This is a genomic window from Limnobacter olei (assembly GCF_029087225.1).
GTDB classification, from domain to species: Bacteria; Pseudomonadota; Gammaproteobacteria; order Burkholderiales; family Burkholderiaceae_B; genus Limnobacter; species Limnobacter olei.
The window spans coordinates 1-55,909 of sequence record NZ_JARFJD010000013.1 but is presented as its reverse complement, the minus strand read 5'-3'; the positions used below and the strand labels follow the sequence as shown (position 1 = coordinate 55,909).

Genomic DNA, 55,909 nt, shown 5'->3' with positions numbered 1-55,909 from the left:
CCGCAGAATCGCGTCGTGCACCAAATTGTTGAGCAAAGTTTGGTGTTGTTTCAGAAATTCTGCAGAGTCGCTGCCTGTTGGGGCTGACAAATTGAAGTGCAGGTTGCCATCGCCCAAATGGCCAAACAGCACTGGCTGAACATCGACACCATGCTCCGCAATGTCATTCAGGGCCATGTCGTGGAATGTCGGCAGCTGCGACACCGCACACGCCACATCATGTTTCACATTCAAACCCGCTTTGGCTTGTGCCTCGGATATGTTTTCTCGCAAGGCCCAAAAGGTTTCAATGTCTCGCCCGCTTTGGGCGATTGCGATATTGCGTACTCCGGGTAGCTCTTCCAACATCGTCTCGAGTGTTCTGGTAACTTGTTCACGCAAGGCTGTTTCGGAACCCAGTGAGGTAAATTCGGCCAGCACATGGTCTACTGCGCCTGGGCAGGTTGGCGCACGGGCAGGAAAATGGCTTTGAACCACATCAATTGCATTGGCGTTCATCCATTCGTAGCTGCTGAGTTCACCAAACAAGCGGCTTTGTATGAAGCCCAATGCGTCCACAGCAGTTTGAATGTTGTCCACATTCAGCCACGCTACGCAGCGGCTTTTGGGGGCAGGGTACACCTTCATGCAGGCAGTGATTACAATTCCCAGAGTACCTTCCGAGCCAATCAACAAATGGCGCAGATCATAGCCAGTGTTGTTTTTGCGAAGTCCCCGCAAGTCGCCGCACAACTCGCCCTGTGCATTCACATACTCCAGCCCAAGGCACAATTCACGTGTATTGCCATAACGCAGCACCGCCACGCCCCCTGCATTGCTGGCCAGGTTGCCGCCCAGGGTGCATGTGCCTTCAGAGGCCAGGCTCAAGGGAAACAGAAAGCCGTGTGCCTCTGCGTACTCCTGTATTTCGTGCAGTGTGTAACCTGCACTTGCGGTCAGGGTCAGGTTGCTTTCATCCAGCTTGAGTACCTCGCGAATGCGTCCTGTTTTAAGAATCACATGAGGTCGTTTTTCCGCGTTGTTATGTGCCACGGGCACCGCACCACCCACTAGGCCAGTGTTGCCGCCTTGGGTTGAGATGGCCACATTGAATGCATCGCATGTTTTTACAATCGCCTGTACCTGTCGTGTATTCATGGGTTCCAGAACAGCCAGCGCAGTGGTGCAGTAGCGTTTGCGCCAGTCGGTACAGGTTTGGGCAATGTAGGCTGCCTCAGTATTAATCAGCAGCCCTGGAACCTGTTTGCGCAATTGTTCAAGAAATTCATTCATGCGTTCAAGCAACCTTGGTTTTAGGTACTTTGTAGGTACGGGCAAACACGCTGACGCTGGCAAAAAGCACGATGGTCAAAAGCACTTCCAGCCCTGCCATTAACTGCGAGGCCAGCGCCGGGTCAGAAGTTGCGCGTGTGGCACCTTCTGCAAAGTATAGCCACAGCAGCAGTGATGTGGCTTGGTAGGTTCGCACGCGTTGTTTGAATATGCCGGGCACCACCAGCAGCAAAGGCAAAACCTTCAGCACAAGCCAGCTGCCGCCGGGGCGAATGGGTGCAACGAAAAGCTCCCAAGCCACGCACAGGGCAATTAATGCCAACAGGCTGCTGACAGTTGCCCAGTAGGCTTTCTTGCGGGTCGAATCAACTTCAGAGGTGCTGCTCATCAAGATTTATCCATGTGTTGTAGTGCCAGTGCTGCTTTGGCAAGGCGCGCGCCTTGCACGCGTGCCAGCGTTTTTTCATGTTCAGAAATTGGGTGCTGGCCTTGTCCACCCGCCCAATGGGTCACGCCATAGGGCGTGCCGCCAGTGCGGGTGTCATTCAAAGCTTGCTCGGAATAGGGAATGCCCAGCCAAAGCATGCCATGGTGTATCAAGGGCAAAGCCATGCTGGTCAGCGTGGTTTCCTGCCCACCATGCAAACTGCCAGTGCTGGTAAACACGCAAAAGGGTTTGTTGATCAAATCGCCAGCCAGCCAGGTTCCAACCGTACCATCCAGAAAATACTTCATGGGGGCGGCCATGTTGCCAAACCGTGTCGGTGAGCCCATGGCAAGGCCAGCGCATTCTTTCAAGTCAGCCGGCTCTGCATAGGGTGGGCCCTGTTCGGGAATGTCGGATTCAGTGGCTTCTGTGTTCGCAGATACCGCGGGTACTGTTCGAATTCTTGCCGAAACACCTTTCACGGAGTCTACGCCCTGTGCAATTTCGCGGGCCAACTGCGCAGTTGCGCCATGGCGGCTGTAATACAAGACCAATACTTCAATCATGCTTAGGGGTTATCATGGGGACTGTTGGAAACCCTATTGTATCGAAGCGCATGAGTTCAGCCGCACCTTCCGAAACAACTGAGACCAAGAGTTTCAAAGCCATCGGCAAATCGACCGAAGAGAGTCAAACACGCCGCGCACGCTTTATGCGCGGTGCTCGCCGTGCATTCAGTGTGGCTGATGTTGAGCTGTCGCCGCTGAATTTGCGCTGGTGGATCGCATTTACACGCTTGGTGAGCCAGCGCATCAGCGAGCAGCGCTTGCCGCAGGTTGCTGCCAGCCTTACCTTTACCACGGTGCTTTCCTTGGTGCCATTGGCCACGGTGGTATTGGCAATATTCACGGCATTTCCGATGTTTGATCGGTTGCAGTTATCGCTTCAAGGCTATTTGATCGACAGTTTTTTTCCCGAAACCTTGTCTGAAACCATTTTGACTTACGTCACCCAGTTTTCTGACAAAGCCAAGGGGCTGACCGCAATTGGTATTGTGTTTCTGGTGATTACTGCATTAACCACCATGTTCACAGTGGATAGGGTTTTCAATCAAATCTGGAACGTGAAGCGTCAACGTTCGATCATGAACAAGGTGGTGTTGTATTGGGCGGTCTTGTCGCTGGCACCAGTGCTGATCGGGCTGAGCATCAGCGTATCCACTGCACTGATCGGTGAAACCATGGCGGGTGTGAACCCTGTGTTGGGCGGCATGTTTCCCGCCCTTAATCTGATACCGCTGACTTTGACGGTGCTGGCTTTTGCCTTTATTTATCGCATTGTTCCGAATAGGGCTGTGCATTGGAAAGACGCCTTGGTGGGCGGGGTGCTGGCTGCGGTTTTGTTTGAAATCTCCAAGCGGGCGTTTGCGGCTTACATCACGCATTTTCCAAGTTACACGGCTTTGTATGGCGCTTTGGCGGCATTTCCAATCTTTTTGCTCTGGATTTACGTGAGTTGGATTATTGTGTTGCTGGGGGCCAGCACCGTTGCGGCTTTGCCTGTGGCCCGCACTGGTTATTGGAACCCTAGTAACCGCCCCGGTGAAAGGTGGTTGCAAGGTTTGAGTGTTTTGGTTGAACTGGAAAAGTCGCGGCAGCAGGAAAAGCCGGGCATGACCATGGAAGAGTTGCGGGTGTTTGCCAAGGTGCCGCCCGACCAACTGGACGAGATCCTGAGCTTGTTGATTGACCATGGAGTGATCGGTCTTCTGGCGATTGTGCGGGGTGATGATCGCTTTGCCCTGATTTGCGACCCCGCCAATATCAGCGCCGAAGTGGTGGCAAAAGCGCTTTGGTACGATCCCTCACTGACCTCGGAATGGGCTACTCGCTTGCCTCAGTCCACCGCGAGGCTGACCGAGTTTCAGGAGGAGTTCATTCGGCGCCCCCGCTTGTCTCAATGGCTTGAGTTAACCCCTTGTTAAGCGAGTGATGTCAACGGGAATCACTCTCTGGCGTTGGATTTGAACTTTTTGTGAAAAAAGAGTGTCCATATCAACAAAAGAAGGGCTTACGTTTGGCACCCATAAGCGCTTTCTGTAAACTAAGCGTGACGAGCCAAAAGCTCTGACATTTAATAATATCAACACAGTCTGGAGCTGTTATGAGTAACAAAGGGCAACTACTACAAGACCCCTTCCTCAATTTGCTGCGCAAAGAGCATGTACCCGTGTCCATTTATCTGGTCAACGGCATCAAGCTTCAAGGCCAAATCGAGTCTTTTGATCAATACGTGGTTCTGCTGCGTAATACCGTAACCCAAATGGTCTACAAGCACGCAATTTCAACAGTGGTGCCCGGCCGTTCAGTGACATTCACCCCCGAGGTGAAGGAGTAACCTTATCTTCACTTGCCAATTTTTCCGCGGTTTGAAATGACGCGTAGTTCCCTGGTTGCACTTGACCTAGGTCAACACGAGTTCCGCGAAAGTGTCGATGAGCTTGCCCTACTGGCCACCTCTGCGGGTGCAGAGGTGATCGGCGTTTTCGTGTCCAAACGGCGTTCCCCTGACTCAGCCACATTCATTGGCTCGGGCAAGGTGCAGGAAATACTTGCGCATTGCGAGACCGAAGAAGTCGAACTTGTTATTTTCAATCACAGCCTGAGTCCTGCTCAACAGCGAAATCTTGAAAATGCGCTTGGGCGTCGTGTAATCGACCGAACAGGCTTGATTCTCGATATTTTTGCCATTCGGGCACGCAGTTTTGAGGGCAAATTGCAGGTTGAATTGGCCCAGCTTCAGTACATTGCCTCGCGCTTAGTGCGCGGCAACGCAAATTTATACGGCCAGCAGGGTGGTATCGGCATGCGTGGTCCAGGTGAAACCCAGCTGGAAACAGACCGCCGCCTGATCGGCGTGAAGGTCAAGCAACTGAAAACCAGGCTCGAGAAGCTTCAGAAGCAGCGCCAAACTCAGCGCCGTCAACGCGAGCGGCGAGGGCAGTTTACGGTTGCGATCGTGGGCTACACCAATGCCGGTAAAAGCACTTTGTTCAATGCCATTGCTAGCGACAAGGCGTATGCCGCCGACCAACTGTTTGCCACATTGGACACGACCACACGCCGTGTGTGGCTTGCACCCAAGGTGGACATGGCCTTGTCGGATACCGTTGGGTTTATTCGCGATTTGTCACATTCCCTGGTAGATGCCTTCAAGGCCACTTTGGAAAGTGCGGTGCATGCCGATGTGTTGTTGCATGTTGTCGATGTGAGCTCGCCGGTTCGGCACAGTCAAATCGATGAAGTCAACAAAGTGTTGCAGGAGATTGAAGCGGGGGATGTTCCACAGGTGATCATCTGGAACAAAATAGACGCCTGCGAGCGTTCCGTGGAAGTCGAGCGCGACGGCGATGGTAAGATTTTGTCCGTGGCGGTGAGTGCGCGCTACGGGCTTGGCATTGCAGAATTGCGTGAATGTCTGACTGAACTTGCTGGCAACTTTTATGCTCAAAGTCGGGGTGCAGACACGCAGTCAGATGAATTGCAGTGGGCCTGAACGTCAACAATTAATTTTTCAGCAGTAGGAACAAGCATGTCAATGAATGATCCGGATTGGGGCAGAAATTCATCGGGTAATCAAAACAACGATGAACCCGTGAAGCCTCAAGATCAAGACAATCGCCGTCCCGGTGGCCGTCAAGATGGTCCTCCCGATCTTGATGAACTATGGCGCGACTTCAACAGCAGGTTGAATCGCCTGTTCGGCAAGAAGGGCGGCAATGGCGGTGGCCCGCGTGGTCCACTCGGCGGTGGCGGCAGTGGTGGTTCAAGCATAGAAAATGCCGGCAAGGGTTTCACTGCCGTGATCGTGGTTGCGGTGCTGGTGTGGCTGGCGAGCGGCTTTTACATTGTTCAGGAAGGTCGTGAAGGCGTGGTATTGCAGTTTGGTAAATACCACCACACTTCTATGCCAGGCTTCCAATGGCGCCTGCCTTATCCGATCCAGTCGCACGAGGTGGTGAACTCCTCCCAAGTGCGCATTGTTGAAGTGGGTTATCGCAACGACGTGAAAAGCAAGGTACTGCGCGAAGCGCTGATGCTGACTGAAGATGAAAATATCATCGACATTCAGTTTGCGGTTCAATACCGCCTGAAAGATGCGGGTGATTACCTGTTCAACACCATTGATCCCGACGAAACCGTGAAAATGGCTGCTGAAACGGCCATTCGCGAGGTGGTGGGCCGCAGCAAAATGGACTTTGTGCTGTACGAAGGCCGAGAGCAAATCGCCTTGAACACGGCCGAAGTGATGCAGGAAATCCTGGACAAATACGGCACAGGTATTTTGGTATCGAGCGTGACGGTTCAAGGTGTTCAACCCCCGGAACAGGTTCAAGCAGCATTTGACGATGCCGTGAAGGCGGGCCAGGACCGCGAGCGTTTGAAAAACGACGGTGAGGCTTATGCAAACGACGTGATTCCGCGTGCCCGAGGCAATGCAGCCCGCTTGCTGGAAGAGGCGAATGGTTATCGCGAACGCGTAGTTGCCCAGTCCGAGGGCGATTCAGCTCGCTTTAAGGCAATTTTGACCGAATACGAGAAAGCGCCCAAAGTAACGCGTGATCGCTTGTACATCGACGCGATGCAGGAAATTTATACCAACGTGACCAAGGTTATTGTGGACTCCAAGGGCAACAGTCAGCTTCTGTACCTGCCACTGGATAAGTTGATTGAAAAAACGGGAGCGTCATCGGGTTCGGAAAGCAGCAGTGCGACATCTGCCGCCGCTGCTGCCAAAGCCGCCGAAACCAGCCCATCTGCGCCACGTGCTGCCAATGATGGATTTGACACTAGCATTCGCGATGCCATGCGCAATCGCGACCGGGGAGCTCGTTAATCATGCCTAAGATTTTTGTAGTAGTAGCGGCTGCGTTGATTGGCTTTTTTGTGGCCAACACCTGCCTTTATGTTGTGGATCAGCGCCAATACGCCATCGTGTTTGCCTTGGGGCAGGTTGAGGAAGTGCGTCAGGAGCCCGGTTTGTACTTTAAACTGCCAGCACCTTTCCAGAATGTTATTTTTCTGGACAAGCGGATTCAAACCATTGACACACCCGAACCTGAGCGTTTCATTACTTCCGAGAAGAAAAACCTCTTGATTGATTCTTACATCAAGTGGCGAATTATTGATCCTCGTTTGTATTTTGTTCGCTTGAGCGGAGATTCTCGCCTGGCACAAAGCCGCATGTCTCAGGTGGTCAAGTCGGCTTTGAACGAGGAAATTACCAAGCGTACCGTGCCGCAAATGGTTTCCGGCGAGCGCACTACGGTCATGAACACAGTGGTGGAAAAGGTCAAGGATGAAGCGGCGGAAATTGGCGTGGAGATTCTGGATGTTCGCTTGAAACGCGTGGATTTGCTGCCTGAAGTCAGTGAGTCCGTGTTCCGCCGTATGGAAGCAGAACGTAAGCGGGTGGCCAACGACTTGCGCGCCACAGGTGCAGCGGAAGCTGAGCAAATTCGTGCGGATGCAGACCGCCAGGTTGTTGTAATTTTGGCCGAAGCCTACAGAGAAGCACAAACTATCAAGGGGGAGGGTGATGCAAAGGCCGGTTCGATTTATAATGCCGCTTTTGGTCGCAATCCCGAGTTCTATTCCTTTTATCGCAGTCTGGATGCCTATAAGAAGTCTTTGACATCCAAGTCTGATGTGATGGTGGTTGATCCGCAGTCTGATTTCTTCAAGTTTTTGCAGAAAACGCAATAACTTGGGCTTTCGTGCGCTTGCGTTGGTTAATCACCCTCGCTTGAAAGGTCTGGCTCTGGGAAAGTTGATATGAGCGAGACCTTTTGGTTGGCTTTGGCCCTCGTGTTCATTCTCGAGGGCTTTATGCCTTTTCTGTTTCCAAAACAATGGAAAGAGACCTTTCTCAAGATTGCCTCGCTCACAGAAGGTCAAATACGATTTGTGGGGCTGGTGGCGATTCTCATCGGTATCACGCTTTTTTTGTTGTAGAACACTCGTTTAAGAGTTGGAATAGTCATGTCTGCTTGGCTTTTGCCAGAGTCTGTCGCCGATGTATTGCCTTCCGAGGCCCGGCGAATTGAAGAATTGCGACGGTCCTTGCTGGACCGCTTTCGCGTATACGGCTACGAGTTGGTGATGCCTCCCATGCTGGAGTACACAGAATCACTGCTTGGCAATGCCGATGCGTCCCTGAATTTGCAAACTTTCAAGTTGCTGGACCAGGCCAGCGGGCGTATGTTGGGCTTGCGGGCTGACACAACACCCCAAGTGGCCCGAATTGATGCCCACATTTTGAACCGGAAGGGCGTAACCCGCCTTTGTTATTGCGGCCCGGTTCTGCATACGCAGGCCTTGGGTTTGCACAACACCCGTGAACCGCTGCAATGTGGTGCTGAGCTTTATGGTTGTGGCGGTATTGAAGCCGACCTTGAAATATTGAATTTGGCCGTGGACACATTGAATTTGTCAGGCTTGAAGGGCTACCGCCTGGCTTTGTCCCATGCAGGCTTGCTGGCTGCTGTGGTGGATGGCGAAGGCCTGACCGACAATTTGATTCGCAGTTTGCACGATTGCCTTGCCCAAAAAGACCGACCCGCTCTGGAGGCCTTGTTGGCTGGCGTTCCTGCTGCTTGCAAGACCAATGTGCTGGCTTTGCTGAATTTGTACGGTTCGGTTGGTGGCAGCAATTGTGTATTGAACCGCGCGGCCGAGACTTTGCCGCGCAATCCCAAGGTGGGTGCAGTTCTGAATGAATTGCGCACCCTGATTGCCCGTTTGCAGGAAACCGTATCAGCAATGCCGGCGCTTATTCTCGATTTGGCAGACTTGGCCAGCTTTGATTATCACAGTGGCCTGATTTTCTCGGCCTATGTGGAAGGCTGCCCCAACGCAGTGTTGCGTGGTGGCCGCTACGACGATGTGGGCGCAGTGTATGGCCGAGCCCGCCCTGCCACTGGTTTTTCGGTGGATTTGCGCGAGTTGGTGTCTTTGCAGGCTGTGCACTCCAGGCCTAAAACAGCCATTCGCGCCCCATGGGTATATGACACTGAATTGATGGCCGTGATTCGAGAATTGCGCAGTCAGGGAGAGGTGGTGCTTCAGTCGCTGCCCAATACCGCCCAAGAGGAAGAAGAGTTTGTATGTGATCGGCAGCTTGTACAGGCCAACGCCGTGTGGAAAGTGGTGCCGATTGGCATGAATCAGGAGAAATTGAAATGAGTTTTCGAAATGTGGTTGTGATTGGTACCCAGTGGGGTGACGAAGGCAAGGGCAAGGTGGTGGACTGGTTGACTGACCATGCCCAGGGCGTTGTTCGTTTTCAGGGTGGCCACAATGCGGGCCACACACTGGTGATCGGTGGCAAGAAAACCATTTTGCGCCTGATTCCTTCTGGCATTTTGCGCCCTGAAGTTCAGGTCTACATCGGAAACGGTGTAGTGCTGTCGCCCGAGGCTTTGCTCAGCGAAATTGATGAACTGCAAGCGGGTGGCATTTCAGTTGAAAGTCGCCTAAAAATCAGCGAAACCTGTCCGTTGATCCTGGACCACCACATTGCGCTGGACAAAGCCCGCGAAGCCAAGCGTGGCGACGCGAAAATTGGTACCACTGGCCGTGGCATTGGCCCCGCGTATGAAGACAAGGCCGCACGCCGTGCACTGCGAGTTCAGGATCTGTTTCATCCCGAGAAATTCCGCGCCAAGCTGGAAGAGGTTCTGGATTACCACAACTTTGTATTGACCCAGTATTTGGGGGCTGAGCCTGTCGACGCTCAAGTGGTGTTCGACAAAGCCATGGCGCTGGCACCCCGAATCAAGAACATGGTGGCTGATGTACCAACCCTGCTGCAACAGGCCAATGAGGAAGGCAAAAACCTGTTGTTCGAAGGGGCGCAAGGCGCATTGCTTGACATCGATCATGGTACTTTCCCCTTCGTGACCAGCTCCAACTGCATCGCCGGTGCGGCTTCGCCTGGCGCAGGTGTTGGCCCGCAGCGTTTGCAGTATGTGTTGGGTATTACCAAGGCCTACGCCACACGCGTTGGGTCAGGTCCTTTCCCCACCGAGCTGTTTTGCGAGAAGGGCATGTACCTGGCCAAGAAGGGCAATGAGTTTGGCTCTGTAACTGGCCGCCCACGTCGTTGTGGCTGGTTTGATGCTGCGGCTTTGCGCCGTACCATTCAGTTGAACGGTGTTTCTGGCCTATGTATTACAAAGCTTGACGTGCTGGATGGCATGGAAACCATTCAAATGTGCGTGGGCTATGAATTGGCCGACGGCACCACCACCAACATTCTTCCTTTCGGCAGCGACAAAGTGGAAGGCTGCAAGCCAATTTTCGAGACTTTCCCCGGCTGGAAGGGCACAACTTTCGGCGTGAAGCAGTTTGATGATTTGCCAGCCGAGGCAAAAACATACCTGAAGCGCATGGAAGCGGTATGCGGTGTGCCTGTGGACATGATTTCAACTGGCCCGGACCGTGACGAAACCATTGTGCTTCGTCACCCCTACAAAGCCTGAATCAGAAGCTCTGGCGCATGAGCGACAAGCTACACATCGATTATGCCCAGTACCACCACCTGATTGATCGGGTGGTGCAAGCCGTTCAAAGCTCGGGCTTTCAGCCTGATTGCGTACTCGGGGTTTCTCGGGGTGGTCTTTTTCTGGCGGACGGTTTGTCCCGTTCCTTGCGCAAGCCCATGGCTGTTATCGCAGCATCGTCTTATCGTGGCGGCGAAGGTACTAGCCAGGGTGAATTGCAGATTTCTGCCAGTATCGCAGCAGTTGGGCCGGTAAGTGGCAAGGTTCTTTTGGTGGATGATCTTGCAGACACTGGGCACACCTTAAAGGCCTTGTGTGAGCACCTGCGAACAATTTGTCCCGATATAGTCGAACTGAAAACAGCGGTGGTGTGGGTCAAGCCAGGCTCTGTTTTCAAACCTGATTTTGCTGCTGAATATCTTGAGTCCGATGTCTGGATTGTGCAGCCTTTTGAAACCCGCGACTTTCTCTGAATTCCCTCTGAATATCTTGTGTTAACTCCTGTCATAAGCACCTCATTTGTGGCCTAAAAAGGCTTAAAAATCGATGTGTTATCCTATGGGTCCATTTACCTGCCAAGGAGACCTCGGGACAATGCCTGTCTTAAAAGAAGTAAACGTGAAAAAATCCCCCTCTTTATTCAAATCTGCACCCGCCTGTGCAGTTGTACTTTCCCTGTTCAGTAGCCCGGTTATCGCAGCCAATGTGGTGTTGAAAAACGGCGATCGATTGACCGGCGAGATTGTGAAGCTAAGCGACAACATTCTTACCTTCAAGTCCCCCTTGTTCGGAGAAGTTGAACTGCCTTGGAAGGAAGTTCTTGAATTGCAGTCGGATGATGGCGTCACAGTGAAGCTGAAGGATGGAAGCACTGCAAAAGGCAAGGTAACGCTGAGCCAGCAGGGCGAAGTGGTGATTGATCAGGGCCAAATAGGTACCTCTAGGCCACTTCAGCGTGCAGACATTGCAATGTTCAACCCGCCAGTCGTGGATCGCTCTGTGAAGTACAGTGGCAGGGCCAACCTGGGCGGTGTGTTCAATCGCGGCAATTCTGAAGACGATGCCTTGAACTTCGATACCGAGTTCATTGCCAGAACACCAGAGAACAGGTATACCCTAGCAGCTGAAGTGAACGAGGCCGAGTCGGCAGGAGTGACGACTACGTCAAACCGATATTTGCTGACCCAGTACGATGCATTTTTAAGTGAAAAAGATTACTTGTTTGTGAACGCCAAGGGCGAGCAGGACAAGTTGGCTGACCTGAATTTGAGAACCTCGCTGGGTGCTGGTTATGGTTATCAGTTTTTTGAAACCGAGCGCGCCAAGTTATCGACTGAATATGGTTTGGCTTATATCAATGAAGATTATATTGTTGCGCCAGATGAGTCGTTTCCCTCATTAAGTCTGGGTTTGAACTATGAACGAAAATTCTGGAACAAACGCTTGGTGTTTTTCAACAACAACGACCTGTCCGTGAGCCTTGAGGACACAGCCGACGCCCTGTTCAAAACCAAAGTAGGATTGCGCGTTCCCATTGTTGAAAATGTGAATGTGGCCACGCAAGTGAATTTGGACTATGACAACATGCCGCCACCAGGCGTTAAGAAAACAGACAGCAGTCTGATTTTCAGTGTGGGTTATGGTTTTTGAGTGAAATTTTTGGCGAATTTGTGTTGCAAACACCAGTGGCCATGCAAATTCGCAAAGCACTTTGGAAATTCAGAATTAAAGCGGGGAAAGTGCTGTACACTGCGTTGAAACGCATAGGAACAAAGAAAACTGCTGGTGCCCAGGAGAGGACTCGAACCTCCACAGTGTTACCACCACTAGGACCTGAACCTAGCGCGTCTACCAATTCCGCCACCTGGGCACAGGTGCGAGCCGTGAATTCTAATCAAATAAATAAATTTGTCAATGCTTAAAACAGAAATAAAAATTCCCAGTCGTGAAGACATCCTTGCAGTTCTGCGCCAAGCGCAAGCCCCCTTAACCCGCGAACAGGTTTTTGAGCACCTTAAACTCACCGAAGATCAAATCCCCATTATTGAAAAACGCCTGAACGCCATGGAGCGTGATGGTCAATTAATGCCCAACAGAAAGGGCATGTTGTTGCTTTCTACCAAGCTTGATTTCGTAGCCGGCCGTGTGGCCGGTCACCGTGACGGTTTCGGCTTTCTGGTTCGTGATGATCGCGGACCAGACGCCTTTCTTTCTCCGCGCGAGATGCAAAAAGTACTGCATGGCGACCGCGTGCTGGTGCGGATTACCGGCACTGACCACCGTGGCAAGCCAGAGGGGACGATTGTTGAAGTCACCGAACGCAAAACCAACCGCCTGGTTGGGCGTTTAGTGTCTGAACGCGGCATTTTGTTGGTAATCCCTGAGGACCAGCGGATCAAGCACGACATACTGGTGTCGCCCAAAGACGTGGGCAATGCCACGCCTGGCAAGGTGGTGACGGTTGAAATTATTGAGCAGCCTACCCGTCATTCACAGCCAATCGGTAAAGTGGCTGAGGTTCTGGGTGAGTTGGATGATCCTGGCATGGAAATCGAGATTGCGGTGCGCAAATTCGATGTGCCGCATGAATTCAACTTGATGACCATGAACCAGGCTGAAAGCATTCCCAATGAAGTGGAATACAAAGACCTGAAAGGCCGCGTTGATTTGCGCGATGTGCCTTTTGTCACCATTGATGGTGAAGATGCCCGCGACTTTGATGATGCGGTTTATTGCACCCCTTCAAACGACACCAAAGGTGGTTGGCGTTTGCTGGTGGCCATTGCCGATGTAAGCCACTATGTGTTGCCCGGCACACCCATTGATCAAGAGGCCACCAAGCGTGGCACCTCGGTGTATTTCCCGCGCCGGGTTATTCCCATGCTGCCCGAGAAATTGTCGAACGGTTTGTGTTCGCTGAACCCCGGCGTGGATCGCTTGGTGTTGGTGTGCGACATGATTATTGGTCCCAAGGGTGCAATCAAGGCTTACCAGTTTTACAACGCAGTGATCCACTCTGCGGCTCGCCTGACTTACAACCAGGTTTGGGATGCGCTCACTGATCCGCAAAGCCTTACCGCCAAAGCAATGGGCCACGTGTACGGCGATGTCGAAAACCTGTACACGCTGTTCAAGGTGTTGTTTGAGTCGCGCCAGCGCCGCGGTGCCATGGAAATTGACACCGTTGAAACACAGGTCATGCTGGATCCCGATGGCAAGATCGACAAAATTGTGCCCAAGCGCCGCAACGATGCACACCGTTTGATTGAAGAATGCATGTTGGCCGCCAATGTGTGCGCAGCCGATTTTCTGGAGCGCAGCAAACACCCCAGTTTGTACCGTGTGCACGAAGGTCCAACGGTTGAGAAATTGCAAAACCTGCGTGCATTTTTGCGCTCAGTGGGCTTGACGCTGGATGGCGGTGACGACCCCACCAGCATGGATTATGCGAACCTGATGAAAAAGATTCAGGGGCGCCCCGATCAAGCTTTGCTTCAAACCATGATGCTGCGCTCGATGCAGCAAGCCATTTATACCCCGCACAACAGTGGTCACTTCGGCTTGGCGTACCCAGCTTACGCGCACTTTACTTCGCCCATTCGCCGTTATCCCGATTTAATGGTCCACCGAAGCATCAAGGCTCTGCTGGCTGGCAAGCGTTATGTGCCGCTGCCACTGGATGAACGAGAGTTCGAGGATTTTGACCCCAAGCGCCGTGTGGACAAGGCTGAGGAAATAGCCCGTTGGGATCAATCGGGCAACTGGTTTTCTTCCACCGAACGCAGGGCCGATGAAGCCTCGCGCGACGTGATGTCCTGGCTGAAGTGCTTCTTCATGAAAGAGCGCGTCGGTGACACCTTCCAGGGCCATGTCTCAGGTGTAACCAGCTTTGGTTTGTTCATTACACTCGATGCTTTGTATGTGGAAGGTTTGGTGCATGTGTCTGAATTGGGCACAGAATACTTCCAGTACAGCGACAGCCTGCATGAATTGCGTGGCGAGCGCAGCGGTATTCGCTACCGTCTGACTGACCCGATCAATGTGCAGGTGTCCAGGGTTGATCTGGATGCGCGTCGCATTGAATTCCGTTTGGTACAAGGCGTGAAGTTTGAAAGCCTGATGCGCGATCCAGGTTCAGCCAAGCCCAATGGCAAGGCGGGCAACCGACCGCAGCGCCAGCAGGGCCGTCGAACCAATACCGCTCAAATGCAGCAGGCTGTGCAAGACGCAGGAAAAACTGCCCCAGTGTTGCCACCTGAAGAAGCTGCAACCACGCGTGGTGTGAACAAGAAGCGGGCCGCGGATGAATCGCGCATCAAAGCTGCTGCCGAGAAAAAACGCAAGGAAGAAATTCAAAAAGCCAAGCGTGTCAGCCGTACCAAACCTGCCACAGGGTCTAAAATGCGCACTGCAGCGAAAAAATCTAGATAAGCGGAGCGTACCAATTGACCATTTTGTATGGTTTTCATGCCGTGTCGGCCCGGGTTAAAACAGCCCCGGCCAGCGTGGAAGAGGTGTTGGTGGACCAACACCGCAAAGACAAACGCATGCAGCAGTTCATCGACAAGGTGAAAGCTGCCGGCGTGAAAGTAAGTGCAGCCGATTCTGATCGCCTGGAAAAGGCAGCAGGCCACAAACAGCACCAGGGCGTGGTGGCGTTTGCCAAAGAATTGGTGAAAAGCAACGACCTGTTTGAAATCATTGACACCCATGGCAAGAACACTTTGCTGTTGGTATTAGATGGCGTGACCGACCCCCACAACCTGGGTGCCTGCCTGCGCAGTGCCGATGCGGCTGGTGTGCACGCGGTGGTGCTGCCCAAAGACAAATCGGTGGGCATTACCCCGGTGGTGTCGAAAGTGGCTTGTGGTGCGGCTGAAACAATTCCCGTAATTACCGTAACCAACCTGGCCCGCACGCTGGAAGAAATTCAAGATGCCGGTGTGTGGTGCATTGGCACAGCAGGCGAAGCCACAGACACGCTGTACGACGCCGATTTGAATGGCCCCATTGCCTGGGTGCTGGGTGCTGAAGGCGATGGCATGCGTCGCTTGACCCGCGAAAAATGCGACCAACTGGTACAAATTCCGATGATTGGCAGTGTTGAAAGCCTGAATGTGTCGGTGGCCAGTTCAGTGTGCCTGTTTGAAACCCTTCGTCAACGTCAATTCACAAAATAAGAAACCTCGAAGCACCGCATGGAACAACTCACTCTGGATGCAACGCCACCTTCTGGCGACGATTCTGAAACGATTACCCTTGGTCTTTACGCCGAGCGTGCTTACCTGGATTACGCCATTTCCGTGGTGAAGGGCAGGGCGCTGCCCGAGTGTGCGGATGGTCAAAAACCTGTGCAGCGGCGCATTTTGTACGCCATGAATGAAATGGGCCTGGGCAACAACGCCAAGCCTGTGAAATCGGCCCGTGTGGTGGGCGATGTTTTGGGTAAATACCACCCGCATGGCGACCAGGCCGCCTACGATGCATTGGTGCGCATGGCGCAAAACTTTACCCTGCGTTACCCGCTGATTGATGGTCAGGGCAACTTTGGCAGCCGGGATGGTGATGGCGCTGCCGCCATGCGATACACAGAGGCCCGCTTGACGCCAATCGCCAAGCTGTTGCTTGACGAAGTGGACATGGGTACAGTCGACTTCATTCCGAACTACGATGGCAGCTTTCAAGAACCCAAGCTGTTGCCAGCGCGCTTGCCTTTTGTGTTGCTCAATGGTGCTTCCGGTATTGCAGTGGGCATGGCCACCGACATTCCTCCGCACAACATTCGGGAAGTAGCTGCGGCCACGATTCACTTGATCAAACACCCGAACGCTGACCTGGACACCATCATGGGCCATTTGCCAGCGCCCGATTTTCCGGGTGGTGCGCAAATTATCTCGCCCGCCAGTGCGATGAAAGAAATTTATGCCGGTGGTCGGGGCTCCATCAAAGTGCGCGCCCGCTGGGAAATTGAAGAAATGGCCCGTGGGCAGTGGCAGCTGGTGGTGAAAGAATTGCCACCCAACACCAGCACTGCCAAGGTGTTGGAAGAAATTGAAGAACTGACCAACCCCAAGGTAAAAGCTGGCAAGAAGGGCCTGAGTACGGAACAGCAAAACCTGAAGGCGCAAGTGTTGGCCATGCTGGACGCTGTGCGCGATGAGTCGGGCAAGGAAAATGCAGTGCGCTTGGTGTTCGAGCCGAAAAGCCGGAATGTGTCGGTCGAAGAGTTTTCGAACCTGCTACTTAGCCACACCAGTTTGGAAACCAACACGTCCATCAATTTGGTGAGCATCGACAATTCGGGCCGCCCGGGCCAGCGTGGTTTGATTGCCATGTTGCTGGACTGGATCGAGTTCCGCAAAGTGTGCGTGACCCGCCGCAGCCAACATCGCTTGGCGCAGGTCAATGATCGTATTCACGTGCTGGAAGGCAGGTTAATTGCCTGGTTGAATATCGATGAAGTGATCAAGGTGATTCGCGAAAGTGATGAGCCCAAGCCTGCCCTTATTGAAGCTTTTAAACTGAGCGATCGGCAAGCCGAGGACATTCTTGAAATTCGACTGCGCCAATTGGCCCGCCTTGAGAAAATCAAGATTGAGCAGGAACTGGCCAAGTTAGGTGAGGAAAAAGCCGACTTGGAGGCGTTGCTGGCCGATGAAGGCAAGCTGAAAACCCGAATTATTGGTGAAATTCGCAAAGACACCGACACCTATGGCGATGATCGCCGCACGCTGATTGAAGAGGCCGAGAAGGCCAGCGTGGAAGTGAAAGTGGTTGAAGAACCGACCACGGTCATTGTTTCCCAGAAATTCTGGATACGAAACCGCCAGGGGCATGGCCACGACGCCGCCCAGTTCAGCTTTAAAGTGGGCGACGGCCTTTACGCTGCCTTTGAATGCAAAACCACCGACAACACCTACTTGTTCGGTGCCGGCAATGCACTGGGCAAGGTGTTTAGTGTGCCCGTTGCTGCATGGCCAGGTGGCCGGGGCGATGGCATACCTGCACAAAGCCTTGTGGAGTTGAATGGCGGTACGCTGAGCCACGCGCTAGCCGCACCTGCTACACAGCCCGTGTTTCTGGCTTGCAGCGCAGCCTACGGCTTTTTGGCCACGGCTGGCAATATGGAGAGCCGCATGAAAGCGGGCAAGCAATTTATCAGCCTGAACCCTGGTGAAAAGCTGTTGCCGCCAGTGGTGTTGCAGGCCACAGATGACCGAGTGGCCGTGCTTGCCGAAAGTGGACGTTTCCATGTCTTCATGCTGGACGAGCTCAAGCAACTCTCAGGTGGCGGGCGTGGCGTACAACTGTTGCCGCTCGATGACAAAGATTCTTTGGTGGCCGTTGTTGCTTTCGGTCCGTCGGATAGCCTGGTGATTGCCGGCACAGGCCGCGGCGGCAAAGACCGGGAGGAGGTTTTGAAACCTGCCTTGCTGGCTGAGCGGCTGGGCAAGCGCGGCAGAAAAGGCAAGGAACTGGACATCAAGTTCAAAGCCGACACCCTGCGCAAGGCCAGTTAAAAAAAGCCCTTCGGGGCTTTTTTTTCGTCTTGAAATTCAGGAATCCGTCCCCATTTCCCCAACATCCAAACCAAGAAGATGAAGGGAGCAAACAACATGGGTGCAATGAAGGAAACAATGGGTTTTCAAACAGAGGTAAAGCAACTTCTGCATTTGATGATTCATTCCCTGTATTCCAACAAGGAAATCTTTCTTCGCGAGCTGGTATCCAACGCATCGGACGCTTGCGACAAACTGCGCTTTGAAGCCATCAACAACGCTGGGCTGTTCGAGAGCGACACTGAACTGAAAATTCGTGTGAGCTTTGACAAGGAAGCCCGCACCATCACGATTGAAGACAATGGGATTGGCTTAAGCCGCGAAGACGCCATTGAACACCTGGGCACGATCGCCAAAAGTGGTACCAAAGAATTTTTTGGCAAATTGAGTGGCGATCAGCAAAAAGATGCCGCCTTGATCGGCCAGTTTGGCGTGGGTTTTTATTCGGCTTTCATTGTAGCCGACAAAGTTACAGTGCGTTCCCGCAAGGCGGGCTTGCCAGCTGCCGAGGGTGTGGAATGGGAATCGAAAGGCGATGGCGAATTCAGTGTTGAAGCCATTGAGAAAGCAGACCGCGGCACGCAGATTATTCTGCACCTGAAAGCCGATGAAGACGAATTGCTTTCTGGCTGGAAACTCAAGAGCATTCTGACCAAATATTCTGACCATATTTCCCTGCCCATCCAAATGCTGAAAGAGGAATGGGACGAGGAAGCCGGTGGCATGAAGGCTACGGGCGAGTGGGAGAATGTGAACAAGGCCAATGCCTTGTGGGCCCGTTCTAAAAGCGACATCACTGCTGAACAGTACAACGAGTTTTATAAAACCATCAGTTTCGATTTTGCTGACCCACTGGCCTACACGCACAATCGGGTTGAGGGCGGACGCTCGGAATATACATCGCTGTTGTACATTCCAGCCAAGGCCCCTTACGACCTCTGGGACCGCAACCAACAGAAAGGTATTAAGTTGTACGTGAAGCGTGTGTTCATCATGGACGACGCGGAGCAGCTGATGCCTCCCTACATGCGCTTTGTGAAAGGCGTGATCGATTCCTCCGACCTGCCTTTGAACGTGTCTCGCGAAATCTTGCAGGAAAGCCGCGATGTAAAAGCCATTCGCGAAGGGTCTGTGAAGAAGGTATTGGGTTTGCTGGAAGACATGGCTGCCAATGAAACCGAGAAGTACGCCAGTTTCTGGAAAGAGTTTGGCCAGGTGCTGAAAGAGGGCATGGGCGATGACCCGGCCAACAAAGAACGCATTGCCAAACTGCTGCGTTTTGCAACTACACAAAGTGAAAGCGAAGCTCAAACCGTTTCGCTGGCTGATTATGTGGCCCGCATGAAAGAGGGCCAGGACAAGATTTATTACGTCACAGCCGACACCTATGCAGCTGCCAAATTCAGCCCGCACCTGGAAGTGTTCAAGAAAAAGGGTGTGGAAGTGCTGCTGCTCAGCGACCGCGTGGACGAGTGGATGTTGTCTTACCTGCAGGAATTCGAAGGCAAGGAACTGCAAAGCTGTGCCAAAGGTGGCCTTGATTTGGGTGCCCTTGAGGATGAAAAAGACAAGGAAACCAAGAAGAAGGTTGAGGACGAGTTCAAGGATGTGTTGAAGAAGGTCGAAGACCTGCTGAAGGACCGCATCAAAGAGGCCCGTGTGACCTTGCGTTTGACCGACAGCCCAGCATGTATCGTTGCTGATGAAATGGGCATGAGCGAGCATTTGAAGCGCATGCTGAAGCAGGCTGGCCAGAATGCACCCGACACCAAGCCAATTCTTGAGCTAAACCCTGAGCATCCCTTTATTCAACGTTTAAAGATCGAGAAAGATCATTTCGATGAATGGGTGAACGTGCTGTTTGATCAAGCGGTGCTGGCTGAAGGTGGCCAACTGGAAGACCCAGCCGGGTTCGTTCGTCGCTTGAACATGTTGTTACTCACCGTAAAAGCCTAAGGCAGATAAGTTTTAGTGGCTAAGTGGCTGGGCTTGACCATTCAGTGCCCAGCCCAGCCTGCTTTGCAAGGCGTTGGCCAAGTAAAGTGATTGTTCAAAAAATCGCTGTACGTACTTCAGGTCTGCCTGGGTTACCAGGGTTTCTTGCCACCGCAGCTGAAATTCTGCCTTGTGGCTGTCCTCCCACATATACGCAGGAAGGCGCACTCGTTCCATCAGTGCATTGAACTGGCTGCACTCTTTGCGAATTCCTTCCAGATCGCTGTGCTCGTCTTGCTCCATCACCCGATGAATACAAGTTATTTCCATCATGCCTTGATCAATCTGCTTGATTTCAAGCCAGGCATTTGGTGAATTTGACATCAGCTTTACAGGGCACTTGTTCACTTGTTTGTCCTCATGATAGGGGCTTTTCAGTTGTCCCACCCAGGCGGCTAATGCCTTGATCAAATCGGGGTCATTCAATGCTGTCATGTGGCGACTCCATTCAAAAGGAAATTTGAATTGAGTGCCCCACAATTTTAACTGGTTCCACAACTGGCAATTAAAACGAAAAAGGTCACCCATTGCTGGGTGACCAAACAAATCCTGTAAACAGATGAGCGGGTTTACAGGCTAGAGGTGATCTGACCGTTCACAACTTTCACACGGTCGCCAGACTGCCAGTTGGGTGGGCTGCTGAAACTGAATACGTCGGAGCCACCAGCATCGTACTGAACCACCACGTCGTATTGGGTAGTCGAGTTGCGGTCTTTTTCAATTTTGTTACCTAATACGGCACCGCCTACCACGCCAGCTGCGGTGGCCACTTTCTTGCCGCTACCGCCGCCAATCTGGTTGCCCAACAGGCCGCCTACCACGCCACCAGCTACTGCACCGATGCCGGAGCCTTCACCTTGAACGGTGCGCTGGCGAATTTCAACAACACGGCCACAGGTGCTACAAGTTGCGGCTGTTCGCACTGGTGCGGGCTTGGAAGCGACAGGCTTTGACGCTGCTTTTTTGGCAGCGGCTTCTTCCTTGGCTTTTGCCTCTTCCTCCAGGCGTGCTTGTTCTTCCATTTGGGCGATTTCTTGGTCGCTCATATTGGCGTTGCTGCTGGGCAGCAGGCCAGTCATGGATGCAATTGCAATGCCACTGGCCAAAATAACGGCAACAGCGGCAGTGATAATCAGGGGATGAGTACGTTTGGTTTCCATTTTCTTTCTCCACACGAAATGTGTTTGTGATGCTAATAACGGGGAGGGTCAGAAAAAGGAATACAAGGATTACTTACTAAGGTATCGCATTGCAGTTTCAAGCCCACCGACCGTGAGGGGGTGCATGCGGTGTTCCATGATATTTTGAATGATTTCAACGCTTTGGCGATATTGCCATAGCCCTTCGGGTTCCGGATTCAGCCAGACGGCTTTCGGAAAACGATCAAGAAAACGACGCAACCACACTGCGCCAGCTTCCTTGTTATTGTACTCGACCGAACCACCGGGCTGTAGAATTTCGTAGGGGCTCATCGTGGCGTCTCCCACAAAGATCAAACGGTAATCGCTGTTGTAGGTGCGCAGTATGTCTGTGGTTTGAAAACGCTCACTGTGGCGACGGTGGTTTTTTTTCCACAGGAAATCGTAAACACAATTGTGGAAGTAATAAAACTCCAAATGCTTGAATTCACTTTTCGCGGCACTGAACAATTCTTCTGTGCGGCGAATGTGGTCGTCCATGGAACCACCCACATCCAGCAGCATCAACACTTTCACTGAATTGTGGCGTTCGGGGCGCATTTTCAAATCCAGCCAGCCCGCATTGCGCGCCGTGGATTCAATGGTGTTGTCCAAATCCAATTCTTCTTGTGCACCTTCCCGCGCAAACCGGCGCAAGCGGCGTAACGCAATCTTGATGTTGCGTGTGCCAATTTCCAGCTCGTCGTCGTAATCTTGATACAAACGTTGGTCCCAAACCTTCACTGCACGGCGGTTGCGGCTTTCGTCTTGTCCAATGCGCACGCCTTCCGGGTTGTATCCGTTGTTGCCAAACGGCGAGGTACCGCCCGAGCCGATCCATTTGCTGCCGCCCTCGTGGCGTTCCTTCTGTTCCTTGAGAAGTTCTTTCAGGCGCTCCATCAGCTTGTCCAATCCACCCATGGCTTCGATGGCTGCCATTTCTTCGGGTGTGAATTCGCGGTTGAATCGCTTTTCCAGCCAGTCTTTCGGCAGCTGGGCGAACAGGTCCATGTTCTTTTCCAGCCCCTTGAAGTAGTTGCCAAACACCTGATCGAACCGGTCAAAAAACCGTTCGTCTTTCACCAAGGTCAGGCGCGACAAATGGTAAAAATTGTCCAGGCTTGGGGTCATGAACTGCGCTTTCATCCCCTCAAGCAGGGTGAGGTATTCCCGCACTGTGACGGGAATTTTGGCGTCGCGAAGTTGAAAGAAAAAATCCAGTAGCACAGCAAAAGCCTTTATCAGCGACCCTGACGGGCCATGAACACCAAGCGGTTGAACAGTTCAATGTCTTGCTCGTTTTTCAGCAATGCCCCGTGCATGGGCGGAATGGCGTCTTTTCCGTCTTTTGCTTGCAGTGCGCTGGCTGGAATGTCTTCAGCCAGCAGGAGGCGAAGCCAATCGATGAGCTCAGATGTAGTGGGTTTTTTCTTCAAGCCGGGCAGGGCGCGAATGCCAAAAAAACTGGCCATGGCAGCATCCAGCAATTCTTTTTTCAAGTTCTTGAAGTGCACAGCCACAATGCTTTCCATGGTGGCTTTGTCAGGAAACTGAATGTAGTGAAAAAAGCAGCGACGCAGGAAGGCATCGGGCAACTCTTTCTCGTTGTTGGAGGTAATGATCACGATGGGGCGGTGCTTGGCTTTGATCAGCTGCTTGGTTTCGTAGCAGTAAAACTCCATGCGATCTATTTCACGCAGCAAGTCGTTTGGGAACTCAATGTCGGCTTTGTCAATTTCATCAATCAGCAACACCACTGGTTTGTCGCTCTCAAAAGCCTGCCAAAGCACACCCTTCACAATGTAGTTGGCGATGTCTTTGACACGCGCTTCACCCAACTGCGAATCGCGCAGGCGGCTCACCGCGTCGTACTCGTAAAGGCCTTGTTGGGCCTTGGTGGTCGATTTGATGTGCCACTGCATCAACTCAAGACCGAGGGATGCAGCCACTTCCTCGGCCAGCAGTGTTTTGCCGGTGCCGGGTTCGCCTTTGATCAGCAAGGGGCGTTGCAGGGTGATGGCTGCGTTGACAGCGAGTTTAAGATCGTCCGTGGCGACGTAGGTTTTGCTACCTTCAAAACGCATTTTTGTAATTCCTTGTAATTCAATACCGCCAGTGTAAGTGCTTTTCAGGGCGAATTTGCTGAATTTTTCATCCAATTTGGCGCTTTCGACCCGCAGTTCATAGACTAAGCGGCAGATCAACCGTAAAATAGCAAGGTTTTTGCCCAGCGCCACCCCTTACACAAAATGGCGCGGCTGACCACCAATTACATTTGTTGACGAGAGAGCGAGATGAAACGTATCGGTTTGACTGTTCGCGCAATGAGCGCTACCGGCCTGTTGGCTGCGGCGGCATTTACGGCCCCCGCAATGGCTGTTGAAGGCAACGCCGAGGCAGCGGCATCGAAGAAGTCCATGTGCATTGGTTGCCATGGTATTCCCGGTTACAAGGCCAGCTTCCCCGAGGTGTACAACGTGCCCTATATCGCGGGTCAGAACGCCAAGTACATTGAGGCAGCGCTGAATGCCTACAAGAAGGGCGATCGCAAACACCCGACCATGCGCGGTATTGCTGAAACCCTGACCGAACAAGACATCGCTGACCTGGCTGCGTATTACGCACAAGCCAAGTGATTTGCAACAAGGACTAATCAACATGAAAACTAAATTCACTATCGCTGCAGCCTTGTTTGCCGCGTCATTCTCAGTTCAGGCTGCTGACATTGCAGCAGGCAAAGCCAAGGCCGAAGCCCAGTGCGCGGCATGCCATGCTGTTGAAGGCAACTGGAATAAAACCATGGATCCTTCTTACCCGAAGCTGGCTGGGCAGCATGCGGACTACATTGCCAACACCTTGAAGCAGTACCAGAAGGGTGGCCGTAATAATGCCATTATGGCCGGTATGGCCGCTGGCCTGAGCCAGCAAGACATCAAGGATTTGTCAGCATTCTTTGCGTCGCTTGAAGGCGAGTTGTACCTGAAGAAGTAAATTAGTTACCAGTCTGAATGGACTGGGCTTAATAAAAAACCCGCTTGAAGCCTTGTTGCTGAAGCGGGTTTTTTTACGACGAATGGGAGTGGATCAAACCCCGCTGTGTTCCAGAATGCATTGAATGTAATTTTCACTGCTGAACGCGACACCATTTTTCTGTTGCTGGTAAATTTGCTCGGCCAAACATTCAAACACTTGGTGAGCTGCTTTGTGATCATCGCCCATTTTCTCGCACAGTTTGGCGAAAGCTGCCCGAATACCGGGTGGCTGGTCGATGCTGACCTGTTCAGCCACGGCCAGGTGCATGGACAAGTGAAGAAAGGGATTGCTTTGGCCCGCTTCTACCGAGAAGTCAGCGGCAAGAATCGATTCTGGTTCAGTGTCAAACACTTCAAAATACTCGGGGTGCTTGGTCATCCATTGCAGGGCGAGGCTTTCTGCTTCGCTCAGTGGCTCTTCTTTGTGGTATTTCTTCCAGCTGTTCAAAAAAAACAGCCTTGCCTGGTCTCGCGTTGGGTTGAACATGAAAAGGTTACCTCGTGTATTACATCTGTGGGCTATTGAACAGGCACAGACTGAGTCGATTGTTTCTGGGCGGTGTTACCACGGTGTCACCCTGGTTTAACCAAGCAGCTTGACCAAATACGCCTATCCATTCTGTATCGGGGAAACTGGCTAACACAGTGGCGATGTCGTTGTCATCGGCATGGCACATTTGGCTTCGCTCGAAACCGGCGAAAAGAATGCCTATGTCGGGCGCTTTGGCATTGAAATGAGTACGCACGGCGGGCATCCACTCATGGATTTCTTGATCGATTGCCTTAGGGGTTCGGTGGGCCAGTCGCACTTTTTGCCCTTTGAGCACTGGCGCGGCCAGTCCCAAAGTGCCATCGGCATGAATTTCCATCACGGGTATCCAGCTTTCCCCTTTGTCGTGCACCACTTGCAAACGCATGCCCACCGGGCGGGGTTGTTCGCTTGGGCATCGAAGCGCCGAGGCCGCTTTTTCATCACCTACACGAATCAGAAACAGACCATTGCTTTCGCTCACTGTTTGATACGGTCCCAGAAATGTGAGTCCTTCCGAGTTGAGAATCAAGGGGGTTTGCACCAGCAGTTGGGTTGCACAAATGGCTTCACCGCAGATACGGCCGTGCTCAACGCGCGGCATTTTTGCGTAATTGGCGCCGTACGACAACAAGCCCAAGGTGTCTGCTTGCACGATGCTAGAATCAGGCTCGCAGTCGGCCAATGTCCAGTGGTCGGTCAGTACTTGCTCGTGCTCAACCATGCACAGGTTCAAGGCAGTGTGCCGTGCAGGAATATTGCCTTGCGGGGTTTCGAATTCTTTGCCAAACACGGCGACCAATACGGTGGGTTCGTTGCTAAACACCTCGCCCTGTCCCAACAGGCCTGAGGCACAGCCACCCCACACATTCATGCAGTTGGTTTTGCTGACACACAACTGTGCAAGGTCTTGCAAAAGCGAAGCGAAATGCGGTGTGCACAACAAAATAACCCGGCTGATGTAGTCGGAGTGGCGGCGAAGCCCGGCTTTCTCAACCGCGCTTTCAACCAGTGCAGCGGCGTCTTCAAGCCGGGCATCACTGAACACTTGAACGCAAATTGCGTGGCTCATGTTGTTTTCTTTTTGAATTCGCACAAGTCCACGATACTACAACGAGTACATTCCGGTTTGCGTGCCTTGCACACATAGCGCCCATGCAAAATCAGCCAATGGTGAGCGTTTAACATAAACTCTTGGGGCACCAGCTTCAACAGCCTTTTTTCAACTTCAAGCACATCTTTCCCTGGGGCAATGCCGGTGCGGTTGCTGATTCGGAAAATATGCGTATCGACAGCCATCGTGGGTTGCCCGAACGCGGTGTTCAGCACCACGTTGGCGGTTTTGCGGCCAACGCCCGGGAGGCTTTCAAGTGCTTCCCGGTCTGCTGGTACTTCGCCGTTGTGTTGATCTCGCAGAATTTCTGCGGTTTGCACAAGGTGTTTTGCCTTAGACCGAAACAAACCAATTGTTTTGATGTATTCCTCAACCCCGGCAACACCAAGCGCTGCGATTGCTGCGGGCGTATTTGCCACGGCAAACAGTTTTCGTGTGGCAATGTTCACGCCTTTGTCGGTGGCCTGTGCACTCAGCAAAACCGCAGCCAGAAGTTCAAACGGAGTTGAATACTCCAGCTCGGTTTTTGGTTCCGGGTTGGCCTGCTGAAACCGTTTGAAAATCTCGGTACGCTTTTCTTTGTTCATGGTGTTTGTGCCTGTCGCCGTGCCCGTGCCCTGGCCAGTGCAGCTTGCACCACGGCCTTTTTGGCAGCTGCATCGGGGCTGGGTGTGTCATCTAACTCGTCCAGTTTGTGAATTGCCTTGGCTTCGAGTCTTTCAGCCTGTTCTTCCTTTTGCCGCTTCAAACGGTTTTCCCGAGTGTGCATGCGCGCGCGGGCAGCATGCGCCTGGGCTTGGTTCCACGCGCTGAATTCAGGCATAAACACCATGTCGATACAGTCGACGGGACAGGGGGGAATGCACAATTCGCAGCCTGTACACAACTCAGCCAGTACGGCGTGCCTGCGTTTGCTGCTGCCCACAATTGCATCAACCGGGCATGCTTTGATACACAAGGTGCAGCCAATACAATGCTGGGGGTGGATGCTGGCGATGTGCCGTTCAATGGTGGTGCCGCAGCTGGGGTCAACTGGTTTTTCTGGAAGATTCAACAGGGCAGACAAGGCCGCGATTGTGCTCTCGCCGCCCGGGGGGCAACGGTTTAAATCAGCTTCCCGGCTCGCCAGGGCTTTGGCGTAAGGCAAACAGCCCTCAAACCCGCACTGTGTGCATTGGGTTTGAGGAAGTAGATCATCTATTTGTTGTACAAGTTGCTCATGCATTCTTGGCTATGAATTCGCGGATTTTCGGGTAAACCTTCTCGCGCCAACGGCGACCGCTGAAGATACCATAGTGTCCGCATTCCATGGCTTCGTAATGTTCTTTCTTGTCCGCAGGCAGGCTTTTGCACAGCTTGAGTGCAGCTTTGGTTTGGCCAGGACCGGAAATGTCATCCAGCTCGCCCTCAATGGTTAACAGTGCCACTGTTTTCACGTCTTCCGGCTTTACGCGCTGGCCGCGAACTTCCCAGGTACCTGTTGGCAGGGCGTGATCTTGAAACACAGTTTTGATTGTGTCCAGGTAATACTCAGCAGGCATGTCCAGCACCGCATTGTATTCATCGTAAAACTGACGGTGGCTTTCAGCGCTTTCTCCGTCACCCTCTACCAGGTGCATGTAAAAGTCGTAGTGGCTTTGTGCGTGCTTGTCCGGGTTCATGCTGACAAAACCCAAATGCTGCAAGAAGCCGGGGTACACGCGGCGCAGGTAGCCGGGGTAAGTGTGGGGCACACTGTAAATCACATTGTTTTCAAACCAGGAGTAGGGCTTTTTGGTAGCCAGATTGTTCACCTCGGTGGGGCTTTCGCGGGTGTCTATGGGGCCGCCCATCATGGTCATGCTTTTGGCCTGCTTGGGGTCGTTGTTGGATGCCATCAGCGATACTGCCGCCATTACCGGCACGGTGGGCTGGCAAACCGAGATCAGGTGGACATTGGGCCCCAGCAACTGAATGAACTCGATACAGTAGTGTACATAGTCGTCAAGGTGGAACTCGCCTTCTGACAAGGGCACCATGCGGGCGTCTACCCAATCGGTGATGTAGACATCGTGGTCTTGAAGCAGGGTTTTGACAGTGTCGCGCAGCAGGGTGGCATGGTGGCCCGATAGAGGGGCAAACACCAATACCTTGGGTTGTGGCTTCAACGGTTTGGATTCAGCAGGAATCATTTTGCGAAAGTGAATCAGTTTGCAAAATGGCTTGGTTTCAACAATTTCCTGGGCAATCGACACTTCGCGGTCGCCGCACTTCACTGTGGTAATGCCGAATTCGGGTTTTTCATATTCTTTGCCCAAGCGGTACATCAATTCGAAACCCGCTGAAATACGGCGTGCCATGGGCAGGTGCGCCAAGGGGCTGAATGGGTTGCTGTATAGCTTGGAGCCTGCTTCAGCCCAAATGGTCATGGGGTTGAGCAGCGCTCGCTGAAATTCGTGCATTTGGTACAGCATGGAAGTGCCTCCGGCTTTTTTAGGCGATTGTCTTGATTTGACAATTATGTGTCAGGTTCCTGACGATTATCTTGCAAACATTGCTGCAACGCAACATGTTTGAATGATTCTTCGATCACCAATAGTTTTCTACAGCAATTTCACCGGGGGTGTTTCGTCGGGCTGGGGAGTAACCTTTTAATTTCAGTACCTTGCGAATATCTGTAACCATATCCGGGTTGCCGCAAATCATGAATCGACTACGTTCAACATTCATGGGCAAGCCTGTGTGTTCAGCCAGGCTACCCTGTTCCAGCAGTGTGGTAATCCGTTCACCCAAGCAATTGGGCACTTTTTCGCGGGTAACCACGGGCACGTAGACAAATCGTTTCTTGACGTTCTCGATCAGTTCGCTAAGCACGGGGTGTTCCACAAATCCCTTGATCATGTCTTGATACACCAGTTCCTCAGCGGTGCGGGCACTGTGCACCAGCACGATGTTCTCGAACTGTTCCCAAGTGTGCGGGTCGTGAAGAATCGATAGAAATGGCGCCAAACCAGTTCCTGAGCCCAACAGCCAAAGATCGTTGCCGGTTTCAAAGCGGGCTGTGGTGAGAAAGCCGAAATTGGTTTTGTCGATGTAAACAGGAGAACCCACCTGAAGCTGACTTAGGTGACTGGTAAAAGCCCCTTCAGGTACGACAATTGAGAAAAACTCAAGATGCTCGTCAAATGGGCCCGAGACCATGGAGTAGGCTCGCCAGATGATTTCCGGTTCGCCCGGTAGTTGCAAAGTGTTATCAACACCCAGCCGGGCAAATTGGCCGGCCGTGAAGCGAAAGCCTGTTGGGCGTGTGCAGGTGAAGGAAAACAATTTGCCTGGCACCCAAACACGCATGCTGGTGATTGTTTCCCGGGTGTATTTGTCTTCAACTTCACTCATGCAACTACTCGATTGGAACTGCCTTGAAGTGGATTACTTTTCAAGGTATTGAAGCTTGTCTTTCACGTCTTTCCAGTCATCGGCATCTGGCAGGTGTGCCTTCATGCGCGTAATGCTAGGCCAATCTTTGGCCAGTTCTACGTTCATGTCGATGAACTTCACCTGGTCGGCGGGTACATCTTCCTCAGCGTAAATCGCGTTGACGGGGCATTCAGGAATGCAAACAGCGCAGTCGATGCACTCGTCTGGATCGATCACCAGGAAATTGGGGCCTTCGCGAAAACAGTCGACTGGACATACATCCACACAATCGGTGTATTTGCACTTGATACAAGACTCGGTAACTACGTGTGTCATGGTGAAAATGTTTGGTTAAGCAAGATAACGAGACATTGTAATCGATTGGGCTGCATTGCACCTGAACCTCCGCTCGAATTCACCAACTGGCATGGGGCATACCCTAGGGGCGGCGGTGGCGCGGTTTTTCTATAATGAGTACTACGAATATATGCCTAGGATGCACTTTGAGCCAATCTTTCAACGATGATGATCTGGATACTTCCGCGGCCCGGTCAGAAATTCTGAATCGGATTCGCAGTCTTCAATCCAGGCCTGTCACCATGCGCGACAATGAGATGACCTTGGCCAAGGGTTACCTGGCCCGGAAAACTCGCGGCCCGGCGCCAAGCCCGGTAGAAAACGTGGTGGCTTTGTTTGAGGAGAAATCCCGGGCAATGCTTTGCACCGTGCAACGAGTGAAAAGCAATGCAGAAGTGCCCGAAGCCTGTGCTGCTTATCTAGCAGAGAATGAATTGAAGGGCACTGTGGCCATTTGGCCAGCGTTGAATCAGTTGGACTGGTCGGTGTTGCCGCATGTGGCGCGTTTGGGCGCCCCCACCGGTGATGACTTGATTGGTATCAGTGCTGTGGCTTGCGCTGTGGCTGAAACCGGCACTCTGGTATTTGCCAGCAAAGCCGATGAACCAGCCAGCACCCACTTGCTGCCCGAAACACATATTGCAATTGTTCGGGAAGACCAAGTGGTGCACACCATGGAAGACGCATTTGAAATGCTACGAAAAGAAGGGCGGATTATGCCGAGAGCATTGAACTTCGTATCCGGCCCTTCACGCACTGCAGACATCGAACAAACCATTGTGTTGGGTGCACATGGCCCTTACAGGGTGCATTTGATTCTGGTCGGCAAGTAAGCATGCGCGACAATTCCCGGCGACGCTTTGTGCAAAAAGCTCTGGCGGCAGGAGCGGCTGGTGCGATAGCCACTCCTGCGGCTTCCCAGTCTGCGTCGCTCGTCAAAACCATCAAACCAGTGGTGTTCAAGTTCCAAAGTACTTGGCCCACCAAAGACATTTTCAATGAGTTTGCCCAGGATTTTGCAAAGAAGGTCAATGACATGTCGGGCGGCGAGTTGCGCATTGATGTGTACCCTACCAACAGCATTGTGAAAGCTTTTGGTATACAGAATGCTGTGCATAAAGGGCAGCTTGACGGTGGTCATGGAGTTCCAACGTATTGGCACGATCGCCATGCCGCATTTTCCCTGTTTGGAAGTGGCCCCAGTTTTGGCATGAGCTCGAACCAGATTCTGGCGTGGTTTCAGTATGGTGGTGGTCAACAGCTTTACGACGAACTGGTTCAAAAAGAAATGAACCTGAACATTCAAGGCTTCATGTACGGGCCATTGACACCACAGCCTTTGGGCTGGTTCAAGAATCGGATCGAGAGCATCAAAGACCTCGACAAGATGCGTTTTCGGGCCGTGGGTTTGGCCGCTGAAGTGTTCAAGGAACTTGGCTTAACCACCACAGCCTTGCAGCCCGCCGATATTGTGCCATGGCTGGACAAAGGCCTGATTGATGCGGCGGAGTTTAACAACCCCAGTTCCGATCGTGCCTTGGGTTTTCCCAGTGTGTCGTCGGTATGCATGATTCGCAGCTTTCACCAAAGCAGCGAAGTATTTGAAGTTATTTTCAACAAGCAGCGTTTTGACAGCTTGCCTTTTGCCCTGCGCTCGATTATTCGATATGCCTTGCAGGCCTCTTCTGCAGATTTAAGCTGGAAGGCCTCTGACCGGTTTTCAACCGATTATGAGGAAATGCGCCGCAAGCAGGGTGTTCGTTATTACGTCACCCCGGACGATATTTTGAAGGCACAGCTGACTGCGTGGCGCAAAATTATTGCGCGCGAATCAGCCAACAGTCGGATTTTCAAGCGCATTATTGATTCCCAAATGCGTTTTGCCAAGCGTGTGGTGGGTTTTGAAAATGACCTGACACCTTCTTCTAAAATGGCTTTCGATTTTTGGTTCTCTACCGTGTAAACCGTGGCTGGGTTAATATGCAGGCACAACACCTTCAAGAGTGAGCCAACATGTCTGATATTCATGCCCGCAAAGCACACAATTTGACCCTGGAAGAAGCCAAGCAAACTGCGCAAAAACTGGCAGACCAACTTCAAAAAGAATTCCAGCTGGATAGTCAATGGCAAGGCAATACCCTCAATTTCACGCGTTCAGGTGTGAGGGGCAAGCTGGACGTGACTGACAAAGACGTCACTGTCGATATTTCACTGGGCTTCATGCTGAAAGCATTCAAGGGAAAGATTCAAGCGGAAATCGACAAAAACATCGACAAAATGTTTGCGTGAACGAGCGGTCCGTATTGGATCAATCTTTATCGGCTAAAAAATCAGCAACGCTGGGATAGCGAAGACGAAATCCCAGTTTTTTCTGGTTCAAAGATTCAATACGCCGCGATTCCGACATGAAACTCCACATCATGGGACTCACCATTTGTTTCACCTCTTCCCGAGAAAAGCGGGGAGGGCGAGTAAGCTGATAAGCATCGGCCACTAGGTCAAAGTAGTCTCCCATTTTGCTGGGTTTTGCGTCGCAGGCGTTCAGCACCTCAAAGGCACCGCCTTTGTAATTGACCCACCGGCTTAAACGGCCCAAATCGAGTTCATGAATGTGGTTTGACCACGCATCTTCATCAGGCAGCAAGGCAGGTGTGCGATTCTTGATACGGTCAATTGGTAATCTGTTGTCGCCGTATATGCCGGGCGCACGTAGCAGGTGTACATGCACACCATGTTCTAGTCCAAGTCGAAGTTGCGTCTCGGCGTGAACCCGCCGCTTCGCTCTGTCCGATTGAGCATTCAATGGCGTGTATTCATTAATCCATTGCCCTTGCGCATTGCCATAAACGCCGGTGGTGGACACATAGCTGATTCGCGGTGCAGGTTTACCGTGAGCCCTGGCCCTTGTGGCTGCCCACAGCACCAGTTTTTTCAGTGTGTTGTCAGTGTTTACGGATGAGTCGGGCGGCGCCATCCAGATGATTCGGTGACTCATTGAAATTAGGCGCAACAGGTCGCTCTTCGAATTCAAATCAATGGCCAGTGGCCGAGCGTTGTGTACCAAGATGGCAGCGCGCTTTGCTGCGGTATCCGCCCCAGGGCGATAAGTCGCTGTAAAATGTTGATCTGGAAAGGTTTGTAACAAGACCAAGCCCACTTGCCCGCAGCCCGCAACGCTTATATTGCTTTGCCGAAAGCGCCGGGGCAAACTGCGTTTGAAAAATAGCCCGCCGGGTTTGTCGATGTCACGGAAAGTAGTTTGATGATTCACAACGTAGAAATTCTTCCCAGTCAAAAACAGTTTGAATGCGAGGCCGACGATACTTTGTTGTCAGCGGCACTGCGCGCAAACGTCATTTTGCCATATGGCTGCAAAGACGGCGCATGTGGATCGTGCAAGGCCGATTTGATCGAGGGCCGGGTGGATTATGGCACCTATCAGTCGCGCGCCCTGAGTGAGGAGGAACGCGTGCGCGGGAAGGTGCTCACTTGTTGCGCAAAACCGCTGGGCCCAGTGAAGTTAAAGGTGAGGGAGCTGTCCGGTTTGGGTGACATTCCCATCAAGAAAATGCCTTGCCGGTTGCAAAGCATCGAGAAACCTGCGACCGATGTGGCTGTTCTCAAGTTGCAGTTGCCGGCCAATGAGGTGTTGCAATTCAATGCTGGGCAGTACATAGAATTCATGCTTCGCGATGGTTCGCGCCGCAGTTATTCGCTGGCCAACGCGCCTTATCAGGAAGGCGGGATCGAACTGCACATTCGGCACATGCCGGGTGGCTTGTTCACTGACCACGTATTCAGCACTATGAAAGAACGGGAAATTTTGCGTTTTGAAGGACCCTTCGGTACATTTTTCTTGCGCGACGATTCTACAAAACCCGTGGTATTGCTCGCCAGTGGCACCGGGTTCGCCCCAATTAAATCGTTACTGGAACAAGCCTTTTTCAAGAACAACAGCCGTGAGTTTGTGTTGTATTGGGGTGCACGAACCAAGGCCGATTTGTATATGCTGGATTTGCCCGTGCAATGGGCAAGCGAGCACTCAAATTTCAAATTTGTACCGGTGCTGTCTGATGCGACAGACGAATGTCACTGGACGGGGCGAACAGGTTTTGTGCACCACGCTGTCATGCAGGACTTTCCGGATTTGAGCGCACACCAAGTGTATGCCTGTGGTGCACCGATTGTGATCGAGTCAGCCCAGCGCGATTTCACCTCACAGTGTGGTTTACCCGAGGAGGAGTTCTTCGCAGATTCCTTTACGTCTATGGCAGATGCCTGACCCGCATACAGCAGGCTTTATTGCGACACTTGCCCCAGATAGGTTTCTCGAATTCTGGGGTCGTTGATCAGTTCACTGGCCAGGCCTTCGTAATCAATCAAACCTGAATCCATGACATAAGCTCGGTTAGCCAGTTGCAGGGCGATGTGAGCATTTTGCTCAACAAGCAGTATCGTCATTCCTTCGCGGTGCACCTGTTGAATCACCTCAAAAATTTTCTCAACCATGATCGGAGCCAATCCCATGCTGGGTTCGTCCAGCAACAGAAGATCGGGCTTTCCCATCAGCGCACGTGCCATGGCCAACATCTGCTGCTCTCCACCACTCAAAGTTCCAGCGGATTGCTTCAGTCGCTCCCTGATGCGCGGAAACAGAGTCAGCATTTTCTCCAAATCACAATCGATCTCGGCTTTCAGGCAGCCGGTTTGAAAGCGCGCATTTGCACCCAATTCAAGATTTTCAAGCACGGTCATGCGGGTGAAAATTCCGCGCCCCTCTGGCACCAAGGCCAGCCCGAGTGGCAGCCTTTGATGCGCGGGCAGCTTCGTCAAATCAATGGTGCTTTTGAAAGTAGCTGCATGGGCTTGAAAAGGCAACAAGCCTGCAATGGCTTTCATGGCTGACGTTTTACCCGCACCATTGCAGCCAATCAAGCACACCAGCTCACCTGCATGCACGTGAAAACTCAAGCCCTTCACAGCCTGAATTCCGCCGTAGGCAACAGTCAGACCTTGAATGTTCAGCATGGAATCAGCCATGGTGTAGCCCCCCAAGGTAGGCTTCAATGACGGCGGGGGATTGCTGCACTTGCGTGGGGGTTCCCTGAGCAATCACTTTGCCGTAATCCAGCACAATGACTTCGTCACAAATACCCATCACCAGTTTGACATCATGTTCAATCAGCAGTATTGATGTCCCGTCCTGTCGAATCCGGAGCAGCAATTCTCGCAGTTTCAATTTTTCAGTCGCATTCATGCCAGCAGCGGGTTCGTCCAAGGCGAGTAGCGCAGGTTCGCTGGCCAGAGCGCGTGCAATTTCGAGGCGTCGTTGATCACCATAGGAAAGCTGCCCGGCCAGGTGATTGCTGTAAGCGCCGATGCCCACATAATGCAAGCACTTCAATGCCTGCTGGTGTACCTGTTTTTCCTCGCGGCGTTGTGCCGGGGTACGAAGTACCGCGCCCAATACGCCCTGCCTGGTTTTGCCATGCATGCCCACGGCCACATTTTCAAGCGCTGTCATACTCTTGAACAAACGGATATTTTGAAATGTGCGGGCCAACCCCATTTGCGCGACACAGTGTGGTGACGCGGGCTTGTATGTTTTACCTTTGAATTCAAATTGCCCTGCGTCGGGTGCGTACAAACCGGTGATCAAATTGAAACAAGTGGTTTTGCCCGCACCGTTCGGGCCAATCAGCCCGACCACTTGTCCGGGCTGAACGCTCAGGCTGACATCATCTACAGCAGTGATGCCGCCGAAGCTTTTTTTCAGATGGGTGGCGCTAAAGAGGGGTATGTTCATTTGTGTTTTGGCCACAGCCCGGCGGGGCGATATAGCATGACCAGCACCATGGTCAGGCCATAGATCAGGGAGCGAAGTATTTCTGCATCCACCAGTACGCTACCAAACAAAAACTCCTGTACAGGTGTGACCACTTGCCGCAGCATTTCCGGAAAACCTGCCAGCAAAAGTGCGCCCAGAATGACGCCAGGAATATGACCCATTCCGCCCAGCACTACCATGCAAAGAACAATGATTGATTCCATCAGTCCAAATGATTCCGGGCTTACAAAGCCTTGAAATGCAGAAAACATCGCGCCCGCCACACCGCCAAAGGAGGCGCCCAGTGCGAAAGCCAGCAGCTTCATGTTGCGGGTATTGATCCCCATCGACTTGGCAGCAATTTCATCGTCACGTATGGCAGTCCATGCGCGGCCGATTCGACTGTCTTGCAGCCGTATACACACCACAATAATAAGGAGGGTGAGTGCCAGAAACAGATAGTAATAAAGATGAAGTGCAGGAACCTCGACGCCGAACAAATCGACAGTGCGTGAAAAACGAACCCCCGCAATTTGAACGGGCTCAATCATGTTGATGCCTTGGGGGCCATTGGTGATATTGACTGGTGCATTCAAATTGTTCAGAAACAAGCGAATGATTTCACCGAAACCCAGGGTAACAATGGCGAGATAGTCGCCCCGTAGCCGAAGGGTGGGTGCACCCAGCAATACGCCGAATAGCGCGGCAATCAGGGCCCCCAGCGGAATCATTAACCAAATGGACAAGTGCAGACCATCTGGAAAAAGGGTTGCGATGGTTTCAAAATTGTCGGTTAAATGAGGTGAAGCCAGCAAACCGTATACGTAAGCACCCACCGCGTAAAAGGCGATGTAACCCAGATCGAGCAAGCCAGCGAAACCCACCACAATGTTGAGACCGAGCGCCAGCATCACATACAGCAAGGCGATGTTCAAAATTCGAACCCAGCTGTTGCCAATCAAGCCCGCCACCCAAGGCAGGGCAGCCAAGGCGATGGCAACGAGCAGGAAGCCGATCACTTGTTGATGGCGTTGGGCAAGTTTGGTCATGCTCTGTCTGACACCCTTTCACCCAACAGGCCAGATGGCCGAAGAGTAAGCACCAAAATCAACACAGCAAAGGCAAAAATATCCTGGTAGTGCGAGCCCAGAAAACCACCGGTCAATTGCCCCAAATAGCCAGCGCCAAGGCTTTCAACAATTCCCAACAGGAGGCCACCCAACATGGCGCCGTAAATATTGCCGATGCCGCCGAGTACTGCGGCAGTAAATGCTTTCAAACCGGGTAAAAAGCCCATGTAAAAATGAGCCACAGAATAGTTGGCAGCCACCATGACTCCAGCTACTCCAGCCAAGGCAGCTCCGATCACAAATGTAGCGGCGATCACTGAATTGGCATTGATGCCCATGAGCCCCGCCAATTGCGGGTTTTCAGAGGTGGCGCGCATGGCTTTCCCCAATCGGGTTTTGTTGACTGTATAGGTCAGGCCAAACATAAGGACCGCAGATACCGCCACAATCAAAAGTTGCACCGGTGTGACGGATACAATTCTTTCGTAATCGTTCTCGAGGTTTGGAGCAAAGGTATGCAAAACAATCGGATCGGTGGGCAGTGTGGTGGGAAAAATCAGGTAATTGCGGCCCCAGATAATCATGGCCAGCGTTTGCAAAATGATTGAAACACCAATTGCAGAAATCAAAGGCGCGAGCCGAGGCGCGTTTCGCAAGGGGCGATAAGCCAAGCGTTCGATCGAAAAACTGACCAGCATGCACACAGGCACTGCGCACAGCACTCCCACCAGGAAAAGAATCCAGCCCGGTGTCTCGGGGAACAAACCCATGAACAAGGTGATTGCGCTAAATGCCACCATGGCGCCAACCATAACGACTTCGCCATGGGCAAAATTGATCAAGCCCAACACGCCATACACCATGGTGTAGCCGAGTGCCACCAGTGCATAGATACTGCCGAGAACCAAGCCGTTGATCAGTTGTTGCGCAAAAATATCCATGTACGCCAATGCGATTGAAATTAGATGTGTCGGAAAAAGAATAGAGCAAATTGGGTTTGGGTTTCGCGTATTTCTTCAGAAAGAAGTCAGTTAATTGACAGCTGAACCCATTACCGGTTTAGATGCTACATTGGATGAATTAACCACTAAAACGAATTGGAGGCGATCATGAACCTTTGCAGGTCCCGGAATTTGAAACATTCATTCATGGGTATGTCGGTATTTATCGCCTTGGCGAGCACGCCTGTTTACGGTAAGGAAGTGTTGGTGAAAATTGGGCATATTGCACCGCTCTCGGGTCCACAGGCCCATTACGGCAAAGACAATGAATCAGGCGCCAGGCTGGCGATCGACGATTTGAATAAAATGAAAATTCAGCTGGATGGAGGCACTGCCAAATTTCAGCTGGTTGCAGAAGATGATGCCGCAGACCCAAAAACTGGTGCCATCGTCGCGCAAAAATTGTGTGACATGAAAGTAAACGGCATTGTCGGGCATTTGAACAGCGGCACCACCATTCCCGCATCCCGTATTTATTATGACTGCGGCATTCCCCAAATTACACCTTCAGCCACCACACCCAAAGTGACAAAGCAAGGGTTTGAGTCTGTATTCAGGGTAATTGCCCACGATGGCGTGTTGGGCGTTGCCTTGGCCAAGTATGCAGTCGACGAAATGAAAGTGAAGCGGGTAGTGGTCATCGATGACCGTACCGGTTATGGACAGCCATTGGCTGATATTTTTACGAAGCAGCTTGAAGCCAAAGGCGTAAAGGTGCTGGAGCGCCACTACACCACCGATAAGGCCACCGACTTTGCGGCCATTTTGACCTCGGTCAAGCGCGTGAATCCAGACCTTGTTTTTTACGGAGGTATGGACGCACAGGCAGGCCCAATGCTGCGCCAGATGAAGCAACTGGGTATCAAGGCAAAGCTGATTGGCGGTGATGGTATTTGTACAACTGAATTGATGCGTTTGGGCGGGGACAATGTGGGGTCGAATGTGCTTTGCGCTGAGGGCGGTATGGCCTTGAGCAAGATGCCAGGCGGACCCGCTTTCGAGAAACGATACAAAGCCCAGTTCAAGGCGGATATTCAGGTTTATGCGCCTTTTGTATACGATGCAGTCATGACCATGGGCATGGCCATGAAAAATGCAAAGTCAGCAGATCCCAAGAAGTATCTTCCGAAGTTGAAAGAGATTCGGCACGAAGGAGTGATCGGGACTATTGCATTTGATGAAGTCGGTGATGTGCTGAATGCTGCGGTGACATTGAATTCTTATGGTCCTCAAGGAAAGTTTCCGGTCAAGGTTGTGAATTGATTTGATCCAGCAGTGTTGGACCGATTCGGGATGCATTTTTATTTTGTAAATTTAATCAGAATTAATTTTTAACAGTCACGAACTTCTTTTTGTCACCTACCACTTAAGTGTTGAGCCACAACCGCCTCAGGTTGTGGCCAATAACAAGTGGAGATGATGAATGATTTTCTGCGGTATCAAAAAAACACTATTCACTGCAATGCTGCTGACCTGTGCAACAGGCCCAGCCATCGCTGACAACTACCCCAGCAAGACAATTACCCTGGTAGTGCCGTTTGCGGCGGGAGGAACTACTGACATTGTTGCCAGAATTGTGGCGGACAAGTTGGGTAAAGAACTGGGACAATCTGTGATCGTCGACAATCGCGGTGGCGGCGGTGGCAGCATTGGTGCTGGCCTGGTGGCCAAGGCAGCACCCGATGGTTACACCTTGGGTGTGTCTACACTGTCAACACATGCCGTAATCTCGGCCTGCAACCCGAAAGTGCCCTACAACCCGGTCAAAGACTTCAAGGCCATTACCAATATGGCAAGTTCTCCGAACGTTTTGACTGTGAATCCAAAGTTTCCCGCGCAAGACTTCAAACAGTTTTTGACGCACGTGAAAAAGAACCCGGGCAAGTTGAGTTTTGCAACATCAGGGCAGTGCAGTATTCAGCAAATGGTGGGTGAGCAGTTCAAGGTTGAAACAGGCACTGATATTCTGCATGTGCCGTATCGCGGTGCCGGCCCTGCGCTGAATGACCTGCTGGGCGGGTCTGTGGACATGATGTTCGACAATCTGCCTTCATCCATGTCGCACATCAAGGCGGATCGCCTGCGCGCCTTGGCTGTGGCCTGGCCTAACCGGCTTGAATCACTTCCGAATGTACCCACCTTCAAAGAGTTGGGATTAACGGCAGTGAATGAACCGGTTTGGTATGGGTTGGTTGCACCTGCGGCCACTCCCGATTCCATTGTTCAAAAGTTGAACGCCGCCACAGTGAAAGTTCTCAAGCTACCGGAAGTTCAAGAACGCCTGCGGGCCAGCGGTGCAGAGCCTGTGGGGAACACACCCGCTCAACATTCGGCTGAAATCAGGCAGGAAATGGAACGAATGCACGCTTTGGTGAAAAAGCAGAACATTCAGTTTGACGGGTCTTAATTGTTAAGTTGGAATGAAAAAAAGCCAAGGCGCAACACCTTGGCTTTTTGACTTGCTTATGGGCTGATTACAGTGACAGTACCCAAGCGGCCAATTTCTTGGCTTCGTCTTCGGTCACGTTTTGTGCAGGCATGGGCACTGGGCCCCAAGTACCCTTGGTGCCGTTCTTGATTTTGCCGGCGAGCATGGCTTCTGCACCTGCTTGACCTTTGTACTTGGCAGCCACGTCTTTAAAAGCCGGACCAACCACTTTTTTCTGAACCTGGTGACAGGCCAAGCAGGCTTTGCTCTTGGCCAATGCTTCGTCGGCGCTGGCTGACAACGGTAGAGCAACCATGGTGGCTGCAATCGCCAAGACACCCATTTGCTTGATCATACTGAACTCCTCACTTTGTTACAGTTATCACGTTAATAACGTCTCGGGCGTCATTTTGGCAGACAACGCAGTTGTTTGTCATGTGAAACAGCATGATTTTTATCCTTCTGGGCATCCTTTTGCTCACAATGAAACTAGGCGGTGTACATCCCGTAAGCAATTGGGAATGGTTCTCCATTGCTTTGCCTTTCCTCATGGCCATTTGCTGGTTTGAACTTTTTGAACCCTGGCTTGGCTTGGATGTGCGCCGACAGCAGTTTAGAAAGCGTCAGCTAGAGGCACGAATTCGACATTTTCAAAACAAAAAACCCCGACGCCAGCGCCGGGGTTTTCCTTTTAGGTAAGCGTTTGCAAGTTTACAGGTCGAGATCACCATCGGTGACGGCACCTTTGCTGGCGCTGCTGGCCAAGGCTGCGAACTTGGCCAGAACACCCGTGGTGTAACGTGGTTTGGGTTTCACCCAGCTTTCACGACGCTTTGCCAATTCCTCGTCGCTTACGTTGATTTGTAACAATTTCTGGTGCGCATCCATGGTGATGGAGTCGCCTTCCTTGATCAGCGCAATTGGGCCACCAACGTAAGCTTCCGGTGCAACGTGGCCTACCACCATGCCCCAGGTACCGCCAGAAAAACGACCGTCCGTAATCAAGCCCACAGTTTCGCCGAGACCTTTGCCAATAATAGCTGAAGTTGGAGCCAGCATTTCTGGCATGCCAGGGCCGCCTTTGGGGCCCAGATAGCGAAGAATAATCACATCGCCGTCTTTGATTTTGTCGCCCAAAATTGCGTCCATCGCGCTTTGTTCGTCGTCAAATACCTTGGCTGGGCCAGTAATCACCGGGTTCTTCAAGCCGGTAATCTTGGCCACAGCACCTTCAGGTGCCAGGTTGCCTTTCAAAATCGCCAAGTGACCTTGCTTGTACAGGGCTTTCTCGATTGGCATGATCACGTTTTGATCTGCACGGGGCACTGACGGAATATCTGCCAGTGTTTCAGCAATCGTTTTGCCGGTAATCGTGATGCAATCGCCGTGCAGCAGGCCTGCGTCCAGCAAAATCTTCATGACTTGTGGAATACCACCCGCGTCGTGCAGGTCGGTTGCAACATACTGACCAGAAGGCTTCAAATTGCAAATGACAGGTGTACGCAGGCGCACGCGTTCGAAGTCCTCGTAGCTCCAGGCCACATCCGCTGCCTTGGCGATGGCCAGGAAGTGCAGCACAGCATTGGTCGATCCGCCAGTGGCCATCAGCACAGCCACTGCATTTTCAATCGACTTTTTGGTAATGATGTCCCGGGGCTTCAGGTCGTTGCGCACCGCTTCGATCAGCACGCGAGCTGATTCTTCAGTCGAAGTGACCTTTTCCGCATCGATATTTGACATGGTGCTGGAGTAGGGCAGGCTCATGCCCAATGCCTCGAATGCCGAGCTCATGGTGTTGGCTGTGTACATGCCGCCACAAGAACCAGAACTTGGGCATGCATTCTTCTCGATGCCCTTGAAATCTTCTTCGCTCATGCGGCCAGCAGTGAATTCACCCACCGCTTCGAAGGCAGACACAATTGTCAGGTCTTTGCCTTTGTAACGCCCAGGCTTGATGGTGCCGCCATAAACATAAATGCCGGGCACATTCATGCGGGCCATGCCGATCATGCCACCAGGCATGTTCTTGTCGCAGCCACCGATGACCAGAACCCCATCCATCCACTGGCCTTGCACCGCAGTTTCGATACAGTCAGCAATCACTTCACGGCTGACCAGTGAATACTTCATGCCCTCAGTGCCCATGCTCATGCCATCGGAGATGGTTGGCGTTCCGAAAATTTGTGGATTACCGCCAGCTTCTTTCACCGCTTTCACTGCCGCATCGGCCAAAGGCTGCAAGCCGCTGTTGCAAGGGGTGATGGTCGAGTGACCGTTGGCGATACCGATCATGGGGTTGTTGAAGTCTTCGTCTTTGTAACCCATGGCGAAGTACATCGCGCGGTTGGGCGAACGGGCCACGCCCTGGGTGATGTTCTTGGAACGTCGATTGATGCTCATTGCAAAAGCTCGCAGGTGGAATTGGATTCAAAACGAGAATTTACCATTTTATGATGCTCCGCTGGGCGCAGGAAGACCTTCATTCATCAAAGGGTAGTCCCTAGGGCAGTACAATTGAACGGTTTTTCACATTCCGGGTTTTCCATGTTTGTACATCCTGAATTCGATCCCATTGCCATTTCGATCGGCCCTGTGGCCATTCGCTGGTACGGTTTGATGTATTTGTTGGCTTTTGTTGCCTTCATCATGCTGGCCAAGCGCCGCTTGCATTTGTTCCCAGCCATCAAGATGTCTGATGTGGACAATATGCTGACCTGGGCCGTCTTGGGCGTCATTCTGGGTGGTCGATTGGGCTATGTATTTTTTTACAAGCCCGATTATTACATGGCCAACCCTGGCGAAATTCTCGCAATTTGGGAAGGTGGGATGTCGTTTCATGGCGGTTTTCTGGGCGTGTTGCTGGTGTGTTTTATTTACGGCAGGTACAAAGACTGGAAGTTTTTTGATGTGATGGATTTCGTGGCGCCTGCCGTACCAATCGGATTGGCCTTGGGTCGCCTTGGCAACTTTATCAATGGTGAGTTGTGGGGGCGCCCGACCGATGGCTGGTGGGGGGTTGTGTTTCCGCAGGCGGGCGATGCAGTTGCACGCCACCCATCACAGCTCTACCAAATGAGTTTGGAAGGTATTGCCTTGTTCATTGGGCTTTGGTGGTTCGCCAGCAAGCCACGCCCGCGTGCGGCAGTGTCAGCCTGGTTTTTGATTGGCTATGGTGCCGCCCGTTTTGTGGTGGAGTATGCCCGCGAGCCAGACCGCTTTTTGGGTACACTTTCTCTGGGATTGTCGATGGGGCAATGGTTGTGTGTGCCCATGATTCTGGGTGGGTTCGCCTTGTTGGCATGGTCAAGAAACAAGCCCACAGGGCTTGAAACCATGACTGCGTTGGAAGCTGCCCAGGCAAAAGCAGGCAAGGGCAGCAAACGCAGCAAGTGATAATGAATTAGAAGCCGGTAACTGCTTTGTAAATCATGGACATGGCAATGAAAGCTAGCAGCAGTGCAAAAATGCGCTTGATCTTTTTGACAGGCAGGGTGTGCGCCAGTTTTGCACCATAAGGGGCAAATAGCACGCTCATCACTGCCACGCAGGCCACAGCGGGCAAATAAACATAGCCTAGGGACCCAGCTGGCATGCCTTGCAAGTGTTGTCCGTTGATTACGTAAGCGGCACTTGAAAACACGGCAATCGGAAAACCCAAGGCAGCTGATGTTGCCACCGCATTGCGCAGGTTGATGTTGCTCCACACCATGAAGGGCACCGACAGAAACCCACCTCCGGCGCCTACAATTGCCGAGGCTGCTCCAATTACGCCACCCACAGCCGCAAGACCTGTTTTTCCCGGCAAAGTGCGGCTTGGTTTGGGTTTCTTGTCGGCATACATTTGGTAAGCGGAAAAAATAACAAAAGCACCGAATACCAAGGCCAGTTCTTTGGTAGGTAAGTAAGACACCACTTTCGATCCAATAAACCCACCGATGAGAATACCTGGGGTGAGGAACTTCACGATGTCCCACCGCACCGCGCCAGCCTTGTGGTGAGCACGCATGCTCGAAATGCTGGTAAACATGATGATGGCCAGTGAGGTGGCAATGGAGGAGTGCACCACATGCTCGACGGGCACGCCCTGGCTAACCATCAGGAAAGTGAGAAAGGGCACCAGCAGCATGCCGCCACCAATGCCCAACAAGCCAGCCAACACGCCGCTGACTACACCCAAAACAAGCAGTGAAACTATAAAAACCGGATCGAACATGGTGATTAAATTTTTTTTGGTTTGAATCTGGACAGAATAAAAAAAGAGGCGACTGAACATAGGTTCAATCGCCCCGGTGTGGGGGTCTCTGCCGATGCCATACTGGCCCGATCCCTGAACCTAAGGTTCAAGTGGGTCGCAGTATTAGGGTCTTTAGGTTTCCCTGACAAAGAGGGAATCACACCGACCCTGAAAAGTCCGCAACCGGGATCACAGATATTGGTTCACGGAATACTGACCAATACAGACACGGCAGAGATAAAACAAAATTCTTTATTCGAACAAGTCGGCATTCTTGGGCTTGCCAGCAGCCGCATTGTTCAGGCTGCCATCAACCATTTGTTCGATAGCCTCGATTTTACGCTCAATCGTCTCAATGTCCAGTCCTAAAACAGGGTTGGAAGGGTTACTACCAACGAGCGATTCATGCGCGATTTGTAAGGCCGCCATGACTGCGATTTTATCAAGCCCGACCACCTTACCAGTGTTGCGGATGCTAGACATTTTTGTTTCTACAATATTGACAGCTTGCTGCAAGGCTGCGCGTTCTTCGGGCTTGCAGGCAATGCGGAATTCCCGGCCCATGATTTTTACGTCAAGTGCTTCCAATTATTCCTCCGAGTTCAATTCAAGTTCAGGGAACCATTGATTCAGCATTTGGTTGATTTGACCTTGTGCATGATTCACTTTTTTGTGAAGCAATTCATTTTCTCGGCGCAGGGCTTCAATTTGTTCCTTGGCCGACTTGTTGTCGAAGCGGCTCTGCTCAAGGGCTTTGGCCAGGCTGGACACTTTGACTTGAAGTTCGTCGAGTTTCGCAAGCAGTGATTGCGTCATTGGCTGGCTCCATCTTCGGGTAATAGTTCCCGAGGGTTGCTGTTGTTGGTATTTTAACTTGACTATACAGTTGCTTACGGCAATCTACTACAGTTTCGCTTTAGGTTAAAACAAAGTTTTCAAGCCCAACACGTCTTGCATGTCAAACAAACCTTTTTCATGACCAATCAAAAACTGGGCTGCCCGAATTGAGCCTTGTGCATAAGTCATGCGACTTGAAGATTTGTGCGTAATTTCAATACGCTCGCCAATGCCGGCAAATAGTACAGTGTGGTCGCCCACAATATCGCCACCACGAATGGTCGAGAAGCCGATGGTGCCGGCCTTGCGCTCGCCGGTAATGCCTTCCCGGGCGAAAACGCCTACGTCTTGAAGATCAACCCCCAGGCCCTTGGCAACCACTTCGCCCATGCGCAATGCAGTGCCCGAAGGGGCATCTACTTTTTTGCTGTGGTGGGCTTCGATGACTTCGATGTCGTAGCCTTGTGACAAAATTTTTGCAGCCACTTCCAGCAGTTTGAATGTGGCGTTTACGCCAACCGCCATATTGGGAGACCACACCATGGCCACTTTCTCGGATGCTTTTTTCAGCGCTTCCAGTTGTTTCGGTTCGAACCCTGTGGTGCCAATCACGGCCTTCACGCCGTGTTTCTCGCACAAGGCCAAGTGGTGCAAAGTGCCCTCGGGGCGGGTGAAGTCGATTAACACATCGGCATTGACGAGGGCGGTGTCCGCATTGTCGGTAACCAGTACTCCCGATGAAATACCCATGAAGTCGCCAGCATCTCGACCAATGCTGGGTGAACCAGCTTGATCAAAAGCACCGGCGAGTTCGCAGTCGGGGTGGTTCAAAATGGCTTCGATCAATGTTTTGCCCATGCGCCCACTGGCGCCGGCAATTGCAATTTGAATTGGCTTGGTCATGGCTATTTATTTAAGTACGGGTGCGCGTTCTGTGCCGCCCACTGCAGATTCAGAATCCTTGATGTCTTCGGCTGGTTTTTCCGAGGGCAAGGGTTCCGTCGGCACTTTGGTGGTGCTGTCTGGGCCCAACAAATCGGTTGGGCTGGCAGGCAGGTTTTCACCACCATGGCGGGCCACTCGTTCATTCTCGAAAATCACGGTGTAACGTGATTGTGTGGTTTGTCCACCAGCGCGCATCAAACGGTAAACGTAGTCCCAGCGGTTGGCGTGGAAGGCGTCATTCAACAAGGGTGTGCCCAGAATAAAGCGCACCTGCTCTTTGGTCATGCCCACTTGCAGTTTGGCCACGTCTTGCTGGGTAATGAAGTTACCCTGCTGAATATCAAACTTGTAGGGTTTGACGAAAGAGGGGACGTAGTTGTCCGGAATGATTGAACACGCGGAAACCCCTAGGGCCATGGCCGAGCAAAGAATCAAATTCAGTCGTAAAATACGCATTGTTTTGTGAATTCGCATGTGAAGTGGGAACAGAGTACCTTATTCGGTGCGCTAACATGTCCTGCAAAGGCGTTATCATAAGCTACTTGAACTCGATTAAGCCTCAGAATGGTACCAAACTCATGACTACAGCAACGGATCTCAAAAGCATTGGTTTAAAGGCAACGCTGCCACGAATGAAAATTCTGGAATTGTTCCAGAGCGGGCAACATCGTCACCTGAGTGCTGAAGACGTTTACAAACTGCTGCTGCAAGAAGACCTGGACATCGGTCTGGCCACGGTTTACCGGGTTTTAACGCAATTTGAACAAGCCGGTTTACTGGCTCGCCAGCACTTTGAGACGGGCAAATCGGTGTTTGAGTTGAATGAAGGCGCTCACCACGACCATTTGGTGTGCGTGCAGTGCGGCAAAGTAGTGGAGTTTTTTGACGAGGAAATTGAGCGTCGCCAAAAGATGATTGCCAAAGACCGTGGGTTTGAACTTCACGATCATGCACTTTCTCTTTACGGTTCATGTACCAAAAAAGACTGCGAAAACAGGCGCAAATAATCAGGCTTTGGTAAAGCGCACCCGACAGTGAAGTCAACCATTGGCCGAGGCAATCATTTCATGCGCAGCAGTGCGCGTGGCCTCGGTGATCACTTGACCGCCCAGCATTCTTGCGATTTCTTCCACCCGGGCTTTGGCCTCCAATTGCACAATCTTTGAGCGTGTCGTTTGTGCAGAAATGTCTTTGCTGACTTGAAAATGGTTGTGACCCTGTGCTGCTACTTGAGGTAGGTGGGTTACGCATAACACTTGTTTTTTTGCGGCCAATAGGCGGAGGTATCGCCCTACAGTTTCAGCAACAGCGCCACCAATGCCGCTGTCCACCTCATCGAAAATCAGGGTGGGTACAGGCGTACTTTCAACGGTATTCACGGTAATCGCCAGGCTGATACGCGCAAGTTCGCCACCTGAGGCCACTTTCTGAATGGCTTGGGGCGTAACGCCCGGATGCCCAGCCACTCGGAATTCAATGTTGTCGCTGCCTTTGATCGAGGGTTCACCTTTGGCCACATCAACTACAAACACGCCACCTTGCATGCTGAGTGTTTGCATGGATTCAGTCACGCGTTTTGACAAGGCCTGAGCAGCCTTTTTGCGCGCTGTACTAAGCAGATCGGCTTGTGTTTCATAGGCTTGCCGCGCGGTGGCCAATTCCTTCTGCAGCTTTTCTATATCGAAACCTTCCTCAAGCCCCTTGATTTCGGCTTGTACACTTTCCATTTCCGTGTGCAGTGTTTCCGGCTGAATGCGCAGTTTGCGGGCGGTTTCATGCCAAAGCGACATGCGTGCTTCCACTTCAGCCAGTGTGTCTGGGTCCAGGTCGCTGTGTTTCAGGTAATTGCCCAAATCGTAGCTGGCTTCCCGAATTAATATTTCGCCCTCAGACAGTGTTTTGACCACGCCTTCAAGCGCTGGGTCCCGGGTACTTAAGTGGCTAAGCTTTTCAATGACCTGGGTAAGTTGGTCAAGCAGGGCATTTTCATTTTGCGATAGCACATCACTTGCGTGTTGCGTGCCCTCGATCAATTCTGCGCCATGGCTTAAGCGGTCGAAGTCGCCGCTCAGGGTTTCCCATTCGCCAGCCTTCGGTGCCACTTTGCTCAGTGAGTCCAGTTTCCATTGCAAATTTTCAAGGCGCGCTGCCCGGTCTTCCTGGCTGCTTTGGGCCTGTTTCAGGGATTTTTCCGCATTTTTCAATCGGGAGTAAATTTGGGTAGTGGCCTGGACAAGGTCGCCGTGTTGGCCGAAGTCGTCCAGCAAGCGCAGTTGCTCCCCAGGCTTTGCAAGCGTTTGAAACGCGTGTTGCCCGTGAATGTCGATCAATGTTTCAGACAATTCTTTTAGCGTGCTGGCAGGCACCGGCGTCCCGTTGATGTAGGCTTTTGACCTGCCATTCGATTCAATGGCCCGGCGAAGGTGCATTTCGCCCTCGCTGCAGTCAATAGATTGTTCATCGAGAATGGCTTTGGCCGCAGGGTTCAACTCGAATACCGCTGTGATATTGGCGCGTTCGCAACCTTCCCGAACTTGCGATGCATCGGCTCGCGCGCCCAAGCACAGCGACAGCGCATCAATCAAAATGGACTTGCCCGCGCCAGTTTCTCCGGACAACACCGACATGCCTGGGGCGAAATGCAAATCGAGTTTATCGACAATAACGAAATCTTGAATGGTCAAACTACTTAGCATGGCCGCTGTCTCTGAGTCCTCGAGTTTTGTGGGGGGCTTCCGTGGGGCTTGCACTCCAGTGCAATTTTTGCCTTAACATGGCGAAGTAATCATATCGTGCCGGGTGCAAAAGCTGGATAGGGTGTGGTGACACCTTGATCCGTATTTGATCACCCACTTTGGCGCGGCCATTGAACTGCATGTCAAAGTGCACGCCGGTCTGCTTGCCGCCAGTTACAAAAATATCAATTGTGCTGTGTTGGGGCAGGGCGATTGGCCGGTTGGTCAACGCATGGGGCGCAACAGGCACAATCAAAAGGCCTGCAAGGCTTGGGTGCAGAATTGGCCCATCGGCAGAAAGCGCGTAGGCTGTTGATCCCGTGGGGGTTGACACAATCAGGCCGTCCGCACGCAGGTCGTACATAAATGTACCATCAACTTCTACACGCAGTTCAACCATGCCGCCCACGATACCGCGGCTGATCACGATGTCATTTAAGGCAATGTGATTCTGTACCACTTTGCCTTCACGCATGATTTGACCTTGCAAGTAGGCACGGGATTCTGATACCGATTGGCCTTTAATTGTATCAATCAAGGTCGGGTTGATGTCGTCCAAGCGAATGTCGGTGAGAAATCCCAGGCGGCCCTGATTAATGCCGATCAAGGGAATGTTGCAGTCGGCTAATTCTCGGGCTGTGCCCAGAAAAGTGCCGTCGCCACCAATGATGACCGCAATTTTCGCCTTTTTTTTGATCAGGGCCAAATTGGCAAATTCAAAGTTGGCTTCATCACATTCAGGTTTTGATTTTCTCGAAGAACCGCTGCTCAACATGGAATCGCACACCAGCACATGGAAGGCGTTGGCGGCCAGTAGGTCAACCACACTTCGCCAAATGGCCTGTTTTGGGGAGGCGCCATGTTTGGCAAACACAGCAATGCACATCCCTTTCTGTTTCGGCATTCTTGATTCCCTGTTTTTGTCGTAAAGTGAAGCCTTGGTGTTAATCCTAAGCCCAATCGTATCGCAACACGCATTTGAAGTGACATTGATGATAGACGAACGCGCCCGTTCCATATTGAAAACATTGGTTGAAAGGTACATCACAGAGGGCAACCCGGTGGGTTCGAGGGCTTTGTCCAAGTATTCGACGCTCGATTTAAGCCCGGCCACTATTCGAAATGTGATGGCTGACCTTGAAGAACTGCGCCTGGTGGTATCGCCCCACACTTCGGCGGGTCGAGTGCCCACGCCTCAGGGGTACCGCATGTTTGTTGACTCTCTGCTTACCGTAAAACCTTTAGCAATCGATGTGCAATCCGCCCTAAGCGGAGGAATTCTACGTGAGGACCCTAACCGTGTTTTAAACAAGGCAGTGAACTTGCTTTCCAGTTTGTCCTCTTTTGCCGGGGTGATTACAGCGCCGAAAAAGGCGGCTTTGTTTCGACACGTGGAATTTTTAAGTTTGTCGGATAGAAAGGTGTTGCTGATTATCGTGACACCCGATGGTGATGTGCAAAACAGAATATTGATTGTCGAGAAGCCTTACACACAAAGCGAATTGACCATGGCGGCGAATTTCTTCAACCAGCATTTTGCAGGTTTGAGTTTTCAGCAGGCCAAACAGAGGTTGTCGGAAGAGCTCCACCAAATTAGCCAGGATATTAGCAAATTGATGCAAGCTGCCGTGAATGCGGGTACAGAATCTGAGGAAAGCCAGGCCGATGGTGTGTTGCTGTCGGGAGAGCGAAAGCTGCTGGATGTATCGGATTTGTCGACGGACATGGAGCGCCTGAAAAAAATGTTCGGTGTGTTTGAACAACGCACTGCGTTGTTGCGCCTGCTTGAAAGCTCCAACAGGGCCGAAGGTGTGCAAATTTTCATCGGTGGTGATTCTAGCCTGGTGCCCATGGAGGAGATGAGCGTGATCTCGGCGCCTTACCATGTGAACGGTGAGGTGGTTGGCACTCTGGGCGTGATTGGCCCTACACGCATGGCCTACGAGCGGTTGATTCCGATTGTGGATATCACATCGAAGCTGGTTTCTTCGGCTTTGTCGGATCCGGAGTAGGGTGAGCCACCCCGGCAGTCAGCTTTGGGTATACTTTCAGCCTTGATGTTCATTAGGTAGTATCCATGCGCACCGAAGCTCCATTTCGTCACGGCACGCCCCAGAAAACCGCGGTTTTACTCGTTAACCTTGGCACTCCAGACAATGCAGATACACCATCGCTTCGGCGTTATTTGAAGGAATTTTTGTCTGACCCACGTGTGGTTGAAATTCCCAAGCTGGTGTGGTGGATCATTTTGAACTGCATTATTTTGCAGATTCGCCCCAAAAAATCCGCAGCCAAGTACGCCACGGTGTGGACTGACGAGGGCTCGCCTCTATTGGCGATTGGTAAAAGGCAGGTCAAGGTGCTTAGCGAAGCTTTCAAGGCCCGGCGCTGGGATGTTCGTGTTGATTTGGCGATGCGTTATGGCAACCCCTCCGTGGCCAGTCGAATGGATCAGCTTCGCAAAGATGGTTATGACCGTGTGCTGGTGTTTCCTCTGTATCCTCAATATGCGGCGGCCACTACTGCGTCGGTGTTTGATGCGGTGTTTGACTGGGCCAAGCCGGTGCGCAACATTCCCGAATTACGTTTGGTGAAGCACTATCACGATCACCCGGCTTATATCCATGCCCTGGCTGAGAGCGTGCGTAAGCACTGGCAAGTCAATGGGCGCCCGAATTTTGATCAGGGTGATGTGCTGTTGTTCAGTTTTCACGGTGTGCCTGAAATGACCTTGCTCAAGGGCGACCCTTACCATTGCGAGTGTTACAAAACTGCGCGCTTACTGGGCGAGGAACTGGGGCTTCAAAAGGGCAATTACAGGGTTACGTTCCAAAGCCGGTTTGGCAAAGCCAAATGGCTGGAGCCATACACCGATAAAACCCTGGAAGCCTTGGGGCAGGTTGGTACCAAGCGTATTGATGTGATGTGCCCAGGTTTTATGGCCGATTGCCTTGAAACGCTGGAGGAAATTAATCAGGAAGGCCGGGAAGACTTTCAGCATGCGGGGGGAGGCGAGTTTCATTACATTGCCTGCCTGAATGACAGCGAGCTGGCCGCGGCCATGCTGTCCGAAATAACCGCGCAGCACATGCAGGGCTGGCCAGTCGACATGGGTTACGAAGAATCCATGGCACAGGAACTTGCCGAGAGTCGAAAATTGGCGCTTGAAATGGGCGCGCAATAAGTTTCTGTCAACAATTCAGCGTAATTCTGCGTATTTCTACTTTTTGGGCTTGAATTTCGCGTTCAAGCCCTCATTTACCGCCAAGAGTAGGGGCGACCGGTAAAGGCCTGTCGCCTCTTTTGAATTTTAATGGAGGAAAAGACATGTCAGAACCCACTGGAAAGCCGGCCACGGACGAACAAACGTCTGCCCAGGCACCAGAAGGTCAGCAGCAAGGCGCGCAGACCCAAAATGAGACTGAACAGGCTGTTCAGCAAGAAGCGCCCCAAGACGAAATCTCTGTGCTGAAGGCAGCATTGGAAAATGCACACCACGAGGTGGAGAAATCCCGAGAGGTGTATTTGCGCCTGGCTGCCGACATGGAAAACCTGCGCCGCCGCACTCAAGAAGACGTGGCCAAGGCACACAAGTACGCGATTGAATCGTTTGCTGAATCCTTGGTACCCGTTCGCGACAGTCTTGAAATGGCACTGGCTGTAGAAAACCAGACCCCGGAAGCATTGAAAGACGGCGTTGCTGCAACCCTTCGTCAACTGGAAGCTGCATTTGAGCGTGGCAGGGTGATGGTGCTTAACCCCGTGGGAGAAAAGTTTAATCCCAATCAGCACCAGGCGGTGGCCATGGTGCCGGGAAATTCCGTTGAGCCCGCTGTTGCGCCCAACCATGTGGTGGCGGTGTTGCAAAAGGGTTATTTGATTAATGACCGTGTGTTGCGACCCGCTTTGGTCTCAGTTGCACAATAGGCAGCGCAATAAATTTTTGAAGCTGGGTTGAAAAACCCCTTGAACTGAAGGGCTTTAGCCCCATATCAGCTTTAACCGAATATTACTGAATTTAGAAATCACGGAGAAATTCATGGGAAAGATTATTGGCATTGACTTGGGTACCACCAATTCTTGCGTTGCGGTATTTGAAGGCGGTGGTTACAAAGTGATCGAAAACTCGGAAGGTGCGCGTACAACCCCTTCCATCATCGCTTACATGGAAGATGGTGAAATTCTGGTGGGTGCACCCGCCAAGCGCCAGGCCGTGACCAACCCCAAAAACACCTTGTATGCGGTGAAGCGTTTGATTGGTCGCAAGTTTGAAGACGCCGAAGTACAGAAAGACATCGACATGATGCCTTTTTCTATCATGAAAGCTGACAACGGCGACGCATGGGTTAGCGTGCGCGATCAAAAACTGGCGCCCCCACAGGTGTCGGCCGAAGTGCTGCGCAAAATGAAAAAAACTGCGGAAGACTACTTGGGCGAAGAAGTAACCGAGGCCGTGATTACAGTGCCGGCTTATTTCAATGACAGCCAGCGCCAGGCGACGAAAGACGCCGGCCGTATTGCCGGCCTGGACGTAAAGCGCATTATTAACGAACCTACCGCAGCCGCTTTGGCTTTTGGTATGGACAAGGCTGAAAAAGGCGACCGCAAGATTGCAGTGTACGACTTGGGTGGTGGTACCTTCGACGTGTCGATCATTGAAATTGCCGACATCGACGGCGAGAAGCAGTTTGAAGTGCTCTCTACAAACGGTGACACTTTCCTGGGCGGTGAAGATTTTGACCAGCGTATTATTGACCACATCATCGACGAGTTCAAAAAGAACAATGGCGTTGATTTGTCGAAAGACCCAATCGCTTTGCAGCGTATCAAGGCTGCAGCCGAGCGCGCGAAAATTGAATTGTCTTCCTCGCAGCAAACGGAAATCAACGAGCCCTACATTGCGATGGCCAACGGCGCACCCGTGCACCTGACCACCAAGCTGAGCCGCTCCAAGCTGGAAGCGCTGGTTGAAGACCTGATTGCCCGCACCGTTGAGCCCATGAAAATGGCCTTGAAGGATGCAGGTGTGTCCACTTCACAAATTGACGACATCATTTTGGTGGGCGGTATGACCCGCATGCCCAAAGTACAGGAAGCGGTTAAAAACTTCTTTGGCAAAGAGCCCCGCAAAGACGTGAACCCCGACGAAGCAGTGGCTGCTGGTGCCGCAATTCAGGGTTCCGTATTGAGTGGTGATCGCAAAGACGTGTTGTTGCTGGACGTGTCACCGTTGTCTTTGGGTATTGAAACCATGGGCGGCGTGATGACCAAGATGATCGAGAAAAACACGACCATCCCGACCAAGTTCAGCCAAGTGTTTTCAACCGCGGATGACAACCAGCCTGCCGTAACCATCAAGGTGTTCCAGGGTGAGCGCCAGATGGCCAACGACAACAAGAGTTTGGGTGAATTTAACCTGGAAGGTATTCCACCCGCGCCACGAGGCGTGCCGCAGATTGAAGTGACCTTTGACATTGATGCCAACGGTATTTTGCATGTGTCTGCAAAAGACAAAGGCACCGGCAAAGAGAACAAGATTGTGATTAAGGCCAACTCTGGTTTGAGTGAAGATGAGATCCAGAAAATGGTGAAAGATGCCGAGGCCAATGCGGCCGATGACGCCAAGCGCCGTGAGTTGGCGGAGGCCAAGAACCAGGCAGATGCACTGGTGCATAGCACCCGCAAGTCGCTGGGCGAGTATGGCGACAAACTGGAAGCTGGTGAAAAAGAAAAGATTGAAGCGGCATGCAAGGCTTTGGAAGAAGCTGCCAAGGGCGAAGACAAAGACGCCATTGATGCACGCACCAAAGAATTGGCCGAGTCAGCCCAGAAATTGGGCGAGAAGATGTACGCAGACATGCAGGCCCAACAAGCTGCAGAAGGAGCCGCGGCAGGTGCAAACCCAGGTGGTGCTGAGCAGCAGGCCTCTTCCAAGAAAGACGATGCTGACGATGTAGTAGATGCAGACTTCAAGGAAGTGAAAGACAAGTAATGTTGGCAGCGAGGCGCCTTTGTGGGTGCCTCGCCAAAAACCAAGGGCACACTGGCTGGCTGCATCTGTTGCGGTTTTTCAGTGAAGCCCTTTTTGTACGAATAAAAGCAGTGTTTCGCGAACGGCTGCATGAATTGAGACTGACATGGCAAAACGGGACTTCTACGAGATTTTGGGTGTACAAAAAAATGCCACGGACGATGAGCTGAAAAAAGCCTATCGAAAAATGGCCATGAAGTATCACCCCGACCGCAACCCAGACAGCAAGGATGCGGAGGCCAAGTTCAAAGAGGCCAAAGAAGCCTATGAGATGTTGACTGACCCCAAGAAACGTGCGGCCTATGACAGACACGGCCATGCGGGTGTGGACCCCAATATGGGTGGCGGCGGTGCAGGTGGCTTCTCGGATTTCTCAGATGCCTTCGGCGATATTTTTGGTGATATTTTTGGTGGCCGCGCAGGCGGTGGTGCTTCTCGCCAGTCGCAGATGTACCGTGGTTCAGACCTGAAATACAACATGGAAATTACGCTGGAGCAGGCGGCCAAGGGTTTTGATACCCAAATCCGCGTGCCGGTGTGGGACAACTGCGGTACTTGCTCTGGAAGTGGTGCCAAGCCGGGCACCAAGCCTGAAACCTGTTCTACCTGTGGTGGATCGGGTGCTGTGCGCATGACCCAGGGTTTTTTCAGCGTGCAGCAAACCTGCCCGAAGTGCCATGGCACCGGCAAGATGATTCCGCACCCATGCCACGACTGTGAAGGTTTGGGTCGCAAGAAGACCAATAAAACCCTGGAAGTGAAGGTGCCCGCCGGTATCGACGATGGCATGCGCATTCGCTTGAGTGGCAAGGGCGAGCCTGGTGTGAATGGTGGCCCCGCTGGTGATTTGTACGTGGAAGTACACCTGAAAGAGCATGCAGTTTTCCAGCGTGATGGTGATGACTTGCATTGCGAGATGCCGGTTTCATTTGCTGCTGCTGCGTTGGGCGGCACCATTGAGGTGCCCACTTTGGGAGGTAAAGCGTCATTTGATATTCCTGAAGGTACGCAAACAGGTAAAACATTCCGTTTGCGTGGCAAGGGCATCAAGGGTGTGCGTTCATCCTACCCGGGTGATTTGTTCTGCCACATTGTGGTGGAAACACCGGTGCGTTTGTCTGAGCGTCAAAAAGAACTGCTCAAGGAGTTTGAGCAGTCTTGTACAGCCGATGGTGACAAGCACTCACCAAGGGCTAAGGGCTGGATGGACAAGGTAAAGGACTTTTTCGGCTAAGCCAGCCGTTTGATTTGGCTTGCGGCTAGTGATCTTTGCGGTTTCGGTGCTACACCACCTTGCCTCAGCAATACTTCTCAATCCGGCTTGATGCCTCTGGCTTGCGGCATGCGAAACGCTTAAGCATCTTCGCATCGGTTCCTGG

Annotated in this window: 58 protein-coding genes, 1 tRNA gene and 1 other RNA gene (1 of these 60 cut by a window edge); 30 read left to right on the top strand and 30 right to left on the bottom strand. The window is 52.1% G+C overall.

Translation table 11 applies throughout. From position 1 onward, the window contains the following. The 3 genes in view from PY990_RS09325 to wrbA are tightly spaced (at most 4 nt apart) and all read right to left on the bottom strand, a layout consistent with a single transcriptional unit that may run on beyond the window. Positions 1-1,272 carry the 5' portion of an FAD-binding oxidoreductase gene (locus PY990_RS09325; RefSeq protein ID WP_275271373.1) on the bottom strand. 159 nt of this gene lie to the left of the window's left edge, so 1,272 of the gene's 1,431 nt are visible here — the first part of the coding sequence; its start codon is at positions 1,270-1,272; its stop codon lies beyond the left edge, outside the window. 4 nt (positions 1,273-1,276) lie between these two features. Next, on the bottom strand, positions 1,277-1,660 hold the full coding sequence (locus PY990_RS09320) for a DUF2069 domain-containing protein (RefSeq protein ID WP_275271372.1): 384 nt from the start codon (positions 1,658-1,660) through the stop codon (positions 1,277-1,279). Then, positions 1,660-2,265, bottom strand: a complete 606-nt coding sequence (gene wrbA / locus PY990_RS09315; protein ID WP_275271371.1) for an NAD(P)H:quinone oxidoreductase — start codon at positions 2,263-2,265, stop codon at positions 1,660-1,662. The genes PY990_RS09320 and wrbA overlap by 1 nt, the downstream gene beginning before the upstream one ends. 50 nt (positions 2,266-2,315) lie before the next feature. Between wrbA and PY990_RS09310 the strand changes: the two genes are divergently transcribed. The 10 genes from PY990_RS09310 to PY990_RS09265 all read left to right on the top strand — a co-directional run bounded on the left by PY990_RS09310 (position 2,316) and on the right by PY990_RS09265 (position 11,912). After that, on the top strand, positions 2,316-3,683 hold the full coding sequence (locus PY990_RS09310; protein WP_275271370.1) for a YihY family inner membrane protein: 1,368 nt from the start codon (positions 2,316-2,318) through the stop codon (positions 3,681-3,683). Between the two features lie 179 nt (positions 3,684-3,862). After that, positions 3,863-4,096: an RNA chaperone Hfq gene (gene hfq / locus PY990_RS09305; protein ID WP_008248719.1), complete on the top strand. Its 234-nt coding sequence runs from the start codon at positions 3,863-3,865 to the stop codon at positions 4,094-4,096. A gap of 36 nt (positions 4,097-4,132) precedes the next feature. Beyond that, on the top strand, positions 4,133-5,254 hold the full coding sequence (hflX, locus tag PY990_RS09300) for a GTPase HflX (protein WP_275271369.1): 1,122 nt from the start codon (positions 4,133-4,135) through the stop codon (positions 5,252-5,254). Between the two features lie 36 nt (positions 5,255-5,290). Continuing rightward, positions 5,291-6,595, top strand: a complete 1,305-nt coding sequence (hflK, locus tag PY990_RS09295; protein WP_275271368.1) for an FtsH protease activity modulator HflK — start codon at positions 5,291-5,293, stop codon at positions 6,593-6,595. Positions 6,596-6,597: 2 nt separating this feature from the next. Beyond that, positions 6,598-7,464: a protease modulator HflC gene (gene hflC, locus PY990_RS09290; protein ID WP_168427011.1), complete on the top strand. Its 867-nt coding sequence runs from the start codon at positions 6,598-6,600 to the stop codon at positions 7,462-7,464. Positions 7,465-7,533: 69 nt separating this feature from the next. After that, a complete protein-coding gene (locus PY990_RS09285) occupies positions 7,534-7,713 on the top strand; it encodes a DUF2065 domain-containing protein (RefSeq protein ID WP_105029418.1) in 180 nt (59 codons plus the stop codon). 27 nt (positions 7,714-7,740) lie between these two features. Next, complete coding sequence (locus PY990_RS09280) at positions 7,741-8,943, top strand: ATP phosphoribosyltransferase regulatory subunit (RefSeq protein WP_275271367.1); 1,203 nt, start codon at positions 7,741-7,743, stop codon at positions 8,941-8,943. Continuing rightward, positions 8,940-10,241 (top strand): adenylosuccinate synthase, encoded by a 1,302-nt coding sequence (locus PY990_RS09275; protein WP_275271366.1) that lies wholly within the window; start codon positions 8,940-8,942, stop codon positions 10,239-10,241. The genes PY990_RS09280 and PY990_RS09275 overlap by 4 nt, the downstream gene beginning before the upstream one ends. Positions 10,242-10,258: 17 nt before the next feature. Next, positions 10,259-10,735 carry a phosphoribosyltransferase gene (locus tag PY990_RS09270; protein WP_275271365.1) on the top strand — a complete coding sequence of 159 codons (477 nt, stop codon included), beginning with the start codon at positions 10,259-10,261 and terminating at the stop codon, positions 10,733-10,735. 145 nt (positions 10,736-10,880) lie between these two features. Beyond that, positions 10,881-11,912: a DUF481 domain-containing protein gene (locus PY990_RS09265; protein ID WP_275271364.1), complete on the top strand. Its 1,032-nt coding sequence runs from the start codon at positions 10,881-10,883 to the stop codon at positions 11,910-11,912. 133 nt (positions 11,913-12,045) lie between these two features. Here the strand turns inward: PY990_RS09265 and PY990_RS09260 are convergent. After that, positions 12,046-12,132, bottom strand: a tRNA-Leu gene (locus PY990_RS09260). Between the two features lie 44 nt (positions 12,133-12,176). Between PY990_RS09260 and rnr the strand changes: the two genes are divergently transcribed. From rnr to htpG, 4 genes are all read left to right on the top strand, one after another. Then, positions 12,177-14,693, top strand: coding sequence for a ribonuclease R (rnr, locus tag PY990_RS09255; RefSeq protein ID WP_275271363.1), 2,517 nt, complete (start codon positions 12,177-12,179; stop codon positions 14,691-14,693). 14 nt (positions 14,694-14,707) lie between these two features. Next, positions 14,708-15,442, top strand: coding sequence for a 23S rRNA (guanosine(2251)-2'-O)-methyltransferase RlmB (gene rlmB / locus PY990_RS09250; RefSeq protein ID WP_275271362.1), 735 nt, complete (start codon positions 14,708-14,710; stop codon positions 15,440-15,442). Between the two features lie 18 nt (positions 15,443-15,460). Beyond that, on the top strand, positions 15,461-17,782 hold the full coding sequence (gene parC, locus PY990_RS09245; RefSeq protein WP_275271361.1) for a DNA topoisomerase IV subunit A: 2,322 nt from the start codon (positions 15,461-15,463) through the stop codon (positions 17,780-17,782). A 96-nt stretch (positions 17,783-17,878) separates the two neighbouring features. Next, entirely contained in the window at positions 17,879-19,777 is a 1,899-nt protein-coding gene (gene htpG / locus PY990_RS09240) for a molecular chaperone HtpG (RefSeq protein WP_275271360.1), read from the top strand. 12 nt (positions 19,778-19,789) lie between these two features. Here htpG and PY990_RS09235 read toward each other — a convergent pair whose 3' ends face one another. The 4 genes from PY990_RS09235 to PY990_RS09220 form a co-directional block, all read right to left on the bottom strand. Further along, positions 19,790-20,251, bottom strand: coding sequence for a hypothetical protein (locus PY990_RS09235; RefSeq protein WP_275271359.1), 462 nt, complete (start codon positions 20,249-20,251; stop codon positions 19,790-19,792). Positions 20,252-20,385: 134 nt separating this feature from the next. Beyond that, positions 20,386-20,976 carry an outer membrane lipoprotein gene (locus PY990_RS09230; protein ID WP_275271358.1) on the bottom strand — a complete coding sequence of 197 codons (591 nt, stop codon included), beginning with the start codon at positions 20,974-20,976 and terminating at the stop codon, positions 20,386-20,388. Positions 20,977-21,045: 69 nt separating this feature from the next. Then, positions 21,046-22,221 carry a vWA domain-containing protein gene (locus PY990_RS09225; RefSeq protein ID WP_275271357.1) on the bottom strand — a complete coding sequence of 392 codons (1,176 nt, stop codon included), beginning with the start codon at positions 22,219-22,221 and terminating at the stop codon, positions 21,046-21,048. 14 nt (positions 22,222-22,235) lie between these two features. Continuing rightward, positions 22,236-23,078 carry an AAA family ATPase gene (locus PY990_RS09220; RefSeq protein ID WP_275271356.1) on the bottom strand — a complete coding sequence of 281 codons (843 nt, stop codon included), beginning with the start codon at positions 23,076-23,078 and terminating at the stop codon, positions 22,236-22,238. 210 nt (positions 23,079-23,288) lie between these two features. Between PY990_RS09220 and PY990_RS09215 the strand changes: the two genes are divergently transcribed. Together PY990_RS09215 and PY990_RS09210 are read left to right on the top strand one after the other, a co-directional pair. Further along, positions 23,289-23,630: a c-type cytochrome gene (locus tag PY990_RS09215; RefSeq protein WP_275271355.1), complete on the top strand. Its 342-nt coding sequence runs from the start codon at positions 23,289-23,291 to the stop codon at positions 23,628-23,630. A gap of 22 nt (positions 23,631-23,652) precedes the next feature. Then, positions 23,653-23,985: a c-type cytochrome gene (locus PY990_RS09210; protein ID WP_275271354.1), complete on the top strand. Its 333-nt coding sequence runs from the start codon at positions 23,653-23,655 to the stop codon at positions 23,983-23,985. A 93-nt stretch (positions 23,986-24,078) separates the two neighbouring features. On the opposite strand, the gene PY990_RS09205 is transcribed toward PY990_RS09210, so the two are convergent. The 7 genes from PY990_RS09205 to fdxA form a co-directional block, all read right to left on the bottom strand. Then, complete coding sequence (locus tag PY990_RS09205; protein ID WP_275271353.1) at positions 24,079-24,513, bottom strand: DUF1841 family protein; 435 nt, start codon at positions 24,511-24,513, stop codon at positions 24,079-24,081. Between the two features lie 19 nt (positions 24,514-24,532). After that, complete coding sequence (locus PY990_RS09200; RefSeq protein ID WP_275271352.1) at positions 24,533-25,627, bottom strand: hypothetical protein; 1,095 nt, start codon at positions 25,625-25,627, stop codon at positions 24,533-24,535. Continuing rightward, positions 25,624-26,256, bottom strand: a complete 633-nt coding sequence (gene nth / locus PY990_RS09195; protein ID WP_105029405.1) for an endonuclease III — start codon at positions 26,254-26,256, stop codon at positions 25,624-25,626. Before nth ends, PY990_RS09200 begins: the two co-directional genes overlap by 4 nt. Next, on the bottom strand, positions 26,253-26,894 hold the full coding sequence (locus PY990_RS09190; RefSeq protein ID WP_275271351.1) for an RnfABCDGE type electron transport complex subunit B: 642 nt from the start codon (positions 26,892-26,894) through the stop codon (positions 26,253-26,255). Before PY990_RS09190 ends, nth begins: the two co-directional genes overlap by 4 nt. Continuing rightward, a complete protein-coding gene (locus tag PY990_RS09185; protein ID WP_105029403.1) occupies positions 26,887-28,122 on the bottom strand; it encodes a polyhydroxyalkanoate depolymerase in 1,236 nt (411 codons plus the stop codon). Before PY990_RS09185 ends, PY990_RS09190 begins: the two co-directional genes overlap by 8 nt. Before the next feature lie 115 nt (positions 28,123-28,237). Next, on the bottom strand, positions 28,238-29,044 hold the full coding sequence (locus tag PY990_RS09180) for a ferredoxin--NADP reductase (RefSeq protein ID WP_275271350.1): 807 nt from the start codon (positions 29,042-29,044) through the stop codon (positions 28,238-28,240). Between the two features lie 33 nt (positions 29,045-29,077). Continuing rightward, positions 29,078-29,401, bottom strand: coding sequence for a ferredoxin FdxA (gene fdxA / locus PY990_RS09175; RefSeq protein WP_008248660.1), 324 nt, complete (start codon positions 29,399-29,401; stop codon positions 29,078-29,080). Positions 29,402-29,568: 167 nt separating this feature from the next. On the opposite strand from fdxA, the gene PY990_RS09170 reads away from it, so the two are divergent. The 3 genes from PY990_RS09170 to PY990_RS09160 are packed head-to-tail and all read left to right on the top strand — an operon-like array spanning position 29,569 to position 31,711. After that, complete coding sequence (locus tag PY990_RS09170; RefSeq protein WP_275271349.1) at positions 29,569-30,255, top strand: LutC/YkgG family protein; 687 nt, start codon at positions 29,569-29,571, stop codon at positions 30,253-30,255. Positions 30,256-30,257: 2 nt separating this feature from the next. Then, the gene (locus PY990_RS09165) at positions 30,258-31,385 is read left to right on the top strand and encodes a TRAP transporter substrate-binding protein (protein ID WP_275271348.1); all 1,128 of its coding nucleotides are present in this window, start codon (positions 30,258-30,260) and stop codon (positions 31,383-31,385) included. Positions 31,386-31,435: 50 nt separating this feature from the next. Then, positions 31,436-31,711 (top strand): polyhydroxyalkanoic acid system family protein, encoded by a 276-nt coding sequence (locus PY990_RS09160; RefSeq protein ID WP_275271347.1) that lies wholly within the window; start codon positions 31,436-31,438, stop codon positions 31,709-31,711. A 19-nt stretch (positions 31,712-31,730) separates the two neighbouring features. Here the strand turns inward: PY990_RS09160 and PY990_RS09155 are convergent, their stop codons facing one another. After that, positions 31,731-32,693 (bottom strand): Rossmann-fold NAD(P)-binding domain-containing protein, encoded by a 963-nt coding sequence (locus PY990_RS09155; RefSeq protein WP_275271346.1) that lies wholly within the window; start codon positions 32,691-32,693, stop codon positions 31,731-31,733. Here PY990_RS09155 and PY990_RS09150 point away from each other — a divergent pair. Next, entirely contained in the window at positions 32,685-33,704 is a 1,020-nt protein-coding gene (locus PY990_RS09150) for a CDP-6-deoxy-delta-3,4-glucoseen reductase (protein WP_275271345.1), read from the top strand. The two genes, PY990_RS09155 and PY990_RS09150, sit on opposite strands and share 9 nt — an antisense overlap. 17 nt (positions 33,705-33,721) lie before the next feature. Here the strand turns inward: PY990_RS09150 and PY990_RS09145 are convergent, their stop codons facing one another. The 4 genes from PY990_RS09145 to PY990_RS09130 are packed head-to-tail and all read right to left on the bottom strand — an operon-like array spanning position 33,722 to position 37,182. Beyond that, a complete protein-coding gene (locus PY990_RS09145) occupies positions 33,722-34,462 on the bottom strand; it encodes an ABC transporter ATP-binding protein (RefSeq protein WP_275271344.1) in 741 nt (246 codons plus the stop codon). Further along, positions 34,455-35,228 (bottom strand): ABC transporter ATP-binding protein, encoded by a 774-nt coding sequence (locus PY990_RS09140; protein WP_275271343.1) that lies wholly within the window; start codon positions 35,226-35,228, stop codon positions 34,455-34,457. Before PY990_RS09140 ends, PY990_RS09145 begins: the two co-directional genes overlap by 8 nt. Then, entirely contained in the window at positions 35,225-36,298 is a 1,074-nt protein-coding gene (locus tag PY990_RS09135) for an ABC transporter permease subunit (protein ID WP_275271342.1), read from the bottom strand. The genes PY990_RS09140 and PY990_RS09135 overlap by 4 nt, the downstream gene beginning before the upstream one ends. Next, positions 36,295-37,182 (bottom strand): branched-chain amino acid ABC transporter permease, encoded by an 888-nt coding sequence (locus PY990_RS09130; RefSeq protein WP_413789517.1) that lies wholly within the window; start codon positions 37,180-37,182, stop codon positions 36,295-36,297. Before PY990_RS09130 ends, PY990_RS09135 begins: the two co-directional genes overlap by 4 nt. Before the next feature lie 246 nt (positions 37,183-37,428). Here PY990_RS09130 and PY990_RS09125 point away from each other — a divergent pair, with 246 nt between their 5' ends. Both PY990_RS09125 and PY990_RS09120 read left to right on the top strand, forming a co-directional pair. After that, positions 37,429-38,583 (top strand): branched-chain amino acid ABC transporter substrate-binding protein, encoded by a 1,155-nt coding sequence (locus PY990_RS09125; RefSeq protein WP_275271340.1) that lies wholly within the window; start codon positions 37,429-37,431, stop codon positions 38,581-38,583. Between the two features lie 160 nt (positions 38,584-38,743). Next, positions 38,744-39,727 carry a Bug family tripartite tricarboxylate transporter substrate binding protein gene (locus tag PY990_RS09120; RefSeq protein WP_275271339.1) on the top strand — a complete coding sequence of 328 codons (984 nt, stop codon included), beginning with the start codon at positions 38,744-38,746 and terminating at the stop codon, positions 39,725-39,727. Positions 39,728-39,794: 67 nt separating this feature from the next. Here PY990_RS09120 and PY990_RS09115 read toward each other — a convergent pair whose 3' ends face one another. Further along, positions 39,795-40,103, bottom strand: coding sequence for a c-type cytochrome (locus tag PY990_RS09115; protein WP_275271338.1), 309 nt, complete (start codon positions 40,101-40,103; stop codon positions 39,795-39,797). A 92-nt stretch (positions 40,104-40,195) separates the two neighbouring features. Between PY990_RS09115 and PY990_RS16360 the strand changes: the two genes are divergently transcribed. Then, a complete protein-coding gene (locus PY990_RS16360; protein ID WP_105029392.1) occupies positions 40,196-40,447 on the top strand; it encodes a TIGR04438 family Trp-rich protein in 252 nt (83 codons plus the stop codon). 12 nt (positions 40,448-40,459) lie between these two features. Here PY990_RS16360 and ilvD read toward each other — a convergent pair whose 3' ends face one another. Then, positions 40,460-42,148: a dihydroxy-acid dehydratase gene (ilvD, locus tag PY990_RS09110; protein ID WP_105029391.1), complete on the bottom strand. Its 1,689-nt coding sequence runs from the start codon at positions 42,146-42,148 to the stop codon at positions 40,460-40,462. A gap of 144 nt (positions 42,149-42,292) precedes the next feature. Here ilvD and lgt point away from each other — a divergent pair, with 144 nt between their 5' ends. Continuing rightward, positions 42,293-43,141, top strand: a complete 849-nt coding sequence (lgt, locus tag PY990_RS09105) for a prolipoprotein diacylglyceryl transferase (protein WP_275271382.1) — start codon at positions 42,293-42,295, stop codon at positions 43,139-43,141. 7 nt (positions 43,142-43,148) lie between these two features. Here the strand turns inward: lgt and PY990_RS09100 are convergent, their stop codons facing one another. The 6 genes from PY990_RS09100 to PY990_RS09075 all read right to left on the bottom strand — a co-directional run bounded on the left by PY990_RS09100 (position 43,149) and on the right by PY990_RS09075 (position 46,220). Beyond that, entirely contained in the window at positions 43,149-44,021 is an 873-nt protein-coding gene (locus PY990_RS09100; protein ID WP_275271337.1) for a sulfite exporter TauE/SafE family protein, read from the bottom strand. A gap of 21 nt (positions 44,022-44,042) precedes the next feature. Continuing rightward, positions 44,043-44,223, bottom strand: a non-coding RNA gene (gene ssrS, locus PY990_RS09095) — 6S RNA. A gap of 11 nt (positions 44,224-44,234) precedes the next feature. Beyond that, positions 44,235-44,570, bottom strand: coding sequence for a cell division protein ZapA (locus PY990_RS09090; RefSeq protein WP_105029388.1), 336 nt, complete (start codon positions 44,568-44,570; stop codon positions 44,235-44,237). Then, positions 44,571-44,798 carry a hypothetical protein gene (locus tag PY990_RS09085; protein WP_193976771.1) on the bottom strand — a complete coding sequence of 76 codons (228 nt, stop codon included), beginning with the start codon at positions 44,796-44,798 and terminating at the stop codon, positions 44,571-44,573. A 105-nt stretch (positions 44,799-44,903) separates the two neighbouring features. Continuing rightward, complete coding sequence (dapB, locus tag PY990_RS09080) at positions 44,904-45,722, bottom strand: 4-hydroxy-tetrahydrodipicolinate reductase (RefSeq protein WP_275271336.1); 819 nt, start codon at positions 45,720-45,722, stop codon at positions 44,904-44,906. A gap of 6 nt (positions 45,723-45,728) precedes the next feature. Further along, positions 45,729-46,220: an outer membrane protein assembly factor BamE gene (locus PY990_RS09075; protein ID WP_275271335.1), complete on the bottom strand. Its 492-nt coding sequence runs from the start codon at positions 46,218-46,220 to the stop codon at positions 45,729-45,731. A 122-nt stretch (positions 46,221-46,342) separates the two neighbouring features. Here PY990_RS09075 and fur point away from each other — a divergent pair, with 122 nt between their 5' ends. Next, on the top strand, positions 46,343-46,771 hold the full coding sequence (gene fur / locus PY990_RS09070) for a ferric iron uptake transcriptional regulator (protein WP_105029386.1): 429 nt from the start codon (positions 46,343-46,345) through the stop codon (positions 46,769-46,771). Positions 46,772-46,804: 33 nt separating this feature from the next. Here fur and recN read toward each other — a convergent pair whose 3' ends face one another. Continuing rightward, positions 46,805-48,460 (bottom strand): DNA repair protein RecN, encoded by a 1,656-nt coding sequence (recN, locus tag PY990_RS09065; protein WP_275271334.1) that lies wholly within the window; start codon positions 48,458-48,460, stop codon positions 46,805-46,807. Then, positions 48,450-49,403: an NAD(+)/NADH kinase gene (locus PY990_RS09060; protein WP_275271333.1), complete on the bottom strand. Its 954-nt coding sequence runs from the start codon at positions 49,401-49,403 to the stop codon at positions 48,450-48,452. Before PY990_RS09060 ends, recN begins: the two co-directional genes overlap by 11 nt. A gap of 91 nt (positions 49,404-49,494) precedes the next feature. On the opposite strand from PY990_RS09060, the gene hrcA reads away from it, so the two are divergent. The 5 genes from hrcA (at position 49,495) to dnaJ (ending at position 55,764) form a co-directional block, all read left to right on the top strand. After that, entirely contained in the window at positions 49,495-50,511 is a 1,017-nt protein-coding gene (gene hrcA, locus PY990_RS09055; RefSeq protein WP_168427070.1) for a heat-inducible transcriptional repressor HrcA, read from the top strand. A gap of 65 nt (positions 50,512-50,576) precedes the next feature. Then, positions 50,577-51,683 (top strand): ferrochelatase, encoded by a 1,107-nt coding sequence (gene hemH, locus PY990_RS09050; RefSeq protein WP_275271332.1) that lies wholly within the window; start codon positions 50,577-50,579, stop codon positions 51,681-51,683. Between the two features lie 143 nt (positions 51,684-51,826). Continuing rightward, entirely contained in the window at positions 51,827-52,426 is a 600-nt protein-coding gene (gene grpE, locus PY990_RS09045) for a nucleotide exchange factor GrpE (protein ID WP_275271331.1), read from the top strand. A gap of 112 nt (positions 52,427-52,538) precedes the next feature. After that, positions 52,539-54,491, top strand: a complete 1,953-nt coding sequence (dnaK, locus tag PY990_RS09040) for a molecular chaperone DnaK (RefSeq protein WP_275271330.1) — start codon at positions 52,539-52,541, stop codon at positions 54,489-54,491. A 145-nt stretch (positions 54,492-54,636) separates the two neighbouring features. Further along, positions 54,637-55,764 carry a molecular chaperone DnaJ gene (gene dnaJ, locus PY990_RS09035; RefSeq protein WP_105029379.1) on the top strand — a complete coding sequence of 376 codons (1,128 nt, stop codon included), beginning with the start codon at positions 54,637-54,639 and terminating at the stop codon, positions 55,762-55,764. Positions 55,765-55,909 lie beyond the last annotated feature (145 nt).

What these genes read in the sequence shown, in the direction of transcription:
- PY990_RS09320 (WP_275271372.1), bottom strand. Translation starts at nt 1,660, where the DNA reads ATGAGCAGCACCTCTGAAGTTGATTCGACCCGCAAGAAAGCCTACTGG.
- wrbA (WP_275271371.1), bottom strand. Translation starts at nt 2,265, where the DNA reads ATGATTGAAGTATTGGTCTTGTATTACAGCCGCCATGGCGCAACTGCG.
- PY990_RS09310 (WP_275271370.1), top strand. Translation starts at nt 2,316, where the DNA reads ATGAGTTCAGCCGCACCTTCCGAAACAACTGAGACCAAGAGTTTCAAA.
- hfq (WP_008248719.1), top strand. Translation starts at nt 3,863, where the DNA reads ATGAGTAACAAAGGGCAACTACTACAAGACCCCTTCCTCAATTTGCTG.
- hflX (WP_275271369.1), top strand. Translation starts at nt 4,133, where the DNA reads ATGACGCGTAGTTCCCTGGTTGCACTTGACCTAGGTCAACACGAGTTC.
- hflK (WP_275271368.1), top strand. Translation starts at nt 5,291, where the DNA reads ATGTCAATGAATGATCCGGATTGGGGCAGAAATTCATCGGGTAATCAA.
- hflC (WP_168427011.1), top strand. Translation starts at nt 6,598, where the DNA reads ATGCCTAAGATTTTTGTAGTAGTAGCGGCTGCGTTGATTGGCTTTTTT.
- PY990_RS09285 (WP_105029418.1), top strand. Translation starts at nt 7,534, where the DNA reads ATGAGCGAGACCTTTTGGTTGGCTTTGGCCCTCGTGTTCATTCTCGAG.
- PY990_RS09280 (WP_275271367.1), top strand. Translation starts at nt 7,741, where the DNA reads ATGTCTGCTTGGCTTTTGCCAGAGTCTGTCGCCGATGTATTGCCTTCC.
- PY990_RS09275 (WP_275271366.1), top strand. Translation starts at nt 8,940, where the DNA reads ATGAGTTTTCGAAATGTGGTTGTGATTGGTACCCAGTGGGGTGACGAA.
- PY990_RS09270 (WP_275271365.1), top strand. Translation starts at nt 10,259, where the DNA reads ATGAGCGACAAGCTACACATCGATTATGCCCAGTACCACCACCTGATT.
- rnr (WP_275271363.1), top strand. Translation starts at nt 12,177, where the DNA reads ATGCTTAAAACAGAAATAAAAATTCCCAGTCGTGAAGACATCCTTGCA.
- parC (WP_275271361.1), top strand. Translation starts at nt 15,461, where the DNA reads ATGGAACAACTCACTCTGGATGCAACGCCACCTTCTGGCGACGATTCT.
- htpG (WP_275271360.1), top strand. Translation starts at nt 17,879, where the DNA reads ATGGGTGCAATGAAGGAAACAATGGGTTTTCAAACAGAGGTAAAGCAA.
- PY990_RS09235 (WP_275271359.1), bottom strand. Translation starts at nt 20,251, where the DNA reads ATGACAGCATTGAATGACCCCGATTTGATCAAGGCATTAGCCGCCTGG.
- PY990_RS09230 (WP_275271358.1), bottom strand. Translation starts at nt 20,976, where the DNA reads ATGGAAACCAAACGTACTCATCCCCTGATTATCACTGCCGCTGTTGCC.
- PY990_RS09220 (WP_275271356.1), bottom strand. Translation starts at nt 23,078, where the DNA reads ATGCGTTTTGAAGGTAGCAAAACCTACGTCGCCACGGACGATCTTAAA.
- PY990_RS09215 (WP_275271355.1), top strand. Translation starts at nt 23,289, where the DNA reads ATGAAACGTATCGGTTTGACTGTTCGCGCAATGAGCGCTACCGGCCTG.
- PY990_RS09210 (WP_275271354.1), top strand. Translation starts at nt 23,653, where the DNA reads ATGAAAACTAAATTCACTATCGCTGCAGCCTTGTTTGCCGCGTCATTC.
- PY990_RS09205 (WP_275271353.1), bottom strand. Translation starts at nt 24,513, where the DNA reads ATGTTCAACCCAACGCGAGACCAGGCAAGGCTGTTTTTTTTGAACAGC.
- PY990_RS09200 (WP_275271352.1), bottom strand. Translation starts at nt 25,627, where the DNA reads ATGAGCCACGCAATTTGCGTTCAAGTGTTCAGTGATGCCCGGCTTGAA.
- nth (WP_105029405.1), bottom strand. Translation starts at nt 26,256, where the DNA reads ATGAACAAAGAAAAGCGTACCGAGATTTTCAAACGGTTTCAGCAGGCC.
- PY990_RS09190 (WP_275271351.1), bottom strand. Translation starts at nt 26,894, where the DNA reads ATGCATGAGCAACTTGTACAACAAATAGATGATCTACTTCCTCAAACC.
- PY990_RS09185 (WP_105029403.1), bottom strand. Translation starts at nt 28,122, where the DNA reads ATGCTGTACCAAATGCACGAATTTCAGCGAGCGCTGCTCAACCCCATG.
- PY990_RS09180 (WP_275271350.1), bottom strand. Translation starts at nt 29,044, where the DNA reads ATGAGTGAAGTTGAAGACAAATACACCCGGGAAACAATCACCAGCATG.
- fdxA (WP_008248660.1), bottom strand. Translation starts at nt 29,401, where the DNA reads ATGACACACGTAGTTACCGAGTCTTGTATCAAGTGCAAATACACCGAT.
- PY990_RS09165 (WP_275271348.1), top strand. Translation starts at nt 30,258, where the DNA reads ATGCGCGACAATTCCCGGCGACGCTTTGTGCAAAAAGCTCTGGCGGCA.
- PY990_RS09160 (WP_275271347.1), top strand. Translation starts at nt 31,436, where the DNA reads ATGTCTGATATTCATGCCCGCAAAGCACACAATTTGACCCTGGAAGAA.
- PY990_RS09150 (WP_275271345.1), top strand. Translation starts at nt 32,685, where the DNA reads ATGATTCACAACGTAGAAATTCTTCCCAGTCAAAAACAGTTTGAATGC.
- PY990_RS09145 (WP_275271344.1), bottom strand. Translation starts at nt 34,462, where the DNA reads ATGGCTGATTCCATGCTGAACATTCAAGGTCTGACTGTTGCCTACGGC.
- PY990_RS09140 (WP_275271343.1), bottom strand. Translation starts at nt 35,228, where the DNA reads ATGAACATACCCCTCTTTAGCGCCACCCATCTGAAAAAAAGCTTCGGC.
- PY990_RS09135 (WP_275271342.1), bottom strand. Translation starts at nt 36,298, where the DNA reads ATGACCAAACTTGCCCAACGCCATCAACAAGTGATCGGCTTCCTGCTC.
- PY990_RS09130 (WP_413789517.1), bottom strand. Translation starts at nt 37,182, where the DNA reads ATGGTGTATGGCGTGTTGGGCTTGATCAATTTTGCCCATGGCGAAGTC.
- PY990_RS09125 (WP_275271340.1), top strand. Translation starts at nt 37,429, where the DNA reads ATGAACCTTTGCAGGTCCCGGAATTTGAAACATTCATTCATGGGTATG.
- PY990_RS09120 (WP_275271339.1), top strand. Translation starts at nt 38,744, where the DNA reads ATGATTTTCTGCGGTATCAAAAAAACACTATTCACTGCAATGCTGCTG.
- PY990_RS09115 (WP_275271338.1), bottom strand. Translation starts at nt 40,103, where the DNA reads ATGATCAAGCAAATGGGTGTCTTGGCGATTGCAGCCACCATGGTTGCT.
- PY990_RS16360 (WP_105029392.1), top strand. Translation starts at nt 40,196, where the DNA reads ATGATTTTTATCCTTCTGGGCATCCTTTTGCTCACAATGAAACTAGGC.
- ilvD (WP_105029391.1), bottom strand. Translation starts at nt 42,148, where the DNA reads ATGAGCATCAATCGACGTTCCAAGAACATCACCCAGGGCGTGGCCCGT.
- lgt (WP_275271382.1), top strand. Translation starts at nt 42,293, where the DNA reads ATGTTTGTACATCCTGAATTCGATCCCATTGCCATTTCGATCGGCCCT.
- PY990_RS09100 (WP_275271337.1), bottom strand. Translation starts at nt 44,021, where the DNA reads ATGTTCAGTCGCCTCTTTTTTTATTCTGTCCAGATTCAAACCAAAAAA.
- PY990_RS09085 (WP_193976771.1), bottom strand. Translation starts at nt 44,798, where the DNA reads ATGACGCAATCACTGCTTGCGAAACTCGACGAACTTCAAGTCAAAGTG.
- dapB (WP_275271336.1), bottom strand. Translation starts at nt 45,722, where the DNA reads ATGACCAAGCCAATTCAAATTGCAATTGCCGGCGCCAGTGGGCGCATG.
- PY990_RS09075 (WP_275271335.1), bottom strand. Translation starts at nt 46,220, where the DNA reads ATGCGTATTTTACGACTGAATTTGATTCTTTGCTCGGCCATGGCCCTA.
- fur (WP_105029386.1), top strand. Translation starts at nt 46,343, where the DNA reads ATGACTACAGCAACGGATCTCAAAAGCATTGGTTTAAAGGCAACGCTG.
- recN (WP_275271334.1), bottom strand. Translation starts at nt 48,460, where the DNA reads ATGCTAAGTAGTTTGACCATTCAAGATTTCGTTATTGTCGATAAACTC.
- PY990_RS09060 (WP_275271333.1), bottom strand. Translation starts at nt 49,403, where the DNA reads ATGCCGAAACAGAAAGGGATGTGCATTGCTGTGTTTGCCAAACATGGC.
- hemH (WP_275271332.1), top strand. Translation starts at nt 50,577, where the DNA reads ATGCGCACCGAAGCTCCATTTCGTCACGGCACGCCCCAGAAAACCGCG.
- grpE (WP_275271331.1), top strand. Translation starts at nt 51,827, where the DNA reads ATGTCAGAACCCACTGGAAAGCCGGCCACGGACGAACAAACGTCTGCC.
- dnaK (WP_275271330.1), top strand. Translation starts at nt 52,539, where the DNA reads ATGGGAAAGATTATTGGCATTGACTTGGGTACCACCAATTCTTGCGTT.
- dnaJ (WP_105029379.1), top strand. Translation starts at nt 54,637, where the DNA reads ATGGCAAAACGGGACTTCTACGAGATTTTGGGTGTACAAAAAAATGCC.